Raw genomic sequence first — 57671 nt, 5'->3', positions numbered from 1 at the left:
TTCGCGGCGACCATCAAAAGCAAGTGTAACTAATGATGCAATTACACTGTGACCACCTTGGATTTTACCGAAGTTACTTTCAAGGCCCCAAAGTGCAACAATAAAGCGTGCTTGAACGCCGTATTCTTTAGCTACTTTTTCAAGAACCTCTTGGTTTTCTTTGTATAGCTTACGCGCGCGGTCAATTTTCCATTGCGGCACACGTTTTGGTAAATAAGTTTCGAGGGTTTCTTTTACTTCTGGCTGATTTTTATCAGCTGAGATCACTTTCTTTTTGAATTTAGCTGTTGCAAGTGCTTGATCAACTAAGGCTTCATCATAGCCTTTTTCAAGTGCTTCTTTTTTTAATGCTGCAACGTAAACGTCAAAATCAGCTTGTGTCTTTTGTTCTGCCAATACTGAAGTACTTAGTGAAGCACTGAGTAAAATGACGGCAAGTTTTTTAATCACTCTCAACTCCCTTGTCTTTTTTAAATTGGGTTAACAGATTTTCTTCCGGCGGAGGTAATTGCAAGTAGAACCCTTGGTCAATTAACGCTTGCTTAACCGCGTCTAAGTCTGCCACACCTAACTTTTCGCGGCTTGCTAGATTAATCATCATCACGTACTTAGGTTGACCAAACGTTTCTAGTAATGGTTCAGGTACGCGTGAGAAATCATCTCTTTTTTCTACAAAAAGGTATGTATCCGCTTTTTTAATACTTTTATACACCGCAGTTAGCATTATGGCCCTATAATATCTTGCTTAACGAAGGCGCACACTATAACATGAGTGATATAATAAGTTAGAAAAAATAGATTAGATTTTTACTGTATATGCCTTGTTCAGCCTGTGTTTATACTTAAATAATCCTAATCCAGACAATTCAATTGAGCGTGTATGTCGGAACAAATTTTTGAATTAAAAGGGAACCTTTTTACGTTATCTGTTTTACATTTATTTTCAGCAGATACAGCCCTTTTAAGTAAGCAGTTAGATGAGAAAATCGCCCAAGCACCTAAGTTCTTTGCCGGTGCGCCTATCGTAATCAACTTAAGCGACGTACAAGATGAAGCGCTTGATTTCTCTTTCTTAAAATCAATGTTAAGCGGCCTTTCGTTAAACCCTGTTGGGGTTTGTAATGGCTCTCAAGAGCAAAACGAAAGCGCAAAAGCTGCGGGCCTGTCGGTTTTAAATTATTCACAAGACGTTAAGGGTGCAACCGCTAAACAACAAACAAATACATCTATCGTTGAAAAAACCGTTCACCTGCCTGCGCAAGTTATTCATGGCACTGTACGTTCGGGTCAGCAAGTGTATGCAAAAGACCGCGACCTAATCGTAATTGGTGCTGTAAGTCATGGCGCCGAAGTGATTAGCGATGGCAACGTGCACATTTATGGCACCCTTCGCGGCCGTGCAATTGCAGGGGCTAAAGGTTACAACGAAGCAAATATATTTTGCCAAAAATTAGAAGCAGAACTTGTTTCGATTAATGGTAGTTATTGGATCAGCGACTCTCTACAAGGTGAACACTGGGGCAGCGCAGTACAAATCCAACAAAAAAATGATTCATTAGAAATTTCAGCTTTGGTTAAAGGATAAATCTCATGGCAAAAGTGATTGTCGTTACTTCTGGTAAAGGTGGTGTTGGTAAAACCACATCGAGTGCTGCGATTGGCACAGGTTTAGCGCTTAAGGGCTTTAAAACCGTTATTATCGACTTTGATATCGGTCTACGTAATCTTGACCTTATCATGGGTTGTGAACGCCGTGTTGTTTATGATTTTGTAAACGTAATCAATGGCGAAGCTAACTTAAATCAAGCACTTATTAAAGATAAGCGCGTTGATAAGCTACATATTTTACCTGCCTCACAAACCCGTGATAAAGACGCCCTAACCCGTGACGGTGTTGAGCGCGTATTAAACGAGCTGAAAAAAGATTTTGATTACATTGTGTGTGATTCTCCAGCGGGTATCGAAGCTGGTGCAATGATGGCAATGTACTTCGCTGATGAAGCGATTGTAACAACGAACCCAGAAGTATCATCAGTACGTGACTCTGACCGAATTCTTGGCATTTTACACAGCAAATCAAAACGTGCTGAAGAAGGCCTTGAAAGCGTAAAAGAACATCTACTATTAACTCGCTATAATCCTGAGCGTGTTGAAAAAGGCGAAATGCTTTCGGTAGAAGACGTACAAGAAATCTTAGCGATTAAACTACTGGGCGTTATTCCTGAATCACAAGCTGTACTTAGTGCATCAAACTCTGGTCAACCGGTAATCCTTGATGGTGAATCGGATGCAGGCCAAGCATACACAGATGCAATCAATCGTTTATTAGGCGAAACTGTTGATTTTCGTTTCTTAGACGTAGAGAAAAAAGGCTTATTTAAACGGATTTTTGGAGGTTAATGTGTCTTTACTTGACTACTTCCGCTCAGAAAAGAAAAGCAGTGCGTCATTAGCAAAAGAGCGATTGCAGATCATTGTCGCGCACGAACGTTCACAGCGTGGTACACCAGATTACTTACCACAGCTAAAACAAGACATCCTTGATGTTATTCGTAAATACGTGAATGTAAACACTGATGCAGTTCAGGTGCAGTTTGACCAAAACGAAGATGACTTAGCCGTACTTGAGCTAAACGTCACCTTACCTGACGAAGAAAAGAAATAGTCAAAATTGGGCGCTTAGTTTTTTAACAGCGCCCTTTTTTATTTCTGCCACTGCATATGAAACTCATAGTCGTCTTCGCCTAGAGTTTTAAACCCTGCCCGTTGATATAATCCATACGCTGGATTCGCTTTTAGCACAGTTAAATTGATCTCTGCTGTTTGCGCTTTGAGTGCATCTAACACCTTAGTGCCTAACCCTTTGCCCTGCTCTTTAGGTGCAATTTGTAGTTGTAATAAACTGATTGCTTGGTCACTCACGATGAACTTTGCTGCGCCTACACATTGCCCATCATTTAACACTAAATGACTGTGCTCAAAATGCTCAGCCACTCTTGCTTGATGTTGCTCAAGTGATAAAAATAACCCCTGATTCTCTAAGTGCTCAACCATGGTATTTAATCTTAAGTCGAGTAAATAGGCTTTGTCTTGCTCCGTTGTTTTTACAAATTCAATCATTATTGTCTTAAAAAAGAAAAAGGTACTTTAATAAAAGTACCTTTTTAGGTTGCAACAAACAACATCTCTTGGGTTAGAAATTATAATTTGCGCCTAGGTAAAAACGGCGGCCTGAATATTGGTTATAGGTAAAGCGATTGCTTTGTTTCCAATATCCTTCTTCTATTTCTTCTGTTAGGTTCACCACTGACGCGGTAAACGAAAGATCCTCTGTTAAGTTATACGAGGCATTCACATCTAGCTGACCATAGTCTTTGGTATATAAGTTGTAGCCTTGGTGAATACCGTTGGCACGGTCATCTTTCCAGTTGTAAGACGCACGAACACTAAAGTCGTCATTTTCAAAGTACACCGACACATTATATTGGTGCTTAGCGGTGCCTGGTATTTCGGCCTCTGTTTTTTGTCCGTCTGTCGAGACTTCGCTGGTGCTGGTATCTGTGTAGGTATAGTTAGTTAAAATACCAAAACCATTATCAAACGAATGCTGGAAGAACAGCTCTAAACCTTCTGACTTTGCATCACCGCCACCCACTTTGGTGTTCATTTCGACTTCTATTGGGCCGTTACAACAATCGTGTTCTCGCTCTACAATTTCTACTGTCGAGATTGGTAAGTTAGAAATATCTTTAGAGAATAATGTCGCACCCAGTGCAGAACCATCGCCGTAATACCATTCAATACCTAAATCAAATTGGTCAGATAACATAGGTTCAAGGCCTGTGTTTACCGAGGTACCATTACCACGGCCTGTCCATGAATCTGGCGAGTTAATATTAACTGGAGGACCGTAAGACTCTGCTTGGCTTAAGTCTGAATAGCTCACTCTTGCCATAGTACGTGCTGCTGCAAAACGCACCACAAGATCTTCGGTTGCATCCCATGCAAGGTTAAAGCTTGGTAATACTTCACTGCCATCGCTACTGCGCTCGTTTGGATCGGTATCGTCATCGTCTTGACCAATGACATCATCGTAGGTCAAGGTGCTTAGTTCAGTATTAACATAACGCACACCGGCATTACCGCGGAAATCTTGCCATTCAAAATCAGCTTGGGTGTAAACAGACCAAATTTTCTCTTCAAGGGCGTACGTGCCCGAAAGTGTTGGCACCACTGTTTGGCTAAAGTTTTCTTTTAAGTAGTTATCAAGGGCTCCAAAATCGAACGCTAAAAAGTTAAATGCACCTGTATCACCTGCACTGTTATCAACTATATGGTCGCTTACCAATGTTGGTGCATCTGGGTGAAAATCTGGATTATGGAACCACTCAGTGCCTGGCAAGTAACCGCGGTAACCGCCGTTATCAGCAATGCCGTCATCCCAACGAAAGTCGTTACGAATGCCTTTAATTTCGTGGTCGCGGTATTTGGCACCTACATAGACACGGGTGAAAAAGTTGCCATCAAGGTCAAATTTTACATCTGTTTGAATGTAATCTTCTGAGTCTTCATTTTCAGATGAGTATGAGTCAAACCAATCATAATATTGATATGCTTCTTTATCGGTGGCTAAATCAGTCGACACTTCGTAGCTTGGATTACCGTTTTCAATTGACCATAACCAGCTGTTTACTGAGCCTAAACGCGCATCTATATTAGCGTAGGTTTCTTTTGAGGTGCCGCCTTCAGCTTCGGTATGACCCAGCTTTAATGTAACACTGTAAGTATCACCATAATAAGTGCCTTCAAAATCATAGGTATTTGATTTTGATTCGCCAAAACGCTCACGCCCTGTTAACTGCGGCGACAATAAACCACGGCGAACAGCCACACCACCATTTACATCGGCATCACCCCAGTTATTATCATTAAGTAAACCATTATCGCCATTACCATAGGCAACCACAGTATCGCCATCAAGCACAATGCCGTAATACGGGTTGTGGTTATCATTCCATTCGGCAAAGGTAATGCTTTGTCCTGTTTGGTCGTAACCTAGCTTGGCACCAAAATAGTTAAAGTTTAAATCAAGTCTGTCGCTCGGTGCCCACTGAACAGCCACTTGATAACCATCGCGTGTACGGTCTTGGTTTGAGTTATTAACACTCATCGCACGAGGTGCCCATACATTGTTGTAAACTTCGCCAGTGGCTTGGTCTACCAGCGCTGGGCGCTCTGCCCCTTCAACGGTATCTGAGTGAAAACGCCAATGTGATGCGTTGTTAGTAATGGTGGTTACGGTGCGATCTTGACGAGTAAAACCGGCCAGTACACCAAAGTTTTCGTCGTCATTTTTCCATGAATACAGCACATTTACTTGCGGCTTAGTGTCTTCAGACACATCATCGTAAGTCACCTCTGCACTTAACACCCCTGAATTTGCTTCCATCTCAAGCGGTTTACGGGTGTGTAAAATAACCGTACCACCAATACCGCCTTCATCGATCCGTGCTTCTGCACTTTTGTACACTTCTACACTTTTGATCATGCTTGAAGGCAATAACGTGTAATTAAAACTACGGGTAGGAGTACCAGAACCTGATGAAGCAATATAGTTACCGTTTAATTGAGTGAGAGTCCAATCTGGTGACGTACCACGAATACTCACACGGCTACCTTCGCCACCGTCGCGGTCAATCAAAACGCCCGATACACGTTGCAATGAGTCAGCGACGTTTTTATCGGGAAACTTACCAATATCCTCTGCGGTGATTGCATCAACTGTTGCCGTTGAAAGTCGTTTTATTGCTAAGTTTTCTGCGGTTGAAGAACGAATACCTCGAACTTCAATCACTTCTACATCATCATTTGCTTGCTCTGCTGCATAGCTTGTATTGATTGCCGCCAGTAGCGAAATCAAAATTGCATTACGCTTAAAATGCCTTCCTTGCCCTTTTGTTTTTATTACAGTTTGCTTGCCCATGCCTATCTCCAGTTGTGTGTTCTGTTTTTGTATAAGAGGTTTTAGCCCCTGCAAAAACGATTTATTGTTGTCGGTTTTTAAACTGATTATTGGTAGTTAACAGCTTGTTAAACTCAAACTCAGAATAGGGTGAGTGGTCAAAAAGTGATAATAAAAATTCGGTGAGAGATATGACAAAATCGGCGTTAGGAATATTTTATATTCATTTTTATACTTTCTGAATTATAGTTAAGCTCAGCGAATTTGAGTTAACTGGCTCAGCAAAACAAACTCAAAAATACATTTAAAATATTGATAATAAATAACAATTTAACATATTGCGTATTTATTGACGACTCAGAAATTGAGTGACTAAAAAATAGGTGTAATAGATATGGTAAAAACACGCCCATGAAAAATGGTAAATTTCTTGAAGTATGCCTAAACGAAGGGTGCTTTAAGCAGCTCGCTAACAACATTTCAATGGCTAGTAACTTAGGCGCAAAGCGCTTTGAATTGTGCAGTAATTTACACCTAGGTGGCTTAACACCAAGTGTTAATGCGATTGATTGCGCTGTAAAAAGCCTGACTAATAGTGCAGAGTTAGTGGTGATGATACGCCCCAAAGCTGGTAATTTTTTTGTTAGTGCTGAGTGCCACCAAGTTATGCAAAAACAAATAACAATGGCAGCGAGTGCGGGAGCGCATGGCGTGGTATTTGGGGCAGTTAAACACGGCGAACTTGATTTAGAAGTGACCCGCTCTTTAGTTGCCACAGCCAAACAGCATGGCCTGATGGTGACCTTTCACCGTGCATTCGACACCCTAACAAACCCGTTAAGCGCACTTGATAAACTGATTAGTTTAGGCGTTGACCGCATATTAACAGCAGGCACGCCGTGGCAAAGCGGCCAAAGTGCTGTTGATGGCCTAAATCAGCTCAACACATACTTAGTGCACAGCGCTAATCAGATAGAAATTGTTATGGGGGGTGGTGTGACCATAGAAAACGCTGAAGCTCTTTGGCAAATAATAAAAAACCATTCAGCCAATGCAGCTGTGCATGTACACTCATGTGTGCACAACGAAAACGGTGCAATTAACGCTGAGGCTATCAATAAGCTTCTTTCAAAGGATTAATCATGGCAACGTATTTTTTAGGTATCGATGGCGGTGGCAGTAAGTGTAAAGTTCGTTTAGAAAACGAAAATGGCTCACTACTTAGCGAAGCCATAAGTGGCTCAGCAAACGTGGCCACCAGCTGCCAACAAAGCCAAGAGTCAATACTTCACGCTACTGAACTTGCTTTTCATGAGGCAGGGCTTGCCTTAAGCGAGCTGAAAAACACTTATGCGCATGCAGGGCTTGCCGGTGCTAATATCGACTCTGCCTATCAAGCTATGACCAAATGGCAGCATCCTTTTGCCAAGTTTACCCTCTCAACAGACATGCTAATTGCCTGTAAAGGCGCACATCAACACCATGATGGCGCAGTGATTATTCTTGGTACGGGCTTTTGTGCGGGTTACCAACAACAAAACCAATTTAGCGAATTAGGTGGTTACGGATTATTACTGAGCGATGGTGCCAGTGGTGGTTGGTTAGGCTTACAACTTTGCCGAAAAGCATTTGCAGTACTTGATGGTGTTGCGCATAGTTCAGCGGCTATAGATGCCCTACTCACCCAACTTAACTGCCACTCAAGCCAAGCGTTAAGTCAGCGTTTAATATCAGCGCGCCCGGCTGAGCTTGCCAAATTTGCGCCGCTCGTTTTTAGCCATTCTGACGATGCTTTTTGTCAGCAATTAATCAATGAAGCGTGCGCATACATTACCCGCTATATCGCTTACTTTGAAAAGCAAGGTATTGAAAACGTCACCTTGATGGGCGGTATTGCTAGTGCTATCACGCCTTACTTAACTGATGCCAGTAAAGCGCATTTAACCCGCGCCCTTGCCAGTGCAGAGCAAGGGGCTATTTTAATGGCAAGAGCTGCAATTTAATCACCTAATTGCGAGCGCATTTGTGAGGGAATTTCGCCAAACAAACGCCGAAATTGTTTACTGAAGTAACTCGGTTCAGAAAACCCGCACTGATAGGCCACTTGTGAAATGGGCAGTTGCGTTTCAATTAGCAGCTTGCGGGCATTTTCGAGGCGCACTTCGTTAATAAATTGATTGGGTGTTTTTGCTAAGTGTTTTTTAAAACGACGCTCTAAGGCGCTCACCGACAAGTGTGCAAGCTCTGCTAATTCATCAATGCTGATCTGACGATGATAATGCTCGCGAATAAATTTTACCGGCTCTTCAATTGCCCTTACATGAGAAAGTGCTTTTGAGGTTTTTTGTAAATGTCGGGTCACTCCGTAAGTGCCAATCACATTGCCATCGTGATCTTTTAAAGCATGCTTTGATGTAGAAAACCAACCAAGCTCACCTTGTTGGGTTTGGTTAAGCTCTAAACGGTCGGTTACTATGTAGCCTTCCATCACCCGTTTATCGTCATTTACGTATTGAAACGCGAGGTGCTTTGGTGAAAAATCGAAGTCTGTTTTTAGCAATATTTGCTCCAGTGTTTTATAACCCTGATGCTCAATAAAATGCTGATTACAATGCAAGATTCTACTATCTGTGTCTTTTACCCAAAAGAGGATATCTGGCAGTAAATCAAATGCAGCAATCAGCTGATTTACGCCAGCTTTTTTTATTATTTCTTGAATATCCATCGCTTAATTTTGTCTCAATACAGAACAGCCCTATATATTTTAAACGCCGATTTTGTTGCATTGTCAACCGAATTTTTATTAGCGCTTATTGGCTAAGCTTTCCTATTATCAATAACATGATATTAACAGTAGCAAACGCTATTTAAATTAGGAGCGCTTAAGATGAGCAAAGCTAAGATCCGCATGGCAATGGTAGGCGGTGGCGATGGTGCCTTCATTGGCGCTATTCATCGAATTGCAGCGCGATTAGACGGAATGATTGAGCTTGTTGCAGGCGCATTCAGTTCAGACGCAAACAAATGTAAAGCAACTGGCGAACTACTTGGGCTTGATAGCAGCCGTTGCTACGACAGTTACCATACGCTATTTACCGAAGAAGCAAAATTACCCGCTGATGAGCGTATTGATTTTGTGGCTATTGTCACGCCAAACCATTTACATTTTCCGGTCGCGAAAATGGCGCTTGAATATGGCTTTCATGTACTCTCAGATAAACCTGCAACGCTCACTCTCACAGAAGCAGAGCAATTACAAAGCATCATTGCAAAGCAGCAGGTTTTATATGGGTTAACCCACACTTACACCGGTTACCCTATGGTCAAAGAAGCCAAGCATCGCGTAAAAGCAGGCGAGCTTGGCACCATACGTAAAGTGATTGTTGAGTACACCCAAGGCTGGTTATCTCAACGTGAAGACGAGGGCTCAAAGCAAGCGAGCTGGCGTTTAGACACCAGTAAGGCTGGCATTAGTTGTTGTATGGGTGACATTGGCGTGCATGCAGCTAACTTAGCCGAGTATGTCTCTGATCTCGAAATCACCGAGCTTTGCGCCGATTTAAACCATGTAGTTGAAGGCCGAGCCCTTGATGATGATGGCACTGTGCTACTTAGATTCAATAATGGTTGTAAAGGCGTTTTACTGGCAAGCCAAATTGCTGTTGGCGATGAAAACAACTTACGTCTGCGAATTTATGGCGATAAAGCCAGTCTTGAATGGTCGCAACTTGAGCCAAATAGCTTATGGCTACGAGGCCACAATCAAGCCGCAACATTACTTAGAGCGGGCGTAGGTGAATTACACCCTGACACGCAAAATGCCCTGCGCGCCCCTGCCGGTCACCCAGAAGGCTACCTTGAAGCATTTGCCAATATTTACAGCAATTTTGCAGCGCAGATCCATGCATTTAAGCAAGGCGATAACGCAACAAATTCAGCATTTGATGTGCCAGGCATCAATGAGGCTGTGCGTGGTATGGCGTTTATTGAGCATGTTGTTGCTTCAGCTAAACAAGATACTAAATGGCACAAATTACAGATTGGATAATAAAGAATGAATAAAATCAAAGGGCCAGCAATATTTTTGGCGCAGTTTATTTCAGAGCAAGCACCCTTCAATAACTTTAAAGGTTTATGTGAGTGGGCAAGCGGTTTAGGTTACAAAGCGATTCAAGTGCCAACCTCAAATCCAGATATTTTCGATTTAGAAAAAGCAGCTCAAAGCCAGCAATACTGCGATGAAGTCACTGGTATTGCCACAGAGTATGGACTTACAATTTCAGAGTTATCAACACATTTGCAAGGCCAGTTAATTGCTGTACACCCTGCGTACGATGAAATGTTTGATAACTTTGCCGCAGAGCATGTAAAAGGTAACCCTGCAGCGCGAACAAAGTGGGCAACAGAGCAACTGATGATGGCTGCTAAAGCAAGTAAAAACCTTGGTTTAACAACCCATGCGACGTTCTCGGGTTCTTTTTTATGGCATACCTTTTACCCGTGGCCACAGCGTCCACAAGGACTTGTTGAACAAGGCTTTAGTGAACTTGCTAAGCGTTGGTTACCCATTTTAGATTGCTTTGACGAGCATGGCGTGGATGTGTGTTATGAATTGCATCCAGGTGAAGATCTACATGATGGTGTGACATTTGAGCGCTTTTTAGCGGCAACCAATAATCACCCACGCGTGAATATTCTTTATGATCCGAGCCACTTCGTACTGCAACAGCTCGACTATTTAGCGTTTATCGATATTTATCATTCGCGCATTAAGGCGTTCCATGTCAAAGATGCCGAATTTATCGCAAATGGCCGCTCAGGTGTTTATGGCGGATTTCAAAACTGGCAAGACCGACCAGGGCGTTTTCGTTCTTTAGGTGATGGCCAAGTAGATTTTAAGCAAATCTTTAGCAAGTTAACTCAATATGGTTTTGATGGTTGGGCTGTACTTGAATGGGAATGTTGCTTAAAGCACCCAGAAGATGGGGCAAGAGAAGGCGCTGAGTTTATTAAAGCACACATAATAAACCCAACAGACAAAGCCTTTGACGATTTTGCCAGTGGCGCAACAAACACTGAGCGTAATAATCGAATTTTAGGTTTATAAAACCGACAACAATTGAACACACAGGACACACAATATGGACAACAATAATTATAACCGCATAGTCTTTCGGCTTTGCTGTATAGCACTGATTGTGACCTCTATGACCTTTGCCATTCGTGCTGGTATTTTGGGTCAACTTGGCAGTGAGTTTGGCTTAACCGACACCGAACTAGGTTGGGTTAATGCCATGGCATTTTTAGGTTTTCCCGTTGCGACTATGGTCGGCGGTATTATTTATAATGCCATTGGCGCGAAGAAATTAGTGGCTTTAGCGTTTATTTGTCATTTACTTGGTCTTGTTTTAACTATCACTGCTGATGGTTTTTGGGGCTTACTGGTTTCTACCTTTTTGATTGGTTTTGCCAACGGGGCTGTTGAAGCGGGCTGTAATCCACTGATTGCAGAAATGTACCCTAAAAATACCACCACTATGCTAAACCGTTTTCATGTTTGGTTCCCTGGTGGCATTGTGATAGGCGCACTTGCGTCGAATTTTATGTCGGGAGCGGGTTTAAACTGGCAATGGCAAGTGGCTTTAATTTTAGTTCCTACGGTTATTTATGGCGCTATGCTGATCAAAGCGCAGTTTCCACGCTTTGATACACGCACTCACTCAACTAGCAGCAATATTCGCCACTTATTCACGCCGTTATACATCTTTTTAATTGCCTGCATGACATTCACCGCAACCACTGAGTTTGGCACACAACAATGGATTGAGCGTATTTTAGGTTCATCGGGTGCCTCTCCTATGGTGGTATTAGCCTTGATCACTGGCCTAATGGCTGTTGGTCGCTTCTTTGCAGGCCCCATTGTGCATAAGCTCAACCCTACTGGTGTATTACTTGGATCTGCCATTTGTGCAAGCTTAGGTATCTTCATGATGAGCCAAGCCGAGGGCAGCATGATATATCTAGCAGCGATGCTTTTTGCACTTGGCGTTACCTACTTTTGGCCGACCATGCTTGGCTGCGTTGCTGAATACATTCCAAAGTCAGGGGCGCTGGGTATGTCGTTAATGGGTGGTGCAGGCATGTTTGCTATGAGCATTTGGAACCCTGTAATTGGTAGCTGGATAGATACCGCACGCTCATCGGCACAGGCAAGTGGCGCAAGCGCTGAACAAATTGAAATTTTAGCCGGACAGGCTGTATTACAAAACCTACTGATCTTCCCAATTATTTTAATCGTCGCATTCATTGGGTTGCATCTAGTAATTAATAACAACAAACGCACCGAAAAATGTGCGTCTTAAGCAAGTAAATCGTCGAGGAACACTATGTTTAAATCTCTTAAAGCACTGACTTTAATGCTCACCGTTAGTAGCTGTGCACTCGCTAATGCGGCTGATAATCAGCTTACACAACAAGAAAAGCAAGCTGGCTGGCAGTTGTTGTTTGACGGCAAAGATATGTCGCAATGGCGTAATTTTAAAAGCGAATCTTTAAATCCTGCATGGGTCGTTGAAGATGGCGCTATGACATTAACCAAAGGTGGTGGCGACCTGCTTACTAAAAAGCAGTACCAAAACTTTGAATTACAGATTGATTGGAAAATCTCTACCAAAGGCAATAGCGGTATTTTTGTGTTAGCTGATGAAACCGGACAGATGATTTACTCTCATGCGCCTGAAATTCAAATTATCGATAACGAAGAACACCCAGATACCGAAATTGACTCGCACTTAGCAGGGTCAATTTACGATTTATTTGCAGCGCCAGTTGCGGCGCACAAACCAGCAAATAGCTGGAACCATGTACGCATTAAAATGCAAGACAACCACTTACAAGTTTGGCAAAACGGTATTAGCACCACCAGCATTGTGATTGGCAGTACAACATGGAACACCCTTGTTAAAGGCAGTAAGTTTGCAACTTGGAAAAACTTTGCAACGGCTGAACAAGGTCATATCGGGCTTCAAGACCATGGTGACAAAGTGTGGTTTAAAAATATAAAAATCAAGGAGCTATAAGATGTCTGATTTTAAACATAAGGTATTAGTTGTTGGCTCTGGTGCTGGCGGTGCAATGGCCGCATACACGTTAACCAAGCTTGGTCACAAGGTGTTATTACTTGAAGCGGGCCGTAATTATGACCCGAAAACAGAAAGCCCGATGTTTCGTCGTAACAACGAAGCCCCACTTATGGGTGCAGGTAACAAAGACAAAAACTTTGGCTTTTACGACGCAACCGTTGATGGCGGCTGGCAAGTACCTGATGAGCCATACACGAGTGCCAAAGGGAGCGACTTTTATTGGTGGCGCGCACGTATGTTAGGTGGTCGAACTAACCACTGGGGCCGCTATTCATTACGCTTTAGTGAGCACGATTTTAAAGGTAAAAGCCGTGATGGTCACGGTGCCGACTGGCCATTTGAATACGCTGATTTAGCACCTTGGTACGATAAAACAGAAGAGCTTGTTGGCGTATGTGGCACTAATACAGGCCATGAAGATATGCCAGATTCGTCACCGGGTATTTTACAGCCGCCACCAAAACCGCGTGTGCCTGAACTTCTAATTGCCGCTTCTGCAAAGAAAATGGGCATTCAAGCAGTGCCGATGCATCGCGCGGTATTAACTCGCCCGAAAGATGATCGCATGGCGTGTTTTTATGCAACACCTTGTGGCTCTGGTTGCTCAATTGGTGCTGCTTTCCAAACTACGACATCATTACTGCCAATGGCAAAAGCCACCGGAAACTTAAAAGTCATTACCGATGCTATGGTTAAATCAGTTAAGGTTGATGAGCAAGGTAAAGTCACTGGCGTCACTTATGTTGATAAACACACAATAACCGAACATGCTATTGATGCCGATGTGGTTATCTTAGCCGCCAGCGCCTGTGAATCAGCACGTATTTTATTAAACTCAAAGAATAAAAAGCACCCTAAAGGCCTTGCTAACTCAAGTGGCCAAGTAGGTCGAAACTTGATGGATTCGACGGGTGCATGGTTAGGTGCGCAAATTCCGGCACTTAAAGGTCGCCCACGTTATAACGAAGATGGACATACCGCTAATCACTTATTTATTCCTTGGTGGGGTCATCAAGCACAAGCTAACAATGAATTAGATTTCCCACGTGGTTATCACTTTGAAATTGGCGGTGGCTTTAGACAACCAGGCTCGGGTGTATCGGGTGATAAACAAGGCTATGGCCCTGCCCTTAAACAGCAAATTCGTGATGCATATGGCTCTTACGTTGGTTTTGCTCTGCGTGGCGAGATGTTACCGAACAAAGATACCTACATGGAAATTGACGAAAACGTTAAAGACAAATGGGGTATTCCGGTATCAAAGTTCCACTTTAAGTGGTCTGACAGAGAATTAAAGCAAATCGAACATGGTTTAAAAACTGCGAAGCAAATTCTAGAAAACATGGGGGCGACCGTTGGCGAACTCCCGCCTGCTGAAAAAGCAATTTCAAAAGGTGGCGAAATCATTCACGAAGTGGGCACCACACGAATGGGCAGCTCAAAGAAAGACTCAGTCACCAATCAATGGGGTCAAACATGGGATTGTAATAACCTATTTGTTATGGATGCCGGTGTATTTGCTTCTAACCCTCATAAAAACTGTACGCTCACCATCATGACACTGGCAATGCGTAATTCAACTTGGCTTGCTCAACAAATTGATAACGGGGTACTTTAATTATGCATCATCGTAACGAACACGACTCATATAACTATGTTTCAAACATGAGCCGCCGTGAGTCTTTAAAATGGCTTGGTCTATTAGCTGCGGGCTCGGCGGTTGGTTTAACTGCTGGGTGCACAAAAGCACTTGAAGATGACGGTGCAGTCTCTGCAAAAGAGCATTGGCCTGATTTAGATATTAAGCCTGTGACCGCTAAAGGCTATGGTCAAGACCCTAATTTGGTGATGCCACCAGAATCACCTTGGCCGCTGACCTTAACCGCAGACGAGCTTACGTTAGTTGCGCTTTTATCTGATTACATTGTACCGCGCGAAGGCGCTATTCCTTCAGCCAGTGAACTACAAGTACCGGCCGTTATTAATGAATGGGTGAGCGCGCCGTATGAAGGCCAACAACGCGATAGAATTAAAATTTTAAATTCATTAGCGTGGCTTAACGATGAAGCACAGCTTCGTTTTAAAAAGCAATTTGTTGCACTTAACGAAAAGCAACATCGCGCGATTTTAGACGATATTGCGTTTTTAAACGAGCAAACACCTCTGCAATTTCAGCGTATTGGTAAAGCCTTTTTACGCTTTAAAGAGTTAGTGCTTGCTGCCTTTTTCTGTACACCTGAAGGCTGTAAAGACATTGGTTATCTTGGCAATGTACCTATTGCAGGTGATTACCCTGGTCCTTCTGATGAAGCAAAAGCCCACTTAGATCAGGTTTTAGCTGAGCTTGGTTTAAGCGAGTACGCCTATATCGATTAACTTTCCCCCTTGTGTTATTTGTAACACAGTGCAGGGGGTCACTCCCCTGCTTTTTTAGGATTGAAGTATGTTTAAAACCCGCATTTTATTGCTCATTATTAGCCTTTTATTTAGTGGTCAATTATTCGCAAAACTGCCAGTGAGTGTGCAGCTATGGTCAGTCAAAGACACCTTAAAAATTGACTTTCATGGTACGCTTAAGTCTCTTGCCGAAATGGGGTTTGACGGCGTGGAGTTTGCCGGAGACTTTGGCCCATATTCAAATAATCCAGCAGCCTTAAAAGCAAAGCTCAGTGAATTAGGCTTAGTTGCCAGTAGTGCCCATATAGGCTTTGATGCACTCAGTGAAAACACTATTGATAGCACCCTGCTGTTTTACAAGACCCTTGGCGTTACTACACTTTATGTACCTTGGGATGAAAGAGCATGGCACCCTGAGGGAGTTAAATCTCTGGTTAAAGAGCTTACTAAAGTCAGTGATTATGCGACCCGCTTTGATATGAAGATCGGTTTTCACAATCATAATAAAGAGTTTAATGCTTTTAATAATGCAACGTTTTGGGATTACATTGCCAGTAACACACCCAAGACCATGCCATTGCAGTTAGATATTGGCTGGGTCAATTACGCAGCTAAAGATCCAATCTACTTTATTAAAAAGTACCCTAACCGCACGCTTGCTACGCACATTAAAGTACGTACGATTCAGGGTAGCAACATGAGCCCGATTATCGGCGAAAACAACATTGATTGGCCTGCCATCATCGATACTTTAGAGTCGCACGGCAATACCAAGTGGTTAGTGCTTGAGCAAGAAGAATACCCAACTGGATTAACCCCACTACAAAGCGTAGCTAAATCAAAACAAAACTTAGATAAGATTTTACTTGGTTTGTAGGGTTATTTTAGGAATGAGCTCGCTTTAAACACGTGAGCTCATGGCTTAGATTTAAAAAGTCGTTCACTCATAGCTCTATATTAAGGTTCATCTTGCCAAGAGCTACTACCTTCAGTACGTTTTGCAAAGCTTTCTGGTTTCCTAATTGGTTTATCTATGCTTTTATAGAATATCAAGATTCCAGCTCCACCTATGACGGGGAGTAACCAAACCAGAACTATTTGTGCTACTTTTTGAAAAGTTTCAAAATCATTTCTTTTATAAATTACTAAACTAATCAAAATATTGAACACTATTAGCAACCCCAAGCCTGCTAGTGCATAGTTTTCCATATCTTAATCCTATTGATGTCAAAAACATTCAGTAAAAACGACCGAACGACGGCTTAAATTGTTTGTTATACGCTTTAAAACGAACAACTAATCGTCCTTTCTTCGGTGTTTAAAGATAAATCGCCCAAATTGAAAACACAAAACCAAAAATACAATGAGAAATATAAGTCCATTTACCCACTCAGGCAAAAACTCCACAATCTTCGGAGCAATGAGTTTTAGAATACCGAAAACTGCTACGATGAGAAGAATGAATGCAGTCCCTTTCACAAAAGCACTCCTAAATTTCCGTTCAATGCATCTGTTTATATTTTAAAATACCAACGTCAAAATTAATTGCGGGAATATCCTTAAATGTACCACCCATCTAGCATAGGGACAAAAAGGATGGCTATATTAACAAGCGGGGACGATTCACATTCTTTAATCCCAGCATGTTCCTCCCAGATCTACAGCGGTTTGTTATGTGGCTTACCTCTTTGATATAGTTTTAACAAATTACTTAAGGCATTGCTATCACAAGTTTTTTAAAATCTTTTATGTAAAATTAAATACATTAATATGCTCGCGTCGATCATTTTAATAAAAATATGTGCAAAGAACAGCTTGGCAGTTTTCAATGGCTCATAATCCTTAATGAAGATATATAACGTGACTTATTCTACCAACCTATTTTACATTTATTCTTATATCTTTCATCGTTTAACATCTTATTTAATTTCAACAAGCTAAATAAAGCACAGCATTAAAAATTAATAATAAAACATTAAAAATAGCGTTTACTTTCATTTGTTCGGCAGATTGTTTTATCTAAGTAGCGAAGTACTATATTAAAAAAGCCTCTCAGGGACTGAGAATGAAAGTATTGAATTTAAGGAAGAGTTCAGAGAAAAGCACACTTGCGATCCTCGTGACTTTAGCCGTCTTAACATTGTCTATTCTAAAAGCGACATCCCAAAAGCATCCACTTTATGACCTGCTTTTGCTGGCTTTTATGCTTACATCGTTAATAATTATTTTATTGGTATTGAGCAGTAAAAATGAGCTGACTATATGTCGACACGGTATTTTTTATAGCTCAGCGTTTGGAAATGTTCATATTGAACCAAACAAAACTAAACTAATTAAACAATACTCTAAATATGGTTTTAATTGTGTGGTAATCATTGGTCATGGCTACTTTATATTCGCGCCATTTTATTATTTAACGTCGAAACAAAAACAACGACTTAAAAGATATGATAATAACTTACTGCATTGGCTAGAGGTTACGCGTAAACGCAGTAAGTTTCAGGGCTTTTAGTACGAATACAAAGCATACAAAAGCCCTTTAAAAAGTTAGTTACTTAGTTTTGCCACTCTTTAAGTACGTCTTTCACATACTCATAGCGCCATGAGTTAAACAGATCTGGCTTTGATGCAGCTTTACGCTCATCGGCATCGAGCTTCCAATTCCAGCTGATCAGTTGGTTAATCTGTTTTTTAGAGGCCAATACATCTTCAGGAATACCCTGCTCTTTTGCAGCTTTGGTAATTTTTTGTTTAATATCTTTAGCCGCTTTTTTGTATGCCGGAAAATCAATTAAACGTTTTAATTGTGCAGGTTGTTCGCTATCAGGAACGGCTTTACCACGCTCAATACATTTTAAAATTTCAACACCCGAACGGTTCACTTCCATTGGCTCAACACCCGGTACTCTGCGTAACGCATTTAGACTTGCAGGCTTACGCTTAGCAATTTCAACCATGTTATGCTCTTTTACCACGAAGTTAAGCGCGAGGTTTTTGCGCTCTGCCTTTTCACGGCGCCATGCGGCAAGTTCGCGTAATACTGCTAAGTCGTGCGGTCGTAATTGCCAAGCATTTTTAATGTCTTTATAAAGCTGCTCTGCTGGTGGTTGGTAAGCACGTTTTTGCGCGACTAACTCGCTTTCGCTGATCACGATGTCAAAAAAGCCAGCTTCATCAATTTGTTTTTCAATGATTTCAAAACAAGGCAGTAAGTGGTACGTATCGGCAGCGGCATAATCTAGCTGCTTTTCTGTGAGTGGGCGCTGTAGCCAGTTAGTGCGTGATTCGCTTTTATCAATTTCGATATCAAGCAACTCTTTAACCATGTGCGCAAAGCCCATGCAGTTACCATGGCCTAATATTTGTAGAGCAAATTGGGTATCAAACAGCGGTGTTGGTACAAAGCCAGCGTATTTTTGAAACACTTCAATATCTTCTGACGGTGAATGCAGTACCTTTAACACCTCTGGGTTTTTAAGTACTTGCCAAAAATCAAAAAGCGACAACTCAGCCAGAGGGTCGATTAACGCTAAATGCTCACCATCGTATACTTGAATAAGTGCAACTTCAGGGTAAAGCGTACGACGACGCATAAACTCGGTATCAATCGCCAGTACCGGTTTTCCTGTTATTTTTTCTACAAAATCATTTAATTGATTTTGCGTTTCGATCAGTTGATATTGCACTTATACCCCTTTCTTTACCATAAAAAAGCCGGCTAATGCCGGCTTTAATTATTTTTCTTCGTCCTTTAAGGCTCTTCTTAGAATCTTACCAACGTTTGTTTTTGGTAGTTCATCTCTAAACTCAACGAGTTTAGGCACCTTATAGTTCGTTAAATTATCACGACAGTGCTTTATTATATCTTTTTCAGTTAAAGATTGATCTTTTTTCACGACAAAAACTTTAACTTGTTCGCCACTGACCTCATGAGGGATACCGATTGCCGCTACTTCAAGCACGCCATCGTGCATAGCAACAACTTCTTCGATCTCATTTGGGAACACATTGAAGCCAGATACGATAATCATGTCTTTCTTACGATCAACAATATAGAAGAAACCTTCATCATCGTAAGTTGCAATATCACCTGTTGCAAACCAACCGTCTTTTAAGCATTCGGCTGTTGCATCTGGGCGGTTATAGTAACCTTGCATAACTTGTGGGCCTTTAACCCAAAGCTCGCCGGGCTCACCTTTCGCTGCTTCTTCACCATTTTCAAGCATAAGCTTAATATCAGTGCTAGGAGCAGGTAAACCAATTGAACCATTATAACCTTCAAGGTCGTAAGGGCTAACAGTTACAAGTGGTGCACACTCAGTTAAGCCATAACCTTCCATTAATTTGGTTTTTGTTACAGCTTGCCATTTTTCAGCAACTGGACGCTGTACTGCCATACCACCGCCAAGTGACATTTTTAGGCTTGAAAAATCAAGTTCAGCAAAACCTGGGGTATTTAGTAAACCGTTAAATAGCGTATTTACACCCGTTACCGCAGTAAATTTGTGTTGTGCTAACTCTTTTACAAAGCCCGGCATATCACGAGGATTAGTAATAAGTACGTTTAAACCACCGTATTTCATAAATGTTAGGCAGTTCGCTGTCAGAGCAAAGATGTGATAAAGCGGCAGTGCCGTAATAACCACTTCTTTTCCGCGATCTAACACGTTATCTAGACAACCTGATACTTGTTCAAGGTTACCAACCATGTTGCCATGCGATAGCATTGCACCTTTAGATACACCGGTTGTACCACCTGTGTATTGCAAGAATGCTAAGTCGTTTAAATCAACATCTGGCTTTTTATAGCTCGCTTCGTTACCAGCAAGTGTATCGGCAAATTTGATTACATTTGGCAATGAGTAGCTAGGCACCATTTTCTTAACGTGCTTAACCACAAAGTTAACGATGTGCTTTTTAAGGCCGCCCACCATATCACCCACTTGGGTAACCACAATGTGCTTAACGTTGGTTTTTGGTAATGCTTTTTCTAGGGTATCGGCAAAGTTAGCAAGAATGAAAATTGCTGATGACTCTGAGTCATTTAACTGATGCTCTAATTCACGCACGGTGTATAGTGGGTTTACGTTTACCACTACACAGCCTGCACGAAGAATACCTAAAATAGTCACAGGCGTTTGCAGTAGATTCGGCATCATCACCGCTACTTTATCGCCTTTTTTCAGACCAAGATCATTTTGAATGTACGACGCAACACGTTTTGTAGCACTGTCTAACTCACTATAGGTCAACACTTTACCCATGTTGGTAAAGGCTGGAAGGTCACTATAGTCAGCAAAACTTTTTTCAAACAAGTCGAGTAGCGAGTGATAATGCTCAGGGTCGATTGTTTCAGGCATACCTTCTGGGTAGCGTTTAAGCCAGATTTTTTCCACTCTTAGCTCCTGTTTATAATTATATTTTTTAATAACCTTAATCTAACTAAGGCCGTTTCTCAATGGAGTAAATACTCTAATGGTGCAGATAATCCCACATTTGGTGCAATTATACAATTAACTTGCTTTATACTGCCCAATAAATGCATGAATGTGCTCTAAGGTTAATGCAGGACTTTGCATATGGCAATGGTGACCTCCAGGTATCTCATGAATTTTTAACTCCTTGTAATATTTACCATATGCCTCTAGGTTATCCCTAACGAAAGGGTAACCCTTATCCCCTAGGATAAGCTGACATGGTGCGTTAATTTGTTTGATGGTTGCAATACATTGCGCCTCATCAAAGCGAAATCCTGAGTGATTTTTAAGCTTAGGATCGGTTGTTAAATACCACTTACCTGCTTTTTCGTAACTATTTCGTGTCATTAATAGCTCTGCTTGTGGGTAATCAAGGTCGCCACTTGCAAGCCTTGCACTAATAATGTGCGCTATTGAGTCAAATGCACGAGGGCCTTTGCTGTTTACCCGCGCTCTATTTAATATCGCTTTACGAAGTTGGCTGCTCATTTCATTGCTGTTAGTTGTAACGCAGCCAATTCCCTCAATAAAGTTTACCGATGCTACCATTTCAGGGAAGCAGCTCGCAAAAACGCCAGCGACCATGGCGCCCATAGAATGGCCAACTAAATGCACTTTCGTTACATCAAGCGACTCAATAAACTTATAGACGTCATCAATGTAGTCAATAAAGTAATAATGGGCGTCACTACTTCGCCAATCAGATAAACCATGGCCAGGAAAATCAAGGCAATACCAACGCTGATTTAACTGCGCGTTTTGTAACATAGGTATGTAACTATGTGCGTTATCAAGCCAACCATGTAAGGCAATCACAACCTCTTCGCCATGACCAAAGGTTAGGCCATGCATTGCCTGAGTGCCAGTTTGAAAAGAAAAAGGTTGCACAATTGCTCCTATTTATTAAGCGTTTCAACTTAAAGGCGTTTATTTATCGTCTGGCTAGTATACAATAATCCTCGCAGTATAAATAAGGGCACAATAATAAGGTTACATCAATGAAATTAAAATTAAGTCTTTTAGCATTATTATGCTCAGCAGGCTCAGTAATGGCTGAATCAGCACCAAAAAACATCATTTATATGATTGGTGATGGTATGGGCCCGGCGTACACAACTGCATATCGTTACTTTAAAGATGATCCAAATACTAAAGTTGTTGACCCAACTGTTTTCGATACTATTTTGCGTGGTATGGCACATACCTACCCTGACGATCATACCTATGTAACAGACAGCGCAGCAGGTGCAACAGCACTGAGCAGTGGTCATAAAAGTTATAATGGCGCAATTGCCGTTGATACTGATAAAAAACCAGTAAAAACCATGCTTGAGGTTGCTAAAGAGCGTGGCATGACAACAGCACTCGTAGCTACTTCGCAAATCAATCACGCTACACCAGCAAGCTTTGCTTCACACAACGAATCACGCCGTAACTACGACGAGATTGCTAACGACTATATCGATAACAAAATCGCAGGTAAATTACCGGTTGATTTAATGCTTGGTGGCGGCACGAAATATTACGTTCGTGAAGACCGTAATCTAGTGGAAGAGTTTAAAGCGGCTGGCTATCAGTACAGCGATGACTTCGCAGCAATGAATGACTTAAAGCAAGTTCCAGCACTTGGTTTATTTGCTGAAGTTGGTTTACCGTTTGCGCTTGACGAAAATCCAACGCGCCTTACGCAAATGACAACTAAAGCACTTGATTTACTTGATGGTCAAAATGACAAAGGTTTCTTTGTGATGATCGAAGGTAGCCAAATTGACTGGTGTGGTCATGCAAACGACATTGCATGTGCAATGGGCGAAATGGATGACTTTGCTAAATCGATTGAACAAGCAAAAGCGTATGTAGATAAAAACCCAGATACCCTGCTTGTTATCACTGCCGATCACTCAACAGGAGGCTTAACACTCGGTGCTCATGGTCAATATAAGTGGGAAACTGACGTTGTTAAAGGTGTTAAAGCAACAGCTGGCACTATCACAAAAGATCTACTTGAAAGCGATGACTTAAAAGCAGTATGGCAAAAGTATTCTGATATCGAATTCACTGATGCAAACAGCATTAAGCTTAGCCAAGCTAAGAAAATGGGCGAGAAAGCACTACTACTTGCAGTAAAAGATATTATCAATCATGCCAGCTTCACAGGTTGGACTACTGGCGGCCACACCGCTATTGATGTGCAAGTATTTGCCTATGGTAAACGTGCTGAAGATTTCTACGGTTCGCAAAACAATACTGCGATTGCCGACAAGCTGATTGATTTTATTAAGCAGTAATTTATATTGAATTCTGTCCAATCATAAAAAAAGCCTAAACAATTTGTTTAGGCTTTTTTGTGAATTCAGTTTTACCAATTAGCTAAGCATATACATCAACGCCAATAAGGCTTTGCACTTCGGCGCGGCGCTCTAAGTTAGCAAATTCTGTATAGGTTGAAATAGCGCGACTGGTTTTTGGGTTGCTTGGTTTATCATAAATTGTTTGCTGATAGCTTTGCGACTCAGCTTTAAACTCATCAGCAATAGCAACAGCTTGAGGGCTTGATTTAACATACTCTGTTGACGATTTTTGCTCAGCCGTTTGGTCTGATATCGCTTTGGGCTTATCAGTAACGGTATTTTTACGACTATATTGACCGGGAATGTCACCGGTATAAAAGCCTGAGCCAATAGGTAAAGTCAAACTCGTAATTCCACATCAAACATGACTAAATTATGTGCCATAACTGACGGGCACGCAAGTCCCGTTATTCTCTCAGTTAATATCTCAGTTACTCTCGGCCTGGTAGCTTTTTCCAAGTCACTGTATCACGAACATATTTAGGCTGCGCATTAGCTGCAGTCACTGTATCACCGTGAGCATAAGCAGTGGCAACCGAGGCCAGCATGTACTTCGCATCAGGCAGTAAAATGTTTTCATTTAAACTTACATTTGCTAGTTCTGTAACAAGTGCAGGATAGGTCTGCCAACCCGTACCCACCGCTGCCGCCGTTGTTTCAGGTAACGTTAGCAACTCAGGTTTAATGACTTGCTCCTCATCAACAAGCGTCATTAAGCCATTATCATCAGCTTTATAATGAGCGTAATAAATCTCACCCATACGTGCATCAATGGCAGAAAACACATCGCTGGCTTGGTCTTGTTCAAACGCTTGTTGCGCCATCATCTGCAATGTTGATACGCCAACCAAAGGTAAGCGTGCGGCATAAGCTAAACCTTGTGCAATCGCAACACTGATACGCACACCCGTAAAGCTACCCGGTCCTTGACCAAAACCAATTACATCTAAATCGGTTAGTTTACATTGCGCCTTTGCGAGTAACTCATCAATTAAAGGCAAAATCTTTTGGCTGTGCTGCTGAGGGCACTCTTCAAAATGATGAAATGTTTGCCCTTGATAATGTAGCACCAGCGATAAAGCTTCAGTTGATGCATCTAAGGCAAGAATATTGTGTTTAATCATCTAAGTTACTCTAATTGATCTGTTCTAAAAACGCGTTTGCCATTGCTAAGTCGCGCGTGCGGCGCATGGGTGGCAAACTTTTTAAAAATACTTGGCCGTAATGGCGTGTTACTAGGCGGTTATCGCAAATAACCAACACACCTTTATCTTTACTATCGCGAATAAGTCGCCCTACCCCCTGCTTTAATGCAATGACCGCTTGAGGTAATTGAATATGTGCAAATGGGTCTTTGCCTTGTAACTGGCAATCTTGCATTTTTGCTTGCAATAATGGGTCATCAGGTGCGGCAAACGGCAATTTATCAATGATAACACAACTTAATGTGCTGCCTCTAACATCTACGCCTTCCCAAAATGAGGCTGTGCCGAGTAAAACGGCATTTCCATGACGGGTAAACTTCTCAAGGATAATGCGTTTAGACATTTGCCCTTGCATATAAACCGGATAATCCATTTGTGTGGTTAAACCTTCCGCCACTAAATGCATCATACGATAACTAGTAAAGAGCACAAAGCAGCGACCTTTTGCTGATTTAATCAACTCAAGGGTCAGCTTGATAATAGCATGAGGCATATTATTCGCATGAGACTCAGGTAAGTAGCGCGGTAAGCAAAGTAGCGCTTGTTGTTGATAATCAAATGGACTTTCAACAATCATGCTTTGCGTTGGTTTTAAACCAAGGCTAGCGTTAAAGTGTTCTAATTCGTTATCGACCGATAAAGTCGCCGATGTAAACACAAAGCCTGCTCCAGTGTCTTTCATCATTTGTGCGAATTTAGCCGATACATTAAGCGGTGTAATGTTTACCGTTAGGTATCGGCGAGTGGTTTCGTACCAATAACTATAGCCCGTTTGGGCGGTATCAAATACCCGCTCTAGCTGACCTTTAAAGGCTAGTGTACGCTCAAACGGATGCTCTATTTTTTCGCTACGGTCTAAGCACAACTTTAATACTTGGTATAAAAAGTCGAGGTCGCTAATGACCCGGTGCAGTGCTGCACAAATATCTTTATCAGCCAGCTTTTCACGCCAATCACCTCGGCTACCATCAACCCCAAACTGCAAGCGTAAGTCTGCCACGCTAGTTTCTAACTTGTTGAGGGTTTTACCTAATTGCAGCATATCAGGGATATCGGCACGGTAAATTGCTCGTAAGTCATTAATTAAATCCACCAGCTTTTTGGTGCTAACACTTTCACCAAAATAGTCACTGGCAATTTCACTGAGCTGATGAGCCTCATCAAAAATATAGGCGTCTGCCGTAGGCATTAATTCAGCAAAGCCTGTGTCTTTTACAGCCATATCTGCAAAGAATAAATGATGGTTGATCACCACAACGTCAGCTTCCATGGCATTTAAGCGGGCTTTACGAATATAGCAATCTTGAAAATCGGGGCACTCTTTACCCAAACAGTTATCAGCGGTTGAGCTAACATAAGGCAGTACCTTGGCGTCTTCTTCTATGCCAATACAATCTGCTAAATCGCCTGAACGGGTTTCACTTGCAAACTTTGCCACCATCGCGAGTTGATGCATTACATCTGGATCATCTGTTGGTACATGCGCAACATGCTGACTTAAGCGATAGGTACACAAATAATTCGCGCGGCCTTTTAAAAGGGCGACTTTTTTAGTTGCGCTCAGTGCTTTGACTAAGTTGGGTAAATCACGGTGAAACAACTGCTCTTGTAGTGCTTTTGAACCCGTTGAGATGATGGTTTTGCCTTTTGATTTTAACGCAGGCGCTAAGTAAGCATAGGTTTTACCCGTGCCTGTGCCCGCCTCAACCACTAATTGGTGACGTTTTTTTAAGGCATCGTCAACTGCAACAGCCATGTCAATTTGTGGCTGCCGAGGAGTATATCCATCAAGAGAAAGTGCAAGGGGGCCAGTGGCACTGAAAAGTTGTTTGATAAACTTCGCCAATAGATTAAAAGTGATGGGCAGATTTTACGTAACTGACTTGCCAAGGGCAAGACTAAATGAGGAAGCAAGGCTTCCTCATGGTTAAAAGTATGATTGGGTTTAAATCATTGTCCTTGAATCGTTAATGTAACGCCCGATGCTGCTCGGTAACCTTGTAAATCTATGTACCAAGTGCCAGCTTGTGGGTTATCAAATTGACAACTTTCTTCGTTACCATTTTTGTACGGCCGACATAGATAATTTGAACTTGTTGACGCTGAGCCATAATTAACATACAAATCTGCATCGCCACTACCGCCTGAAATAGTCACCGTTAAATTACTGAGGCCTGTGGGTATTTGTTGAGTAAAGCGCTGCCAACTTCCGGTAGCCACACTCACGTTTGTCTCAGTTCGGTCAACGTTTTCGCCACCACCTGAGGTGCTATAACTTCCCGTGAGTGACACATTCGAAATCTCATTCCACGCTTCAACCATGACATGATACGTGCCAGTTTGAACTGACGACATCACACAGCTTTCATTACTTGTAGAGGTTGTGCTTTTACAATCAAAGTCCTGTAAACTCGGCTTACTACCAAATTTAATGTATAAATCGGCATCGCCCGAGCCGCCCTCGGTTACAAACTCAAGGTTACTGCTCATTGCAGGTACCTCAAGCGTAAAGAATAACTGATCTTTTGCTGCGCCCGACAAACCTGTTTTAGCTACGCCATTTTCAAGCTGATTAGTCGGCTCAGTTACCACATCACCAGCGTTCTTTGCCATTTCAGCAACATAGCTCACTGCCAATTTTGCAAATTTACTGGCGTGAGCCGCATCAAATTGGGCATCATTTGATGTGTGGATCAATGGGTTAATATCACTCATTGTTGATTCAAATGGCATTGAGGCGGCAAACCCTTGTTGATACCAAGAGGCATGATCTGAGCAGCCATAACCACATTGATCAAAGCCATAGCTCACTGTGGGCTGGTAAGCATCAAGCAACTGCGATAAATACTGATTTTGCGATGAGTTAGTGTAATCAGTCATCATCACAATATCTGTGCTGCTGCCGTTATTACCAGTCATATCAAACTGCACCATGCCTACAACATTCTTACCCTGTGTTTTATAACTTTGAGCAATATCTTTTGAGCCCCTAAGACCCACTTCTTCAGCAGCAAACCCCATAATTTGAATGGTTCGCTGAGGTTGGTAGTTATTTTCCACAATTGCTTTGAGGGTTTGTGTGAGCACTGCAATACCAGAGGCATTATCATCTGCACCAGGAGCACGACCATTACTTGGATTAGACTGATTGATTGAGTCTAAATGACCACCAATAACGACGATTTCATCTGCTTTTTCTGCACCAGGAATAGTCACAATAACTGATGATTGCGAAAAACTATGGTTAAAATACTCAACGCTTATATCATTGCGGCTACTGGCTATTTGCTGCCAATGGCTCTTTAACCAATCAGCTGCATCAACACCACTTTGCACTGAATAATATCGGTTATGAAAGTTCATCATGCTATTAACCGTATCGCTCAGTTCGCTACTATCAATCGATGATATTAGTGCGTTAACTGTCGCGGCATTATCAATACTGTAGTTTACTAGGCTCGCATTCATAGCTGTCTGAGCTACAGTATTTAATTGCTGAGTATAGAGCTCGGCATCTGCTAATGAGTCATGGGCTACAAAACCACCGCAGCGATGATAGTTATCGTGCATAAACTCACTTAACCCAGCGATATCCTGCTTGTTAACGCGCATAAAATTAACTTGATTCAAAGCCGATTTTTGCATCGCAAAATTGCTGTTTAATTTACGTTTACTCAGTGTATCTTGTTGAAAGTGCTCTGCAGCAAGGGCATCAATGGTGACCCAAATTGTTTCGTCTTGCGCTGCATAACTTAGTTGGCTCAGTGACAGTGTGGCAAAGCCCACTAAGCACTGTGTTAGGCGGGTTGTCATAATCAATCCTTTTATGATTTGCATTTTAATGAAAATAAAAAAGGGAGCCGAAGCTCCCTAAAAGGGTGGCTAGTTAGCCGAAATGGTGAGTGTTACACCACTTGCAGCGCGATAGCCGCGAAGGTCGATATACCAAGTACCCGCTTGTGGGTTTGAAAATGTGCAGGTTTCACTATTGCCATTTTTATAAGGACGGCAATCATAGCTAGATGTTGTCGATTGCGAACCAAAGTTCACATACAAGTCAGCATCACCAGAGCCACCAGAAATAGTCACATCAATAGATGAATAACCAGCATCTAGCTCTTGCGTGAAACGAGTCCAGCTATTTGTGCCAACACTTAAGTTAGACTCAGTACGGTTAATCGGTGTTACACCACCACCGCTGCCCGAATCAAAGCTACCTGTAAGTGATACACCAGAAATTTGATTCCACGCTTCTACCATTACGTAGTAAGTACCCGCTTGTACATTACTGATAGCGCAGCTTTCTGTGCTAGTAGATGAAGTGCTTTTACAATCAAAGTTGCTCAGTGTTGGTTTTGCGCCATACATAACGTAAAGGTCTGCATCACCACTTCCACCTGTTGTATTGAATTGTAAATTCGTTGCGTCTGCTGGTACTTCAAGAGTAAAGAACATTTGCTCTTTCGCTGCGCCACTGATCCCTGTGCGTGCAACGCCATTGGTTAGCTCTTCATCACCGCTTGGAGGTGGCTCAGTTGTGCCACAGCTACTACCCGCACTTAAGCTTGAAGTCACACCAACCGCCGCAAGTGCCGCTTGAACATCGGCTGGGTCATAGCTTAAATCACACGCCGCATCCATCACGCCGTTACCTGCTAAATCCCAGTTTGTGCTGGCAGTCCAGTAAAGTTGGTTAGCGCGCGCCATCACAACAAACGCCTTTTGCGTATCCCAACCAGGTGTGGTTGCAAGGTTATAAAATGCCTTGTTGAATACACCTGAGCTGTAGTGCACATCCATACCAGAGTAATAGTTGTTTTGATGATCAATTGAGCTGCCATCTTGGGTAGGGTTATTCATGTAACGTAATGCACCGTTACCTTTAAAGATTTCCTGACCCACCAACCAGTCATTTGAGCCTTTCATGTAAAACTCAGCCGCTTCACCTGCCATATCAGAGAACGCTTCATTCAAACCACCTGATTTACCAGAATAAACGAGGCCTGAGTTTTGCTCGGTAAAACCGTGGCTTACTTCATGTGCTGATACGTCAAGACTTACCAGTGGATAGAAGGTATTTTGACCATCACCAAAGGTCATAGCACTACCATCCCAAAACGCATTTTCGTAATTACTGCCGTAATGAACGCGCATTTTTAATTGGAAAGTTAATGGTGCAGTGCCTATCCAATCGTTATACATATTAAAAATTACGTTACCGAAATAATGCGCATCATTTAAAGGCGAGTACGCACCGTTAATTTCTTTAAAGGTATTTTCAGGACATGTAAACGAATACGCTGTCGAACCACTTGTACTACCATTTAAGTTAATGGTTCTTACATTGGCGTTATTCATCGTACAAGTATTGCCAGATTGGGTAACATCTAGACTATCAAAGTCAGTACCGTAGATGTATTTACCGGTTTTTAAGTTACCACCAGGGCCTGTTGCACTAGCATGTTGTAAGTTATCGAAGCTAAATAAAACTTCACCGCTGTTGGCATCAATAATCTGATACGGACGAGATGGGTTATCGCCATAAGTCACATAAGATACTTCATACACTAGGTGTGCAACGCTGTCTTCATCAAGCCAAATTGCTAAACGTGACTGTTCATTATGCTTTTTTAACCCAACCGATTTAATTGCAGCAGGTGAATTAGCAAGGCCTTTCGCCATTGCTTTTTTCTTGTTAAGTGCCGGAGACACTGAGTCGATGTCGGCGGCGATATCATACACCGCTGCACCATGTGCACGTTTTAATTGACCATTATCATCAAATGTTAGGCTAACCGTATCGCCGATAACTGGTAGACCTTGATACATCTGCTGATAACGACGCGTAGTGTTGCCGTTACTGGTTTTGATTTCTTTTAATACAACTAAATCATTCCCTGCACCTAAACCAACTAACTGATTTGGATTTGCACTCAATACTGATGACGCATTGGTTTGCAAAGCTTGGTTAATCCCTGTTTGTTCGTTTAGGTATTTCTTGTTCGCAGCTACTGCACTTGTTGCTTGAGTCAAAGCAAAAGCAGCAAGAGTTGCTAATGTGATTTTAGATAAATTCACGTTTACGCTCCGTTAGATTGTTATGTATTTAATATTTTCCTAGTAACCGGACTGCACTGTTCCCGATTAGTGACCAGCCTAGATTGAATGGAGCGAAATTGAAAATGAAACAAAAAATTTACAAATAAAGTATTAGCTCTAAAATAAAAACCCTTAATTAACAGCAGGATAATAAATTTCAAGTTTATTAATTGTTAACAGGTAAGCCGGACGTGTAAATTTATTGATACAAAATAATAACATTTATTAAACATTTGTACCTTTTATTTGTTTTTATTTTGCTCACCTTATTATTTGTGATTCACAGCTAAAAGGATTAGATATCCATAAAAAAGTCTGGGTACATAACTTGCAGCAATGCCAAGTATCTAGGATTTAAGGACTAAGCATGATTACTGATCTGATACAAAACGAATGGCTAAATGAGCCATGGCTGGTCGTCATTGGTGGTACTGTATTAGCCGCCACAGCTTTGTTTTTATTAAAGTTTGTGATCATCTATTGCTTAAAGAAATGGACCCAACGAACCGACTTTGTTTTCGACTCATTACTGGTTGACTCACTGTCTACACCATTGACCTTGTGCACAATGATGGTGCTTGTGATCATTTTTGGTCAGTTATTAAACACCACCGGCTTTATGGCTGAGCACCCCTTACCTATTGCGGCCACTGCTAAAGCCATTTGTATTTTTGCCTTAGTGTTATTTTTAGATCATTTTTTATTTGGTACCGTTGATTATTACAGTGCCCGCTCAGTGGTAGTTTCCAATAGTCATAGCATCATTAAAGGCTTAATCCGCTGCGCAATTGTGTGTGTTGGCTTATTGGTGTTATTAGGCACGTTGGGTATATCAATCACTCCGATTATTGCCTCTTTGGGCATTACCTCTCTTGCCGTCGCTTTGGCTTTACAACCGACACTCGAAAACTTCTTTTCTGGCGTTCAGTTGGTGATTGATAAACCTATTCGGGTCGGCGACTTTATAGAGCTTGAAAGTGGCGATCAAGGCTTTGTTGAGAAAATTGGTTGGCGCTCAACCTGGGTAAGAATGTTGCCAAATAACATGATAGTGATCCCCAATAGTCAGCTGTCTAAATCACGCATCATTAACTATTTTTACCCAGAAAAAGAGCTCAGCGTCCCCGTTGAAGTGGGTGTTCATTATGGCTCAGACCTTGAAAAAGTTGAGCAGGTTACGTTAGATGTTGCTAAGCAGATATTAAAAAGCCATGAATGGGGCGTCGATGATTACGAAACCTTTGTGGTCTTTCATACATTCGATCAATCAAGCATTAATTTTACGGTGATGTTAAGAGCAAAAGAGTACTTTAACCGCTTTTGGGTAAAATCAGCCTTTATTAAAGCATTACACCAACGTTACACAGAAGAAGGAATTGTTATTCCTTACCCAATCAGAGCTATTAATACCAGCCAAGAATCAGCCCAGTTTAAACAGGCTGATTGACCTAACTGAACTTATCATAATTGCGCTTTTGTCAGGTTTATTTTGTCTCTTTTGAGACATTATTAACAGCGATTATACATATGCAATCAGCGCCTTGAATTTTTACTCTAAAATGTCATAAAAATCGCATAAACACTGTGACATACCTATTTTAGAGGCGTACTATATGCGGCCAGAAAGTGACTGCTTTCTGCGTCTTGTTATACAAATATTTAAGGTCAAACAATGAATGCTTGGTACCTCATTTGTTTTCTTTCAGCATTAGCTATTTTTATTGCTTTTGCTAACCAATTCATCCTCAAAATGCAAACTACGATTGCTATAACAACTGGCTCTGTTGTTATTTCTTTACTACTTATTCTTGCCGTTAAAATGCTCGGTGATAGCACGGCCCTCGAAATGACTCAAATTGTCTCAAGTATCAACTTTAATCAGTTGCTATTAAAAGGCATGCTCGGGTTTTTACTGTTCGCAGGTGCGCTGGAAATCAACTTAGCAGCCCTTCGTAAGCAACGCTGGGAAATTACCGCATTAGTGTTATTTTCAACCATAACCTCAACGGTCATTGTTGGTTACTTAAGCTATTATTTGTTTGCTTTTGTAGGCTGGCCTGTACCGTTTATTTACTGCTTGTTGTTTGGTGCTTTAATCAGCCCAACCGACCCGATTGCAGTGTTAGCCATTATTAAACAAATGCGAGCCCCAGAAGGTATTTCTGTGCAAGTTGAAGGTGAGTCTTTGTTTAATGATGGTATTGGTTTGGTGATTTTCACAACGATATTTTCAGTGGCCTTTTATGGCACCGAAGCCACCTTTACTGACGTTGCTGAATTGTTCTTAGTTGATGCAATTGGCGGTATCGTGTTTGGTCTCGTGATTGCACTAGTCGGGCATTTTTTAATTATTAATAGCCGCGATGTGAACATTCGTTTGCTACTAACCTTGACCATTCCAACAGCCGGCTTTGCAGCTGCGAATATTTGGGAAATCTCAGGTGCGCTTGCTATGGTCACCAGTGGTATTTTACTTGGCAATATTACTCGTTCAAAAGCAACAGAGCGAACTGGGCCTGAAGATACTCGCTACGTGAAAGACTTTTGGCATGCCACCGATAGTTTTTTAAACGCCTTGCTGTTTTTGATTATCGGTATGCTCATCGTCACTATGCCGATTACTCTTGAAGAAATTGGCTTAGGTTTACTGATGGTACCTGTGGTGTTGCTAGCGCGATTTTTAAGTGTAGGTGCGCCATTTGTATTCTTTAAAAAGTATCGCCAATACGATAAGCACTCAGTGAAAATACTCACTTGGGGTGGCTTACGGGGTGGTTTAGCGCTGGCAATGGCAGCTGCTATCCCACGCGATCAAGTAATGATTGCAGGCTCAGACCTTCACAACTTAATTGTAATTGTCACCTACGTGGTAGTGATTTTCTCGATTATCGTACAAGGTTTAACAATTTCGCCGCTGATCCAAAGTAGTATTCAATCCGCAGAAGCGAAAAATTAAGCACTGCTTTTTACTTTAAAGGCTCGATTATCGAGCCTTTTTTTGTGCTTTATCGGCATACATTCGCGCGTCTGCAACAGCGAGTAACTTCGTCAGTGAACAAGGTTGCTGATCAGAAAAATCGGCAATGCCATAAGAAAAGCCAAGTTCAACTTGGTTATTAAAGCTATTAGGTAAGTCACTGAATGACAACAATAAGCGTTGCATTATGGTGTCGCATTCGCTGCTATTTAAATCTGTAAATAAAATCACAAACTCATCACCGCTCAAACGTGCATATAAATCAGCCTTGCGACAACAGTTCTCTAGTAATCCTGCAAAATCTCTCAGTACTCTATCCCCGGCTGCATGACCAAATTTATCGTTAATTGCTTTAAAATTATCTAAATCAATAAACACTAATTTTGCTTTTAAATGCTGGCGAATACACAAATCAAGATAATGCTCTGCTGTGCTAATAAAACCGCGACGATTAGGCAATAAAGTAAGCTCATCGGTAGTGGCTAACTGCATGATTGCAAACTCTCGTTCTACGATTGCAGCAAAGTCTATTAACGATTTAATTTCTTGTTTGTTAAAACTGCGCGGTTGATGATCGATAAGGCACAAAGTGCCAATTCTATTTCCTGATTTAAGTGTAATTGGGCAGCCCGCATAAAAGCGAATATTTGGGTCACCCATTACCAGTGGGTTGTCTGCAAAGCGCTTATCGTTTAAAGCATTTTCAACCACAAGCGGGTCTTTGTATAAAATAGCATGGGCGCAAAATGAAATGTCTCTTGCGGTCTCTGTTACATCAAGCCCTACACATGACTTAAACCACTGTCTGTGCTCGTCAATTAAACTGATAACACAAATTGGTACAGAGAAAAATTGCTGGGCAAGGCGAGTGATTCGGTCAAAGGCGGGTTCACTTTGAGAGTCTAAAACATCTAATGAGCGAAGCTCTTCAAGCCTAGCTTGCTCATTTAATGGCACTGAGGGTCGTTCCATTGAATTGCCTTGTAAGTTACAACACAAGTGTTTCTTAACGTTAGCAGAAAAAACCGCACAGTTGCATAAAAACAAATTTTATATTGAGTATTAAGCCCATGTATCTAGGTGTTTATTACCCTCTTCATCTTCTTCTATGGCACTTTTGTTGCCTTTATCTTCTTTTTTTGCAGCTTTTTTACGGCGTTCTATTTCACGTTTTTGACGCTTTTCAAGCTCAATTCGCTGCACGTTCGCATCTTTTACGCCCGCAATATGAAACGCACCTTTACTTTCCAACTGTAAGCGCGTAATTCGACCTAAAAAGGGGATCATGATATCCATTTGTACCTCCTATCTATCCATTTATTATCGGCAGTTATAGCATATACTTTAATTTCGCAAAAAAATGCTTGCCAAAGATTAGCAAAGCATGTTTATCTATATACGTAACTTATTTAAACAGATTTACGCACTGGTTTACACAAACGAGTGCAATACAGGAAAAATTATGCGCTTCAATCTGACAACTATCCATCATCACCATCATTCACCGGAATAGCCTGTCAGGTTTTTCGCTGAGAGGTTATTCCTAAAAGGAACCTCTGGCGAGCAATCAACCAAATTATTTATTTTCGCCCTGAGGTTCCCTCGGGGTTTTTAGTTTTTGAATTAAAGGAAAATGAATAATGAGCAATACCAACCGTTTACGAATCGCCATCCAAAAAGGCGGCCGCTTATCAAAAGACTGCCAAGAGTTACTAAAGCAACTTGGTGTTAAATTAAATCTTCGTGAACAACGTTTAATCGCACACTCTACCAACATGCCAATTGACGTACTACGCGTGCGAGATGACGATATTCCGGGCCTAGTAATGGACGGTGTGTGTGACTTAGGTATCGTTGGTGAAAACGTACTTGTTGAAGTTCAAGCTGAACGCGAACGCCAAGGCGTGGCATTCGAAGTAAACAAACTTTCTAAACTTGATTTTGGTTACTGCCGCCTAGCACTTGCATGGCCACAAGAACTTGGCCCACAAGATAAAAGCTGGTTTGAAGGTAAACGCATTGCCACTACCTACCCAGAAATCTTAAGCCAATACCTAAAACGTGAAGGCATTAATGCAAGCACAGTCATGTTAACAGGCTCTGTTGAAGTTGCACCGCGTGCTGGTTTAGCTGATGCAATTTGTGACTTAGTGTCTACTGGCGCAACCTTAGAAGCTAATGGCTTAATGCAAGGCGACACCATCTTAGAATCAAATGCATGTTTAATTCAAAACAAAGACCTTACTGATCAAAGCAAACTTGATTTAATCAACACGTTAATGCCGCGTTTACGTGGTGTGCGCCAAGCAAAAGAAAGTAAATACATTATGCTACACGCACCAAAAGCAAAGCTTGATGAAGTATGCGACTTACTACCAGGCACAGGCCAACCGACTTTACTATCACTTGCTGGTAGCGACGATTATGTAGCACTACACATGGTTAGCAGCGAAACCCTTTTCTGGGAAACAATGGAACAGTTAAAAGCACTGGGTGCCAACTCAATTCTTGTTATGCCAATTGAAAAAATGATGGAGTAATTATCCATGTTTCGCTGGAATGAGGAAAATCAACAAGCACAGCAGGCGGTTCTTACCCGCCCTGCTGTTACTGCAAGTAAAGAGGTTGAAGCAATTTGTATCGACATCTTAAATGCAGTTAAAACTGAGGGTGACGCAGCGTTATTAAAAATGGCAAAAGAGTTTGATAAGCGCGAAACACCTCGCTTATTAGTGCCAATTGAAGAAATTAATCAAGCTGAGCAGTTATTATCAAACGAGTTAAAAGCCGCCATCGAAACGGCCTATGCCAATGTAAAACGTTTTCACCAAGCACAATTACCAAAAGACATTAAGTTAACAACGCAACCTGGCGTATTGTGTGAACTTAAATATCAAGCCATTGAAGCGGTAGGCATTTACGTGCCAGGTGGCAGTGCGCCACTGCCATCGTCAGTGATTATGCAAGGGGTACTTGCACAGTTAAGTGGTGCACAAACCGTTGTGCTTACTACACCTGTAAAAGCCGATGAAACTATCAACCCAGCCATTTTATATGCGGCAAAACTATGTGGTATTAAAACCATTGTAGAAAGTGGCGGCGCCGGAGCGATTGCAGCAATGGCATACGGTACAGAATCAGTGCCTAAGGTGAACAAGATTTTTGGCCCGGGAAATAGCTTTGTCACCATGGCAAAACAACTTGTTGCGCAAACTATTCCGGGCATGGCGATTGATATGCCAGCGGGCCCTTCTGAAGTGCTAGTGATTGCTGATGAGCGTGCAAACCCAGAGTTTATTGCGGCAGATTTATTATCGCAAGCAGAGCACGGTGCGGATTCACAGGTTATTTTACTGTGTAACAGCGAACGCATTATTGAAAAAACACAGCAAGCATTAACAGAGCAGCTAGCAAAGTTGAGTCGTAAAGACACTGCCGAGCAAGCCCTTGCTAACTCAAGCTTGATATTAGTCGACTCGGTTGAGCAAGCCTTTGCAGTGTCTGCTGAATATGGCCCTGAGCACCTTATTCTTCAGCTTGCTGATGCGCAGCCTTATTTAAGCTTAGTGAAAAATGCCGGCTCAGTATTTGTAGGTGATTACACTCCGGAGTCTGCCGGAGACTATGCATCGGGTACGAACCACGTACTACCAACGTATGGTTACAGTGCGACCTATTCGAGCTTAAACTTACTGGACTTCTTTAGAACTTACACAGTGCAAACCATCAGTAAAAATGGCTTACGTGAATTATCTAAAGCAATTTTACCTTTAGCTGCAGCAGAGGGGCTTGATGCTCACGCTAATGCTGTTTCAATTCGTCTTGAGGCTATGAACAATGAGCGATAATTCAAAAATAACAACGCTGTTGCCAGATAACATTGCAGCGCTTACAGCCTACAGTTCGGCGAAAAGTGAAAAGCTGACAGGCACAACCTGGTTAAATGCCAATGAAAGCCCTTATTCTCGTACGCCAAATATCAATTTAGCTGATTTAAATCGCTACCCAGATCCGCAGCCTCAGCAAGTGATCAATCGTTACGCTTGCTATGCTAATTTAGAGCCAGAGCAAGTACTGATGACTCGTGGCGCTGATGAAGGTATTGAGCTATTAGTACGTACTTTTTGTAGCCCAGCTAAAGATAGCATCGCACTCTTTTTGCCAACTTACGGCATGTACAAAGTCACTGCTGATACCCACAACATTGCGATTAACGGTTTAACTCAAGAGCTGTTATTAAAAGGCACGGTTGATGAAATTGTCACTGCAGTTGCTGATTCAAAGCTGGTGTTTATTTGTAACCCAAATAACCCTACCGGCAGCATGACAAGCTTAGACAAAATCAGAAAAATCACCCAACAACTTGCGGGTAAAGCGATTGTAGTGGTTGATGAAGCTTATATAGAATTTTGCCCAGAACAAACAGCGGCAAGCCTAATCAACGAGTTTAGTAACCTTGTGGTACTAAGAACCTTATCAAAAGCATTTGCACTTGCGGGTTTAAGAACAGGCTTCACGCTAGCCAACAGCGAGCTGCTTGCACCTATTCGTAAAGTGATTGCGCCTTACCCTGTATCAACGGTGGTGGCGAGCATTGCAGCAGATGCATTAAGTAGTGACAACATCGCTTCAATGCGCCGTCAGGTGACTATTCTAAATAGCTTAAAAGGCAAACTGAAAAGCTGGCTTGAGCAATCACCTGCTGTTATCAAAGTACTGAGCGGTGAAGGTAACTTCGTCACCTTAAAACTAAAAGACAAACAATCATTTAATATCGCACTTGAGCAAGGACTCGTGATGCGTGCCTTCACCTTATATGGCGAAGATGATTGGTTACGAATTTCTATCGGTAACGAGCAAGAACTAGAACAAGTTAAAGTTTGGTTAGATGGCTTATCACTGACCAGTAAAACAGTAGAACAGGAATTATCATGAGCAACCCATATTTATTTATTGACCGCGATGGCACGATTATCGAAGAGCCTATCACCGACAAACAGGTTGATAGCCTAGAAAAATTAGTGTTTTTGCCAAATGTGATCCCTGCTCTATTACAACTTCAAGCGGCAGGTTACCGCCTTGTTATGGTATCTAATCAAGATGGTTTAGGCACTGATAGCTTCCCGACCGCTGATTTTGATATTGCTCAAGACAAGATGATGGATATCTTAAATAGCCAAGGGATTAAATTTGATGAAGTTCTGATCTGCCCTCACTTTGATGAACAAAATTGTGACTGCCGCAAACCAAAAACTGGCTTACTTACTGAGCTGATGCGCTCAGGTAAAGTCGATTTAGCACGCTCATTTGTGATTGGTGACCGCCAAACAGATATCGGACTTGCCAATAACTTATGTTGTGAAGGCATTTTGTATGACGGCAGCTGGGATGCCATTGTCACTAAGCTGACAACAGCAAACCGTGAAGGTCGCGTTACTCGCAACACCAAAGAAACGCAAATCGATGTGCAAGTTAATTTAGACCAAACAAAAAATGGCGAAATTAGCACTGGCCTTGGCTTTTTCGATCACATGCTTGACCAAATTCGTACACACGCCAATATCGGACTTAATATTCAAGCCACTGGCGACTTACACATTGATGAGCACCATCTAGTTGAAGATATCGGCATTGCACTTGGCCTTGCCCTTAAACAAGCGCTAGGTACAAAAACACAAATTGGTCGCTATGGTTTTGCACTCCCTATGGATGAATGTAAAGCAGAAGCGCAAATTGATTTATCGGGCCGTGCTTCGTTTGTTTTAAATGCTGATTTTAGCCGTGAAAAAGTCGGCGACTTAGACGTACAAATGGTTGAGCACTTCTTTAAAAGCTTAAGTGATAATGCCGCCATGAGCCTTATTTTGTCGGTTAGCGATGGTAATTGTCACCACCAAGTTGAAGGCCTTTTTAAAGCGTTTGCAAGAGCACTTCGCGCTGCGATTGCAAAAGATGCTTCGCAACAAACAGCAAGCTCTAAGGGGTGTTTATGATTGCCATAATTAATACCGGTTGCGCCAACATTAACTCTGTTCGTTTTGCCTTTGAACGCTTAGGGAAAACGCCTGAGGTGATCACCTCACCTGAGCAACTAAAAAGCTTTGAACGTGCCATTTTACCCGGCGTAGGTCATGCTTCTGTTGCCATGAAACGCTTAAAAGACGGTGGTTGGCAACAAGCAATTGATGAATATCAGCGTCCGTTGATGGGCATTTGTTTAGGCATGCAATTACTTTGCGACAGCACTGAAGAAGGCAATGTTGATTGCCTTGGCAAAATTCCAGGTATTGTTAAGCACTTAGATGTAGGTGAATTAACTTCACCGCACATGGGCTGGAACGACCTAAGTGTATTAAAAGAGCATGCCCTCACCAAAGGGTTATCAGCGCAAGATCAAGTGTACTTTGTGCATAGCTTTGCTCACACAGTGAACGATGCCACCCTAGTTAGCGGTGAATACGGGCAAGCTTTTTCAGCAATTGTTGCCAAAGATAACTACGCAGGCATGCAGTTCCACCCAGAGCGAAGCGCCAAAGTAGGCACCCGACTTTTACAAAACTTTTTAGATTGGCAGCTGTAAGCGCAGCAAAAAAATAAGAGAAATAAACGTGATTATTCCAGCACTCGATGTATTACAAAACCAAATTGTGCGCTTATACCAAGGTAAGTATGATACCGCACAATTTTACCCTTACGAACTTGGCGCACGCTTACAAGAGTACGCAAATAGCGGCGCAGGCAAACTGCACTTAGTTGATTTAGAAGGGGCACGCGATCCAAATAAAAAACAATGGCAGCATATTCAAGCTGCAACCAAAGCGCTAAATGTCCCATATCAAGTTGGCGGTGGTATTCGCTCTGAGCAAGATGTTGCTGATTGGCTTGAAACCGGTGCTAACCAAGTCGTGATTGGCTCAATGGCCGTTGAAAAGCGTGAGCAAGTAAAGGCGTGGATTGAAAAATTTGGCAGTGAACACTTTGTTATCGCACTAGATGTTAATAAAACTGACAACGGCTGGGCACCAGCAACACATGGTTGGTTAAGTGAATCTGAGTTTGGCTTGTTCGAACTTGTTGATTTTTACGTGGCACTGGGTGTGGTTGATTTTCTGTGTACTGACATCAGCAAAGACGGCACCATGACCGGCCCTTCGTTTGCACTTTATGAAGATTTAACCAACCACAACAGTGAGATTAAAGTTCAAGCATCAGGCGGTGTAAGCTCACTGGATGATATTGCAAAGCTGAAAAAACTGGGTGTTGGCGGTGTTATCTTAGGTAAATCATTACTCGATGGTGCCTTTAATGTTGAGGAGGCGCTAGCATGTTATCAAAACGCATAATCCCTTGTTTAGATGTAAAAGACGGCCAAGTCGTTAAAGGTGTTAAATTTAAAGGCCATGAAGTGGTTGGTGATATTTTAACGCTTGCTAAAGCTTACAGCGATGCCGGTGCGGATGAACTGGTGTTTTATGAAATCAGTGCCAGCGTCGAAAAACGCCTACTTGATGTCAATTGGGTAGAGAACATTGCGCGCCACATTGATATTCCATTTTGTGTGGCTGGCGGCATTAAATCTGTTGCCGATGCAGCACGTGTTTTAGAACGTGGTGCAGATAAAATCAGTATTAATAGCCCTGCAATTGCTCGCCCAGAGCTTATCAAAGAATTACACGATGAGTTTGGTAAACAATGCGTAGTTGTGGGTATTGATAGCTTTTATGATGAAAACACTGGCGAGTATTTAGTCTACCAGCTGACTGGCGACCCAAATGCATCAAGCCGTACTCGCTACAAAACCGAAGAATGGGTTAAGCGCGTGCAAGACCTAGGCGCTGGTGAAATCGTACTAAATTGCATGAATCAAGATGGCGTGCGTAAAGGCTACGACAATGTTCAGCTATCAAAAATGCGTGCACTGTGCGATATTCCACTAATTGCATCGGGCGGCGCAGGGACGATGCAAGACTTTGTTGATGTGTTTCAACAAAGCCAAGTTGATGGCGCGCTCGCTGCCAGCGTATTTCACAAGAACGTCATTGATATTGGCGAACTAAAACAATTTTTAACTGATAATAATGTAGCGGCAAGACTATGCAATTAACTAAAGACACTCTTTCTCAAGTCGATTTTGCCAAAAGCGAATTGATCCCAGCTATCGTGCAAGATGCACGCTCTGGGGTGATTTTAATGCAAGGCTTTATGAATCAAGACGCATTAGCTGCCACTTTCGACAAACAAAAAGTAACCTTTTACTCGCGTTCTAAAGAGCGCTTATGGACAAAAGGCGAAACATCAGAAAACTACCTTGAAGTCGTTTCTGTACACACCGATTGTGATTACGACTCACTATTAGTACTGGCAAACCCACTTGGGCCAACATGCCACCTTGGTACACAAAGCTGCTTCGGCGATGATGCTAAACCTAGCTTGTCGTTTTTAGCTGAGCTTGAACAAGTGATTGTCTCGCGTAAAGACGATGATCCAAGCAAAAGCTACACTGCGTCTTTATTTGCAAAAGACTTAAGCCGTAGTTGCCAAAAAGTAGGTGAAGAAGGTGTCGAAGTTGCCCTTGCAGCCATGAAACATGATAACGATGAATTAACCAATGAATCGGCAGACTTACTGTATCACTTAACCGTGTTATTACAGCGCCAAGGCCTATCGCTGGCTGATGTGGTTAGCTGTTTACAAGGCCGCCATAAGTAATAAATATAGAGTGTGGTATCTAAATACCGCACTCTATTGCTGTTTTAACGCTTCTAACACAATTTTAAATGCCGGAGACGGTTGCCTTCGGCTCGGGTAATACAAATAATAACCGGGAAATGCGGGGCACCAATCAGCTAACACTTTAATTAAATTACCATTTTTTATATGCTCACCAAACTCTTCTTCTGGTAGAAACGCAATACCTAACCCCTTTAACGCCGCCTCAACAATATGATGAGAGGTATTAAAGATTAATTGACCGCGTACATTCACATTAAGTTCTTCACCCTCTTTTTCAAACTCCCACGCATATAAACCGCCATGGGTCGGAAAGCGAATGTTGATACAATTATGTGCAGTAAGATCCTTTGGTGTTTTAGGCTTTTGATGCTTAGTAAAATACTCAGGGCTTGCAACGGCTGCCATATTGAGCTCTTTACCAATAGGCACTGCAATCATATCTTTATCTATAGTTTCGCCAAGGCGAACACCAGCGTCGATACGCTGAGCAACAATGTCTGTGTAGCCATAGTTAACATTAAACTCAATATTAATATCTGGGTATTGCTTTAATACATTGGCCAGTTTTGGGAGTAATGTGTTCTGAATGATAAAATCACCACAAGTAATTTTTACCGTACCCGCAGGTTTGTCTCTGAGTTCAGTTAAGGCTTCTAGCTCATTTTCGATATCATCAAAACGATGCCCGATTGCATTGAGTAAACGCTCCCCGGCGAGTGTCGGTGATACGCTTCGAGTTGTTCTGGTTAACAAACGAATATCTAAGTTTGCTTCTAGTGAACGAATAGCTTGACTCAAGGCAGACTGAGTTATGCCTAACTGAGCAGCAGCACGCGTAAAACTGCCAGTTCTTGCCACAATGACAAAATAGTTCAATTCATTGAGGTTTTGTTTGATCATCCACCAGCCTATTAATAAGTATTACTAATAAAGCATATTAGTATTCATTAGCTAGTCTATTCAACCTATGTCTGAAAAAATACTCCATCACATTTAACTGTATGGACTAGCATGACAAATTACTCAACCTATCAAGATGATCAGCCTATCGAGCAGCAAGCTAATTGGAGTGGGGTTTTTGCGATGACATTATGTATTTTCGCCTTAATAGCCTGCGAGTTTATGCCTGTAAGCTTATTAACACCTATGGCTGAAGATTTATCAATTAGTAAAGGCATGGTTGGTCAGGGGTTAGCAATATCTGGCTTTTTTGCGGTGGTCACAAGTCTATTCATGAGTCCTTTATTTGCTAAAAGTGATCGAAAAACCTTACTAGTCGCTCTGACCTTGATAATGCTACTGTCAACTTTAACAATCTCTGTAGCTGATAGTTACGCTGTTTATATGCTTGGTCGTGCGTTAATCGGCTTAGTCATTGGTGGCTATTGGTCACTTTCAACTGCTTCTGCAATGCGCTTAGTTCCCGAGGAAAAAGTGCCTAAAGCACTGGCAGTATTTAATGGTGGTAATGGTCTTGCCATGATAATTGCAGCACCACTTGGCAGTTATTTAGGCAGTGTTCTTGGCTGGCGAGGCGCGTTTATGTGTTTAGTGCCATTTATCGCTATTGCTGTATTTTGGCAATGGCAGGCTTTGCCTAGCATGCCAGCTCAGCAGCAATCAAAAGGACCTTTTTCTGCATTTAAGTTATTTAAAAAGCCACTCGTCCGTTTTGGTATGCTAGCTGTCGCGCTGCTATTTATGGGGCAATTTACTTTATTTACCTATGTAAGGCCCTTTTTAGAGTCAGCGTTTCAAGCCACCAGCCAACAAGTCTCTATGGTGTTATTTGTTATTGGTTTTGCAGGCTTTATTGGCACCTTATTGATCAGTAAGGTCATAAAACTCAGTTTAGCGTTTGCATTAATAGCTGCCCCTACGGTTATGGCTTTAATAGCATTTTGTTTAGCTAATCAAATATCTCTTTTTAACATCAACATCGTATTACTTGGATTATGGGGGTTAATTGCAACTGCAGCGCCTGTTGCTTGGTGGAGCTGGGTAGCTCGTGCTTTACCAAAAGATGCTGAAGTTGCAGGAGGATTGATGGTAGCAATTATTCAATTTTCGATAGCGCTAGGCTCAACATTCGGCGGCATATTATTCGATGTTTATGACTACCCTATCACCTTCTTTGTTAGCGCAGCTATCTTATTTTTTGCAGCCATTGCCAGCTATTTCACTATAAAAACACCCTAAAAAATCATTAGGTGCTCATACTTGGGCTACCTAATGTTCATTTTAAGCACATAAAGATACATTCGACACTTTTAGGCAATAAATCGACTGTTCTAATATAACGCCAAACTGCACAAATAACCGACAATAACCTCATCAAAGCTGCATTGTGAAAACAAATTGCAGTCCCTGTTAATCAAAAAATAGGAGAGTGTTATGACAACCTCAACTGATAATTTTTACCAAAGCGATGCTGTTAACTTTGAAAAAGTAATTTTCAAAAACCAATTACAAATGAATGTAGTCGGTAATCTTTTTACACCTAAAAATGCAGAGAAAGGTGCGAATCTTCCAGCACTTGTAATTGGTCATCCTATGGGTGCGGTAAAAGAGCAAAGTGCTACTTTATATGCAACTAAACTTGCAGAGCTAGGCTTTGTAACTTTGGCAGTTGATCTTAGCTTCTGGGGCGAAAGTGACGGCGAACCACGTAATACTGTACTACCTGATTTATACGCAGAGTCATTCAGTGCCGGTGTCGATTACCTTGCTAGCCGTTCATACGTCAACAAAGAAAGCATTGGTGGTTTAGGTGTATGTGGTAGTGGTGGTTTCATCATTAGTGCCGCAAAAATTGACCCACGTATCAAAGCTGTGGCAACAGTTAGTATGTATGACATGGGTGGCGCAACGCGCAATGGTTTAGGCAACTCTATTGATCTTGATATGCGTAAAGATATGCTTGATGAGGCTTCAGAGCAACGTAATGTTGAGTACCTTGGTGGCGAAGTACAATACACTGGCGGCTGCCCCCATCACATTGATGAAAGCTCACACCCAATTGCAAAAGAGTTTTATGACTTTTACCGCACTGAGCGTGGCGAATATACACCAGAGCGATCATCAGCAGATTTAACAACACACCCAACATTAAGCAGCAATGTGCGTTTTATGAACTTTTATCCATTTAACGATATTGAGACTATTTCACCACGTCCATTACTGTTTGTTGCTGGTGAACACGCTCACTCATTTGAGTTTAGCCAACAAGCCTATGATTTAGCTGCTGAACCTAAACAATTATTGGTTGTACCAAATGCAGGTCATGTTGATTTATATGATGATGTGGGTTTAATTCCATTCACTAAAATTGCTGAATTTTTCACAGCAAGTCTTTAACTAAAACGTGTCATGGTAACGAATGGGACATAGGGATATGCCCATTCGTTTTTTATACCAATTCGCTTAATTAACTATTATTGCCCATTGGTATTATATGTAGCCGGCTATTTAGCCGTTGCTAAAAACGCCTCTACATCTCGTTTTGGTGATAAACCAAAAAACCGAGAATACTCACGAGAAAATTGTGAAGGGCTTTCGTAGCCAACCTTAAAAGCAGCACCTGAGGCATCCATACTCTCGCCAACCATCAACCTTCTTGCTTCCATTAACCTTAAACGCTTTTGATATTGCAACGGGCTCATTGAAGTTAGATCTCGAAAATGATGGTGGAAAGTCGATTTACTCATTTTCGCAAGACCCGCTAAGTCCTCTACACTCAAGGGTTGATCATAGTTTTCTTTTAACCACTTAACACTACGTGCAATTCTAAGCCCTTGGCTACCTGTTGACACTATATGACGAAGCTCCGCCCCATGCTCACTGTTAAGTACACGCCAAAAAATTTCGCGTTTAATTAATGGTGCCAGCACTGGCATAGACTCAGGATCATCAACCAGATCAATTAATCGTGTAAAAGCGTTAAGTAGTGGCTCAGTCATCTCACCTAAGGTCATTCCCTTATTGAGTGATTGCTTGTTTAATTTGTCGAGCGGTATTTGCGAAATCAGTTCACCTAACATAGCCAAATCAAGCTTTAACACTAAGCCTAAATAAGGTGCGTCGTCTTTTGCTTCAAGAACTTGCATTTTTGCAGGCAAATCAATAGAGGTAATCAAATATTTGTGTGGGTCATACTTGAAAACATCTTCGCCCAAGGTCATGCTTTTTGCCCCTTGTAGCACCAGTGCAATACTTGGTTCAACCACACACATTGAACAAGAGGTGGCGGCCTGTGTTTGTCGATAAAAAAACAAATCCTCAATCACGCTATCAGCGGTTTCTTGCTGGCCAATAAGCGGCGCAATCTTATCTGCTAAAGCAGCGCTCATTTTAGCAATAGCATCATAATCTGAATGCATAACCAACCCAATTATATTCAAGATACTTAACTATACGCTCGGTTATACAATATTGACCAGTGGTAAATTTGCCGCCTCGGACTAATAGGCAATAACTTGCGTGCATTGTACTTTTTAAAGGCACAGTTTTTAGCCAAAATGAAGATTCGTTCGGTTACAAACACATGGAGAAAAGTATGAAGTATATTATCGGTACCCTTATCTTAACGATGAGTGCATTTAGTCATGCAGAAAACGCCTCTTCACAACGTTTAGAATTACCGCAAATCACAGTGCAAAAAAATGGCACTCAGTACCCAATGACTGGGCTCGACAAGTATTTCACGGGCAAAGTACGCGTCGAGCCTAGTTTCCAAGCTCATGGCGAAGCGAAAGCCGCTGGTGCCATGGTAACCTTTGAGCCAGGTGCTCGCACAAACTGGCACACTCACCCTGTTGGCCAAACCTTAATTGTTACATCAGGTATGGGTTGGGTTAATCAGTGGCACGGACAACCTCAGGTTATAAAACCAGGTGACGTTGTACATATTCCTGCTAATGTTAAACATTGGCACGGTGCTACAGATAAAACAGCCATGATGCACTTAGCTATTCAAGAGTCAAAAGACGGTAAGGTTGTTGATTGGTTAGAGCCAGTAACAGATAAGCAATATTTAAAAAAGCAGTAAAGATGGTAAGTGAAATGCAAATAAAATTCACCAGTAACGGCAAAACTATGCAAGCGACTTTAGAAAGTAACAATGCCGCTAAGCATTTTTATCAACTTCTACCACTGACTCTAAAAGTAGAAGACTTTGCCAATGCTGAGAAAATTGCCACTTTACCAGAGAAATTAAATCTACAAGGCTTACCTGCTGGGACCGATGCCGGCGCAGGAGACATTACTTATTACGCACCTTGGGGTAACCTTGCGCTCTTTTATAAGCAGCAAAGTTATGCAAATGGTCTGATAAAACTTGGTAAAATAACGGGCGATAGTCAGTTTTTTAAAAGTTTAGGCCAAGCGGATGTCACTATAGAGCCCTTGTAGTAGATACTAACTCTCCAGTTAGCAAAGCTGCTTCTGTACGCCACAAAGCAGCTTTTTTATTGCCTGACTTTATCTGCCCAGTGCTTTTAAAACATCACGAGCAAAATCATGCTCACTAAAGCCTTTAAGCCCTGCAAGGTCGTACCCTCGCCTAACAATCACTATCTGCTCGCTTGGAATGATCACTAAAAATTGACCACGGTTACCTCGCGCTGCAATAGTATCGTTTGGTAATTCAGGGAAACGTTCATTATAAAGCCACCACTGTGCGCCGTATCCTGGTGCCGTTTCTGGGGGTTGAGCAGGGGCAGGTTTACTAATATAACTTAACCAGTCTTTAGGTAATATTTGATCCCCTTGCCAGCGGCCATTATTCAGGTGTAATAGCCCTAAGCGAGCAAGATCCCTAGAAGTAGTCCACACTTGCGATGACAAAATAAAGTCACTTTGCCAATCTGACTCTAAAAATGTGTGCTGCATACCGATTTTATCGAGTAAATTGTCATATGGATAACGTAAATAGCTTGCTTCATCGTTAAACGTTTCTCGTAAGGTACGTAGCGCTAACATGGTGTCGTTATTAGCGTATTTCCAACGGCTACCTGGCTTAACTTCTAACGCAGTATGCGTTGCTGTGTCAGACACTAAACCTCCGCCCATATAGACACGATCCGTACGATTGCCCGCTTTATTACTGTCTAAGCCCGATGCCATATGAAGCAAGTTTTCAAGGGTAATTTCGCCGCGTGGGTCAAGCGGGTGAGACCAGCTTTCAAGCCCCGCAGGCTTAGTAACATCAAGTCGCTTTTGCGCTACCGCCACACCAATAATGCTCGCGCCAATACTTTTTGCAACAGACCAAGTACGCTGGGCAGTTTCAGGGGTAAAACCTGCTTTATATTGCTCTGCTAGAATCGCCTCAGGGCTTGCTATTAAAATTGCTGAAGTTCGTGCGCCTTCACCATAATGACGAGTAAAAGCCTGTGCAATAACCTCATCAAGCGCCTTATTGCCCGTCGCTTTATTAACACCATTTAGCATTTGCCAAGGCTTACCATCATCCTTTTGGTAGGCTAAGTTTTCTTTAAACGGTACTTGCACGAGTGTTGCAGCTTTAAGGCTTGCCCCTACGGGTAAATCAACACAGCCTAAACGAGGCCGCCACACCGATATACGTTGCTTATCTTTATCGTAATCAACAATGACTCGTTTATGCTCAGTATCAATGTTCGCTTTTAGTGTTTTTACAGTATCTGCAATTAAAGGATAAATACCGGTAAGTTCATCAATATCGATTTGATCTTTGCTTTTGCCAGCGTTAAACGTGGCACTACAGGTAAAATTGGCGACGTACCCAGCGGCATAAGCGTTTAAAGTTGTATCTGTTTCTTCGCTACAAACAAAAAAACTGGAGCACAACAACGTACTTAGTAAGGTTATTTTTTTCATTATTACTCCTTAGGGGCCAAAGAGTTTAAGTTAGCAAAAGAAAAAAATAATGATATGTTTTTACGGCAGTATTCGCTCTTTAAGCGATAAATCACCGAATAAAAAAGGAACAACAAAAAACGCCATACTGGGTATGGCGTTTAGCTTACTCAATCTAAAAATTATTTAAAATGTTGAGGCATCAATTACATAACGATAGCGCGCTTTTTTATCCACCACGCTTTGCCATGCATCATTGATTTCAGAGGCTTTGATTAACTGGGTTGCTGGCAGAATATTATTCTTAGCACAGTAATCAACAACTTCTTGCGTTTCTTGCATATCACCAATTAACGAAGCATTAAAGTTTACGCGGCTTGCAGCCAATCCTAATGCATTCATGTTTAATGAAAACTCTTCTGGCATACCCACTTGGGTATACGTGCCGAATGGTTTTACTAATGAAGCATATTTAGCAATATCATATTTCACTGGCAAGGTATTAATTAAATAATCAAGCTGCGACTTATGCTCGTTGTAAGCGTCTTCACCGTCAACAACAACCACTTTAGCGCCAAAGGCTTTAATATCGGCTACTTTATCTTTAGAGCTAGTGAACGCATAGACATCAGCACCTTGCGACACAGCCAATTTAACAGCTAAGTGCCCAAGCCCACCAATACCAACAACACCTACTTTATCGCCTTTTTTCAAGTTAAATTTAAGCAACGGAGAATACGTTGTAATGCCGGCACATAATAAAGGAGCAGCATGCTCTAAACTAATGTTTTCAGGAATATGCACTGCAAAATGATCGCGAACAACAATGTTATTCGAGTAACCACCTTGTGTTATACCTGTCGGTGAGCGCTCATCAGGGTAGCCATAAGTGAACTTCGTTTCTGGGCAATATTGCTCGCCTTGATCTTTACAGCTATTACAGTCAAGACAGCTATCAACCATACAGCCTACACCAGCACGGTCGCCCACTTTAAACTTAGTCACATTCTTACCGACTGCTGTTACGATACCTGCAATTTCATGACCTGGTACTTGAGGGTATTGCTGTGCGCCCCAATGCCCTTTCATCTGATGAATATCTGAGTGGCAAATACTGGCGAATTTAATTTCGATTAAAATATCGTTATCGCCAACTGGGCGTCTTTCGAACTCCCATGGTTTTAGTAAGCCTGAATTATCAAAAGCCGCATAGCCACGAGATTTTATATTGCCATTTGCAAGCTGCTCAGATGATGCTGCAAATGAAGGCGCCGCAAAGCCACCTAATAAAAGGCCTGCACCTAAAGCTGAACTCGTTTTAATAAAATTACGACGTGATAAGTCTTGCGTTTCATGTTTGTCACACATTTCAATGTACCTTATGCTAAATAATCTTCATCTGAAACAGCTTCGAACCAGTCAACAGGTTTACCATCGAGTGCTTCTTGAACTGCTACATGCTTCATTGCACTATCAGCAGTCGCACCATGCCAGTGACGCTTTCCGCAGTTACACCAAATTAAATCACCTGGATTGATGACTGTTTTCTCACCACCCTCGCACTGTGTCCAACCTTGACCTTCTGTAACTAATAAAACTTGGCCGAGTGGATGAGAATGCCAATTTGTACGAGCTCCTTTTGAAAACTCCACCACAGCAACACCAACGCGAGCAGGTGCTGGTGCATTAAATAAAGTACTGATTTGCACTTTACCTGTGAAACATTCTGCTGGCCCTGCGATTGGATCTTGAGAACCTGACTTAATTACTTGCATATCGCTTGTTTGCGCTGAATCACTCATATGTTTCTCCTTGGGTTGCTTAGTTTTTGGTCTACTATTTCAGTCTAAAGCATCGCGAAAAACCATAAATGCCTGAAGCTCGCGCTTTCTTGCCTATTTGTGTAAAAAAAGTTTTTAAAGCCTTTAAACCTTTTTTATCAGCACCTGCGACTAAGCTAATAACACCACACATATGAAAGGGAAGAACCATGTTAAGTACAGTAAAAACACTCTCACTAATTGCCGCAGGCTTATTATCAGCACAAACATTTGCTTGAGGTGATATGCCACTACAAGAAACAAAAAACCTAACGCTAGATGCAGCCTCATTAAGCGCTTTAAAAGTAGAAGCGGGCTCTGGTTTTTTACACATTACTGGTAGTGACAGTGATGAAGTAACCGTTAAAGCCGAGATTTATCAAGAAAAGCCTCATGATGAATATTGCTTAAACCTTGAAGCCAAAGGCAATAACGCAGCACTTAGTGCAGGCCAGTGCGATTACCACACCAATAAGCAAACTCGCATTGATTTAACCGTTGCGATCCCTCGCTCATTTAATGTTGATGTACACGATGGCTCTGGTGAAATTATCATTAGCAAAGTTGCGAATACTGTGATCAACGATGGTTCTGGTTCAATTACCGCAAATGACATTACAGGCACATTAGAAATCAATGATGGTTCGGGTAGCATAGAGGCACGTAATATCAGCCGTGATATTAAAATTCATGACGGCTCAGGTAATATTGATGTTGCCAACGCACAGGGCAATATTGAAGTACACGATGGTTCTGGTGGTATCGAGTTAAATGATATTTCGGGTGATGTTGTCGTTTCAGATGGCTCAGGAAGCATTCGCGTTGATACTGCAGCAAACTTTGAGTTACTCAGTGATGGCTCTGGCTCAGTAAAAGTAACCAACATTGCAGGCAAAACCAAGATGTAAGCTTACGCTTTTATAGTTTTTAGCAACTAAAATGCCTTCCTTTGCGAAGGCATTTTAAATTGTAATAGCTAATCTTTATTAGCATTTTTACAAGGGCTTAGGTATCCTTTAGGAAACGTTTAAGGAACTGCTATTTAAAAGGATAGCCTGATATGAAAAAGCCACTCGCCGCCTTACTAACTGGCCTTGTTTTAACAGGTTGTACAGGACTAACAACTGAACAACAAACGGCCATTGATAACTTAACCCCTTGCGAGAAAATTAACGCCCTATTAGGTGCTTACGACAACCGCTTTGAAGGCTTAAAACGTAGCCGTGTAAATACTAAATACATGGAAACATGGACAGCGAAATACAACCTTATTGCCGATAACTGTCAAATCACGGCGCTTGATAAAGACAATGTTACCTACCGCTGTGTAGGCAATTACGAGCAACAGCAACAGGCTGTCGCCGATCACACCCGTGCGGTTAATTTTACCCAAGCGTGTTTAGCGGGTAATAATTGGCATCAAACACAAAAAGAGTCAGCTGAATCGTTACGTACCACGTTTGTGCTTGACGAAAACAACCCTGTTATCTCAATTCATTCGGGTAAAACCCTATCACGCAAACAGCCTTGGTCTACCACTCTTGAAATTGGTAAGCCAATTGAAGGCAAGTAATACACTAATGAAGGCTACATTAGCCTTCACATCACTATGACAAAATCAAAAAAACCAACCAGCCAATTTAAAACAGATTGCATCGGTCAATGTCATCGCCTAAATGGCTATTGCACTGGCTGTGGTCGCAGTAATGATGAAATTTTTGATTGGATCATTTTATCCGAGCAAGAAAAGCAATCTATTTTAAATACTCCTCGCCCTGACATAAAAGCGAAATAGTTCTGACACCCAAGCGTCATTAAAGCTTGTTAGCCTGATTCAAACTGACCATCAGGTAACGATAATGACCGCTATTTTTGTAATTAACTTAGCAAGCTCTACTGAACGATTAAACCGTGTTAGCCATGAGCTAAATGCACAAAATTTGGCATTTGAACGCCTTGATGCAATTGATGGTAGAGAGCTGTCTGATACAGAGATAACCAAGCACTATAGTGCTGATTTAAACCTAAAAAAATACCATAAGCCCTTGAGTAAAGGTGAAATTGGCTGTTACCTGAGTCACAGAAAAGCATGGCAAACCATTGTCGATAGGCAATTAGATCACGCCATTATTTTAGAAGATGACTTTGTGCTCGACCGCTCTATTCACAGTGCAATTGAAAACATTAGTACCTTGAAACAGCCTTGGCAGCTAATAAAATTGGCGGCTTATAAAGACCGAAATCGGGAAATTGCCTTTACAAAACCCCTTGCTGATGAGCAACACTTAGTCATTCATAAAAAGCTTATGTCTGGCTGCTGTGCAACTGCTGTTAGTTTTGAAGGTGCAAAAGCGCTGTTAAAAGCCACAGCGACATTTGGCCGCCCCGTTGACTGCGATTTACAGCATGTGTGGGAAACCGGTGTTTATGGATACTCTTTGCTGCCCTACCCGGTATCACAACCCGATAATGCACAAAGTGATATTCGGGATAGATCAACCAAAGTTAAAAAGTCATTTTGGCGACGTAAAAAACAGCAACTTCACAGTGCACTACTAAACACAAAGTACACAAAGCAGTTTGTAAAAGCGCAGCAAGTACCAAACAAAAAAAAAGGAGCCGCAGCTCCTCTCTTACCAATAAAAAATCATTAACGATTTATTTTGCTTAGCTGTTATTTAGCTTGATTTGGGTGGTCAACACCCATCCATGCTTTAAACAATGCCATTTGAGCTGGTGTTGCATCTTTTAATGCTTTGACCTTTTTCTCTTTATCAAAGTCTTCGCTAAGTGTTAGCGTTGTGCTTTGTAATGCATCGCGTCTAATGAAATCAACAGTCACTGTGTCGCCTGCTTTAAACGTTTCGAGGCTGGCTGTTAAATCTTTACCAACATGCTTTTTGTTAAACGCAACAATTTTGTCATCAGTCGTTAAGCCCGCTTGCCATGCAGCGCCACCACGGCGAACATGAGTTAGGGTTAATAACTCACCGCTGTTTTTTGCAAACGAATCAATACTAGGTACTGATTTTGCGCCTTCAGGGCGAATTAAACCTAAGCCTACTTTTGCAAGTAGCTCATCAAAGTCGATAGCAGCAGGCTCATCCACATTGGCTTGCCACCAAGCGCTGTAATCACGACCTGTAAGCTCTTTTAAAATTGCTTTAACATCATCTGGCGTAAAACCATCTGGTAAACGATGCTTGTTGTAAAGCGCGCGGTGAACGTCGCGGTAACTGATTTTGCCATCGCTTTTTTCTAGCAAATCAATATCAAGTGCCATTGAAATCAATGAACCTTCTAAATAGATATTGGTGCTGTAGTTGCGAGCGTGGTCGCCGCCTTGGTTGATCCACTTATCAAAGCTTGTTTCGGTTGCACTTTGTACTTCGCGACCCGGTGTTTGTAAGTGACGATTAACGGTTTTCGTTAACGTACCGAAGAACTCATCAGTTGTTTCAATGCCAGCACGCACCATTAAGTGATCTTCAAAGTAGCTGGTTGAGCCCTCTGCAATCCATAATGTTTTCGCGTAGTTAATATTGGTGTAGTCATACGGCGCAATACCTTTAGGGCGGTATGCTTTTACGTTCCAAGTATGAATAAATTCATGAGCTGCGGTGCTGATAAACGCAAGGTAATCTTTACGAGAACCAAAACGGTCACGTGGGCGCTGGATAATGGTTGAGTTTAAATGCTCTGTTGCACCGCCTGCTCCTGACGTAGCATGTACCATAAATACATAACGCTCATACGGGTAGCTATCCCAAATTACGTTGCCAGTTGTAACCAACTTCTTAAGGTCAGTTAGCATTTGGTCTACGTCGTAGTTACCTTCACCCCAAATAACGAGTTCGTATTCACGACCATCAACAGTGAACTTGTGTAGCTCATTGATACCTGTTTCGATTGGTGAATCAACTAAGATATCGTAATCAGCGGCTTTAAAGCTGTGTTTAGAACCCGCATTTTCCATACCCGATACTGAGCGCCATTCTTTTGGTACATTTAGCTCAACTTTAACTGGGTCTTGGCGGAATGATTCGCTGAACATGAAAAAGCCAGAAGCATCAATGAAGGCATGGCTATCATCAATATGACGAGCACGTTTACCTAGCTCGTTAGCGTAAACTTGGTAATCTACATTGACTTGAGTAGGTTCGTTTAGGTGGACACGCCAAGTGCTGTGGTCAATTTTTTCCCACTTTAAAGCCTTACCATCATCATCTTTTGCTTCGAAAAAGCGCACGCCATTGGCAAGATTTAAAATTTCGTAACGGCCAGTACGCCAAGCTGGAAGTTTAATATCTAAATGTGCTTGTGCAGTTTGCGGAAACTCAACACTAACATTACCTAAATGGTGCTCTGGCTGAGTGATAGACAGTGAGTAGTTTACATCTGCAAACACACTGCTAGAACAGGCCGCCAAAATAGACATTGCCAAAAACTTTTTCATAACAACTCTTTTTATTACTATCAAAATTGTGAAATAGCCTAACAATTGCGAGAAAAAATGTGAATTAAAAACCGATAAACAGCCATTGCAACAAGTTTGATAGACAAAATAGCTAAGTTTTTGACTTGGAACCTACATTTCGTATTAATTTGTTGTAAACTTAGCGTATAGCAATTTGAATTTTTGATGGCGGTATTACTAGGTGCAGCAACAGCATGATGTTCTTAATAAAAAGTTAAAGCAAGCGATCGACGCTCGAACAGTGGTCGAAGATGCGCGCAAACATCAAGTTGAAGTTCTTTCTCAGTTTGCAGCGAAACTATCGCTAAGCTGTAAAGGACTAGACATTGAACTAGACAATCGTTTAGCGAAATTTAGAAATGCCCTTAAAAAAGGGGTTAAATTCGAATTACTCACCCCTTTTATCGATGATGTGCTTGGCCTGTTAAAACAACAAGAAACCAAGCAAATGGCACTGCAACGTGAGCTAAATGAAAGCGTTACAGATGCAGGTAAGCAGCTGCAAAAAGTACGAGGCTTGCCTGATGATGCACGTCGTTCGCTACGTTACTTACTCGATCACGAATTAAATAATATTCAGTCTAATCATGACTTTGTGCCACTACTTTCAAAGCTGATTTTAATTTATCATCAAGCCTTACAAGCCAAGCTTGCAACAACAAATACAGCTGAGGCGCAAATAAGACCAGAGCTTGCCACACAGCTGCTTTCTCTTGCCAATGACTTAGTGCTCGAAGATGAAAGTGCCGAGCAAATTAAGACTATCAAAAGTAAAATAACCCATAATGATAGTGTTGACGATCTGCTTGATTCTGCACTGAATATTATCAGCATCGTTACGCGTAATATGAGTAAAGAGCGCCAATCAGCGCAAAGCTTTTTGATCTCATTAAATCAAACAATCGAAGATTTACATCACTCAATTGTTTCTACTAGTAAGCATTCAGAATCTCTGAGCGCTGAATACGACACGCTTAACAAACAAATTGAAGCAAAGATTAAAAACCTGCATACGCAAACACAGCAAGCGACGTCTATTTCTTCGCTTAAAGAGCTTGTAGAAGAAGAATTAAAATCATTAAGTGATGATTTAATCGCAAAAGAAAAGCTAGAACAAACAGAACGCGAAAGCTTACTCGCTAGCTTTAACGATATTAATAGCCGCATTAGTCATTTAGAAACCAAGCTTTCGACCTATAAGCAGCGCCTAAATGAGCAGCGCTTTAAAAGCTTACTCGATGGCCTAACTAAATTGCCAAACCGTGCAGCGTTTGATGAACGCTTTAATCATGAATTTAACTTATTTAATGTGCAAGAATCAGACATTACCTTTGTAGTGATTGATGTAGACCACTTTAAATCAATCAATGATCAATATGGCCACAGTGCCGGTGATAAAACACTGCAAGTAATTGCTAAAGCATTACAAAAATCAATTCGTAAATCAGACTTTATTGCCCGTTACGGCGGCGAAGAGTTTGTGTTACTAATGAGTGGAATGTCGATTGAAAATGCCGCTGTGCCACTTGAAAAACTGCGCAAAACAATTCAAGGCATTCCGTTTAAATTTAAAAATAAGCAAGTAGAAATCACCATTTCTCTTGGTGCAACCCAGTTGAAAAAAGGTGATACCCCGCTGATTGCCTTTGACCGTGCAGATGAAGCACTATACAAAGCCAAGAACGAGGGACGAAATAAAGTTTGCATTAGCAAATAAAGGCCTCATCTAGTATGTGAGGTCTTTGACACACAATGATAAAGGCTCATAGACGAGCCGGGAGAGTGCTTATGTTAAAACAACTGAATCCTACAGGTGTACTGGATTTACTATCGCAACTAGAAGTTGATCTACTCGAACAATCATCCACCAGCGAGCGCTATAAATTATTTAGGAACTGTGTGCTCGCTGTTCTCAATGTGGGCAGCCACACCGATTCAAGCTCTGAAATTTACAATAAATACGAAGACTTTGATATTCGCTTATTAAGCCGCGAACGCGGAATTAAGATCGAACTTGAAAACCCACCGGAATCTGCCTTTGTTGACGGCGAAATCATTACCGGTATTCATGAACATATCTTCTCGGTTATTCGCGATATTCTGTTTATTTGTCAAAAATACGAAAAAGATTTAACAGAGCAAAAAGCCATTACTCATATGGTATTCGATATGCTGCGAAACGCAGGCGCACTGA

At 41.7% G+C, this 57671-nt stretch carries 56 protein-coding genes (2 of these 56 only partly in view); 34 read left to right on the top strand and 22 right to left on the bottom strand.

The annotated features are described in order from the left end of the window. Together WA256_RS07410 and WA256_RS07405 are read right to left on the bottom strand one after the other, a co-directional pair. Window positions 1-450 carry the beginning of a lytic murein transglycosylase gene (locus WA256_RS07410; RefSeq protein ID WP_062565624.1) on the bottom strand. It extends 576 nt beyond the left edge of the window, so only the first 450 of its 1026 coding nucleotides appear in the window; it begins with the start codon at window positions 448-450; its stop codon lies off the left edge, out of view. Beyond that, window positions 443-724, bottom strand: a complete 282-nt coding sequence (locus WA256_RS07405; protein ID WP_054552050.1) for a YcgL domain-containing protein — start codon at window positions 722-724, stop codon at window positions 443-445. Before WA256_RS07405 ends, WA256_RS07410 begins: the two co-directional genes overlap by 8 nt. A gap of 156 nt (window positions 725-880) precedes the next feature. Here WA256_RS07405 and minC point away from each other — a divergent pair, with 156 nt between their 5' ends. The 3 genes from minC to minE are packed head-to-tail and all read left to right on the top strand — an operon-like array spanning window position 881 to window position 2665. Beyond that, window positions 881-1585 (top strand): septum site-determining protein MinC, encoded by a 705-nt coding sequence (gene minC, locus WA256_RS07400; RefSeq protein WP_054552049.1) that lies wholly within the window; start codon window positions 881-883, stop codon window positions 1583-1585. Window positions 1586-1590: 5 nt separating this feature from the next. Continuing rightward, a complete protein-coding gene (gene minD, locus WA256_RS07395) occupies window positions 1591-2400 on the top strand; it encodes a septum site-determining protein MinD (RefSeq protein ID WP_054552048.1) in 810 nt (269 codons plus the stop codon). Between the two features lies 1 nt (window position 2401). Then, the gene (gene minE, locus WA256_RS07390; protein ID WP_054552047.1) at window positions 2402-2665 is read left to right on the top strand and encodes a cell division topological specificity factor MinE; all 264 of its coding nucleotides are present in this window, start codon (window positions 2402-2404) and stop codon (window positions 2663-2665) included. A 38-nt stretch (window positions 2666-2703) separates the two neighbouring features. On the opposite strand, the gene WA256_RS07385 is transcribed toward minE, so the two are convergent. Together WA256_RS07385 and WA256_RS07380 are read right to left on the bottom strand one after the other, a co-directional pair. Beyond that, window positions 2704-3120: a GNAT family N-acetyltransferase gene (locus WA256_RS07385; protein ID WP_130167597.1), complete on the bottom strand. Its 417-nt coding sequence runs from the start codon at window positions 3118-3120 to the stop codon at window positions 2704-2706. A gap of 73 nt (window positions 3121-3193) precedes the next feature. Continuing rightward, on the bottom strand, window positions 3194-5983 hold the full coding sequence (locus WA256_RS07380) for a TonB-dependent receptor (RefSeq protein ID WP_335990219.1): 2790 nt from the start codon (window positions 5981-5983) through the stop codon (window positions 3194-3196). A gap of 390 nt (window positions 5984-6373) precedes the next feature. Between WA256_RS07380 and WA256_RS07375 the strand changes: the two genes are divergently transcribed. Both WA256_RS07375 and WA256_RS07370 read left to right on the top strand, forming a co-directional pair. After that, window positions 6374-7102 (top strand): copper homeostasis protein CutC, encoded by a 729-nt coding sequence (locus WA256_RS07375; RefSeq protein ID WP_335990217.1) that lies wholly within the window; start codon window positions 6374-6376, stop codon window positions 7100-7102. A gap of 2 nt (window positions 7103-7104) precedes the next feature. Further along, on the top strand, window positions 7105-7965 hold the full coding sequence (locus WA256_RS07370) for a BadF/BadG/BcrA/BcrD ATPase family protein (protein ID WP_335990215.1): 861 nt from the start codon (window positions 7105-7107) through the stop codon (window positions 7963-7965). On the opposite strand, the gene WA256_RS07365 is transcribed toward WA256_RS07370, so the two are convergent. After that, complete coding sequence (locus WA256_RS07365) at window positions 7962-8687, bottom strand: AraC family transcriptional regulator (RefSeq protein ID WP_054552042.1); 726 nt, start codon at window positions 8685-8687, stop codon at window positions 7962-7964. The two genes, WA256_RS07370 and WA256_RS07365, sit on opposite strands and share 4 nt — an antisense overlap. Before the next feature lie 162 nt (window positions 8688-8849). On the opposite strand from WA256_RS07365, the gene WA256_RS07360 reads away from it, so the two are divergent. The 7 genes from WA256_RS07360 to WA256_RS07330 all read left to right on the top strand — a co-directional run bounded on the left by WA256_RS07360 (window position 8850) and on the right by WA256_RS07330 (window position 16378). Beyond that, a complete protein-coding gene (locus WA256_RS07360; RefSeq protein WP_335990213.1) occupies window positions 8850-10010 on the top strand; it encodes a Gfo/Idh/MocA family protein in 1161 nt (386 codons plus the stop codon). Window positions 10011-10016: 6 nt separating this feature from the next. Further along, window positions 10017-11069, top strand: coding sequence for a sugar phosphate isomerase/epimerase family protein (locus WA256_RS07355; RefSeq protein ID WP_335990211.1), 1053 nt, complete (start codon window positions 10017-10019; stop codon window positions 11067-11069). A 34-nt stretch (window positions 11070-11103) separates the two neighbouring features. Next, window positions 11104-12324, top strand: a complete 1221-nt coding sequence (locus tag WA256_RS07350; protein ID WP_138558865.1) for an MFS transporter — start codon at window positions 11104-11106, stop codon at window positions 12322-12324. A 24-nt stretch (window positions 12325-12348) separates the two neighbouring features. Next, window positions 12349-13041 (top strand): 3-keto-disaccharide hydrolase, encoded by a 693-nt coding sequence (locus WA256_RS07345; protein ID WP_054552038.1) that lies wholly within the window; start codon window positions 12349-12351, stop codon window positions 13039-13041. A gap of 1 nt (window position 13042) precedes the next feature. Further along, a complete protein-coding gene (locus WA256_RS07340) occupies window positions 13043-14722 on the top strand; it encodes a GMC family oxidoreductase (RefSeq protein WP_062565634.1) in 1680 nt (559 codons plus the stop codon). 2 nt (window positions 14723-14724) lie between these two features. Then, window positions 14725-15480, top strand: a complete 756-nt coding sequence (locus WA256_RS07335) for a gluconate 2-dehydrogenase subunit 3 family protein (protein WP_335990205.1) — start codon at window positions 14725-14727, stop codon at window positions 15478-15480. A gap of 67 nt (window positions 15481-15547) precedes the next feature. Then, window positions 15548-16378 (top strand): sugar phosphate isomerase/epimerase family protein, encoded by an 831-nt coding sequence (locus WA256_RS07330; protein ID WP_335990203.1) that lies wholly within the window; start codon window positions 15548-15550, stop codon window positions 16376-16378. A gap of 80 nt (window positions 16379-16458) precedes the next feature. On the opposite strand, the gene WA256_RS07325 is transcribed toward WA256_RS07330, so the two are convergent. Beyond that, entirely contained in the window at window positions 16459-16710 is a 252-nt protein-coding gene (locus WA256_RS07325) for a hypothetical protein (protein ID WP_130167606.1), read from the bottom strand. An 856-nt stretch (window positions 16711-17566) separates the two neighbouring features. Between WA256_RS07325 and WA256_RS07320 the strand changes: the two genes are divergently transcribed. After that, window positions 17567-18013, top strand: coding sequence for a hypothetical protein (locus tag WA256_RS07320; RefSeq protein ID WP_062565639.1), 447 nt, complete (start codon window positions 17567-17569; stop codon window positions 18011-18013). Between the two features lie 43 nt (window positions 18014-18056). Here the strand turns inward: WA256_RS07320 and rnd are convergent, their stop codons facing one another. The 3 genes from rnd to WA256_RS07305 all read right to left on the bottom strand — a co-directional run bounded on the left by rnd (window position 18057) and on the right by WA256_RS07305 (window position 21866). Further along, window positions 18057-19187 (bottom strand): ribonuclease D, encoded by a 1131-nt coding sequence (gene rnd, locus WA256_RS07315; RefSeq protein ID WP_335990200.1) that lies wholly within the window; start codon window positions 19185-19187, stop codon window positions 18057-18059. A 48-nt stretch (window positions 19188-19235) separates the two neighbouring features. After that, window positions 19236-20897 carry a long-chain-fatty-acid--CoA ligase FadD gene (fadD, locus tag WA256_RS07310; protein WP_062565641.1) on the bottom strand — a complete coding sequence of 554 codons (1662 nt, stop codon included), beginning with the start codon at window positions 20895-20897 and terminating at the stop codon, window positions 19236-19238. Between the two features lie 117 nt (window positions 20898-21014). Further along, on the bottom strand, window positions 21015-21866 hold the full coding sequence (locus WA256_RS07305) for an alpha/beta fold hydrolase (RefSeq protein ID WP_063527641.1): 852 nt from the start codon (window positions 21864-21866) through the stop codon (window positions 21015-21017). A 110-nt stretch (window positions 21867-21976) separates the two neighbouring features. Here WA256_RS07305 and WA256_RS07300 point away from each other — a divergent pair, with 110 nt between their 5' ends. Beyond that, on the top strand, window positions 21977-23266 hold the full coding sequence (locus tag WA256_RS07300; RefSeq protein ID WP_063527640.1) for an alkaline phosphatase: 1290 nt from the start codon (window positions 21977-21979) through the stop codon (window positions 23264-23266). An 82-nt stretch (window positions 23267-23348) separates the two neighbouring features. Here the strand turns inward: WA256_RS07300 and WA256_RS07295 are convergent, their stop codons facing one another. The 5 genes from WA256_RS07295 to WA256_RS07275 form a co-directional block, all read right to left on the bottom strand. After that, on the bottom strand, window positions 23349-23672 hold the full coding sequence (locus WA256_RS07295; RefSeq protein ID WP_062565644.1) for a hypothetical protein: 324 nt from the start codon (window positions 23670-23672) through the stop codon (window positions 23349-23351). Between the two features lie 88 nt (window positions 23673-23760). Further along, window positions 23761-24453 (bottom strand): tRNA (adenosine(37)-N6)-threonylcarbamoyltransferase complex dimerization subunit type 1 TsaB, encoded by a 693-nt coding sequence (gene tsaB / locus WA256_RS07290; RefSeq protein WP_063527639.1) that lies wholly within the window; start codon window positions 24451-24453, stop codon window positions 23761-23763. A gap of 10 nt (window positions 24454-24463) precedes the next feature. Continuing rightward, window positions 24464-26380, bottom strand: coding sequence for an ATP-dependent DNA helicase (locus WA256_RS07285; protein WP_054563876.1), 1917 nt, complete (start codon window positions 26378-26380; stop codon window positions 24464-24466). 104 nt (window positions 26381-26484) lie between these two features. Then, a complete protein-coding gene (locus WA256_RS07280) occupies window positions 26485-28347 on the bottom strand; it encodes a M28 family metallopeptidase (RefSeq protein ID WP_335990192.1) in 1863 nt (620 codons plus the stop codon). A gap of 69 nt (window positions 28348-28416) precedes the next feature. Beyond that, window positions 28417-30612, bottom strand: a complete 2196-nt coding sequence (locus WA256_RS07275) for a M4 family metallopeptidase (RefSeq protein ID WP_335990190.1) — start codon at window positions 30610-30612, stop codon at window positions 28417-28419. A gap of 388 nt (window positions 30613-31000) precedes the next feature. On the opposite strand from WA256_RS07275, the gene WA256_RS07270 reads away from it, so the two are divergent. Continuing rightward, window positions 31001-32080, top strand: a complete 1080-nt coding sequence (locus WA256_RS07270; RefSeq protein ID WP_335990187.1) for a mechanosensitive ion channel family protein — start codon at window positions 31001-31003, stop codon at window positions 32078-32080. Window positions 32081-32305: 225 nt separating this feature from the next. Then, window positions 32306-33589 carry a cation:proton antiporter gene (locus tag WA256_RS07265; RefSeq protein WP_250660556.1) on the top strand — a complete coding sequence of 428 codons (1284 nt, stop codon included), beginning with the start codon at window positions 32306-32308 and terminating at the stop codon, window positions 33587-33589. Between the two features lie 27 nt (window positions 33590-33616). Here WA256_RS07265 and WA256_RS07260 read toward each other — a convergent pair whose 3' ends face one another. Continuing rightward, complete coding sequence (locus WA256_RS07260; protein WP_304637593.1) at window positions 33617-34582, bottom strand: sensor domain-containing diguanylate cyclase; 966 nt, start codon at window positions 34580-34582, stop codon at window positions 33617-33619. A gap of 90 nt (window positions 34583-34672) precedes the next feature. Then, complete coding sequence (locus WA256_RS07255; protein ID WP_054563880.1) at window positions 34673-34906, bottom strand: hypothetical protein; 234 nt, start codon at window positions 34904-34906, stop codon at window positions 34673-34675. A 344-nt stretch (window positions 34907-35250) separates the two neighbouring features. On the opposite strand from WA256_RS07255, the gene hisG reads away from it, so the two are divergent. From hisG to hisIE, 8 genes are read left to right on the top strand one after another with little or no spacing between them, the layout of a single operon-like run. Next, window positions 35251-36150 carry an ATP phosphoribosyltransferase gene (hisG, locus tag WA256_RS07250; protein ID WP_054563881.1) on the top strand — a complete coding sequence of 300 codons (900 nt, stop codon included), beginning with the start codon at window positions 35251-35253 and terminating at the stop codon, window positions 36148-36150. Between the two features lie 6 nt (window positions 36151-36156). After that, entirely contained in the window at window positions 36157-37458 is a 1302-nt protein-coding gene (gene hisD / locus WA256_RS07245) for a histidinol dehydrogenase (RefSeq protein WP_062565652.1), read from the top strand. Next, window positions 37448-38545, top strand: coding sequence for a histidinol-phosphate transaminase (gene hisC / locus WA256_RS07240; protein ID WP_335990179.1), 1098 nt, complete (start codon window positions 37448-37450; stop codon window positions 38543-38545). The genes hisD and hisC overlap by 11 nt, the downstream gene beginning before the upstream one ends. After that, window positions 38542-39603 (top strand): bifunctional histidinol-phosphatase/imidazoleglycerol-phosphate dehydratase HisB, encoded by a 1062-nt coding sequence (gene hisB, locus WA256_RS07235; RefSeq protein ID WP_054563884.1) that lies wholly within the window; start codon window positions 38542-38544, stop codon window positions 39601-39603. Before hisC ends, hisB begins: the two co-directional genes overlap by 4 nt. Beyond that, window positions 39600-40190, top strand: coding sequence for an imidazole glycerol phosphate synthase subunit HisH (hisH, locus tag WA256_RS07230; protein ID WP_335990176.1), 591 nt, complete (start codon window positions 39600-39602; stop codon window positions 40188-40190). The genes hisB and hisH overlap by 4 nt, the downstream gene beginning before the upstream one ends. Window positions 40191-40218: 28 nt before the next feature. Next, a complete protein-coding gene (locus tag WA256_RS07225) occupies window positions 40219-40953 on the top strand; it encodes a 1-(5-phosphoribosyl)-5-[(5-phosphoribosylamino)methylideneamino] imidazole-4-carboxamide isomerase (protein WP_063529097.1) in 735 nt (244 codons plus the stop codon). Next, window positions 40935-41714: an imidazole glycerol phosphate synthase subunit HisF gene (hisF, locus tag WA256_RS07220; RefSeq protein ID WP_054552014.1), complete on the top strand. Its 780-nt coding sequence runs from the start codon at window positions 40935-40937 to the stop codon at window positions 41712-41714. Before WA256_RS07225 ends, hisF begins: the two co-directional genes overlap by 19 nt. Next, the gene (gene hisIE, locus WA256_RS07215; protein WP_054552013.1) at window positions 41705-42319 is read left to right on the top strand and encodes a bifunctional phosphoribosyl-AMP cyclohydrolase/phosphoribosyl-ATP diphosphatase HisIE; all 615 of its coding nucleotides are present in this window, start codon (window positions 41705-41707) and stop codon (window positions 42317-42319) included. The genes hisF and hisIE overlap by 10 nt, the downstream gene beginning before the upstream one ends. Window positions 42320-42352: 33 nt before the next feature. Here hisIE and WA256_RS07210 read toward each other — a convergent pair whose 3' ends face one another. Next, complete coding sequence (locus WA256_RS07210; protein WP_063529096.1) at window positions 42353-43243, bottom strand: LysR family transcriptional regulator; 891 nt, start codon at window positions 43241-43243, stop codon at window positions 42353-42355. Between the two features lie 111 nt (window positions 43244-43354). On the opposite strand from WA256_RS07210, the gene WA256_RS07205 reads away from it, so the two are divergent. Continuing rightward, window positions 43355-44542: an MFS transporter gene (locus WA256_RS07205; protein WP_269407149.1), complete on the top strand. Its 1188-nt coding sequence runs from the start codon at window positions 43355-43357 to the stop codon at window positions 44540-44542. Window positions 44543-44737: 195 nt separating this feature from the next. After that, window positions 44738-45700: an alpha/beta hydrolase gene (locus WA256_RS07200; RefSeq protein ID WP_335990171.1), complete on the top strand. Its 963-nt coding sequence runs from the start codon at window positions 44738-44740 to the stop codon at window positions 45698-45700. 107 nt (window positions 45701-45807) lie between these two features. Here WA256_RS07200 and WA256_RS07195 read toward each other — a convergent pair whose 3' ends face one another. Further along, window positions 45808-46722: an AraC family transcriptional regulator gene (locus tag WA256_RS07195; protein WP_251601812.1), complete on the bottom strand. Its 915-nt coding sequence runs from the start codon at window positions 46720-46722 to the stop codon at window positions 45808-45810. A 176-nt stretch (window positions 46723-46898) separates the two neighbouring features. Between WA256_RS07195 and WA256_RS07190 the strand changes: the two genes are divergently transcribed. Then, entirely contained in the window at window positions 46899-47390 is a 492-nt protein-coding gene (locus WA256_RS07190; protein ID WP_105181850.1) for a (R)-mandelonitrile lyase, read from the top strand. Between the two features lie 14 nt (window positions 47391-47404). Further along, window positions 47405-47752, top strand: coding sequence for a cyclophilin-like fold protein (locus tag WA256_RS07185; RefSeq protein ID WP_175080651.1), 348 nt, complete (start codon window positions 47405-47407; stop codon window positions 47750-47752). A gap of 69 nt (window positions 47753-47821) precedes the next feature. On the opposite strand, the gene WA256_RS07180 is transcribed toward WA256_RS07185, so the two are convergent. From WA256_RS07180 to WA256_RS07170, 3 genes are all read right to left on the bottom strand, one after another. Then, window positions 47822-49201, bottom strand: coding sequence for a serine hydrolase domain-containing protein (locus tag WA256_RS07180; RefSeq protein ID WP_335990167.1), 1380 nt, complete (start codon window positions 49199-49201; stop codon window positions 47822-47824). Between the two features lie 165 nt (window positions 49202-49366). Then, complete coding sequence (locus WA256_RS07175) at window positions 49367-50548, bottom strand: NAD(P)-dependent alcohol dehydrogenase (RefSeq protein ID WP_335990166.1); 1182 nt, start codon at window positions 50546-50548, stop codon at window positions 49367-49369. An 11-nt stretch (window positions 50549-50559) separates the two neighbouring features. Continuing rightward, the gene (locus WA256_RS07170) at window positions 50560-50982 is read right to left on the bottom strand and encodes a (R)-mandelonitrile lyase (protein WP_054563895.1); all 423 of its coding nucleotides are present in this window, start codon (window positions 50980-50982) and stop codon (window positions 50560-50562) included. Between the two features lie 263 nt (window positions 50983-51245). On the opposite strand from WA256_RS07170, the gene WA256_RS07165 reads away from it, so the two are divergent. From WA256_RS07165 to WA256_RS07150, 4 genes are all read left to right on the top strand, one after another. Next, a complete protein-coding gene (locus WA256_RS07165) occupies window positions 51246-51908 on the top strand; it encodes a hypothetical protein (RefSeq protein WP_335990164.1) in 663 nt (220 codons plus the stop codon). A 152-nt stretch (window positions 51909-52060) separates the two neighbouring features. After that, entirely contained in the window at window positions 52061-52573 is a 513-nt protein-coding gene (locus WA256_RS07160) for a hypothetical protein (protein ID WP_055021702.1), read from the top strand. A gap of 36 nt (window positions 52574-52609) precedes the next feature. Continuing rightward, the gene (locus WA256_RS07155; protein WP_062565663.1) at window positions 52610-52795 is read left to right on the top strand and encodes a DUF1289 domain-containing protein; all 186 of its coding nucleotides are present in this window, start codon (window positions 52610-52612) and stop codon (window positions 52793-52795) included. 64 nt (window positions 52796-52859) lie between these two features. Further along, window positions 52860-53654, top strand: coding sequence for a glycosyltransferase family 25 protein (locus WA256_RS07150; protein WP_335990162.1), 795 nt, complete (start codon window positions 52860-52862; stop codon window positions 53652-53654). 20 nt (window positions 53655-53674) lie between these two features. Here the strand turns inward: WA256_RS07150 and WA256_RS07145 are convergent, their stop codons facing one another. Continuing rightward, a complete protein-coding gene (locus WA256_RS07145) occupies window positions 53675-55456 on the bottom strand; it encodes a M61 family metallopeptidase (RefSeq protein ID WP_063529088.1) in 1782 nt (593 codons plus the stop codon). Window positions 55457-55658: 202 nt separating this feature from the next. On the opposite strand from WA256_RS07145, the gene WA256_RS07140 reads away from it, so the two are divergent. Next, window positions 55659-57194 (top strand): diguanylate cyclase, encoded by a 1536-nt coding sequence (locus tag WA256_RS07140; RefSeq protein WP_335990160.1) that lies wholly within the window; start codon window positions 55659-55661, stop codon window positions 57192-57194. Between the two features lie 71 nt (window positions 57195-57265). Further along, window positions 57266-57671: the 5' portion of a nucleotide 5'-monophosphate nucleosidase PpnN gene (gene ppnN / locus WA256_RS07135; protein WP_335990158.1), read on the top strand. 938 nt of this gene lie beyond the right edge of the window; the window shows 406 of its 1344 coding nt (coding positions 1-406); its start codon is at window positions 57266-57268; the stop codon falls past the right edge of the window.

Source organism: Pseudoalteromonas sp. CH_XMU1449-3 (assembly GCF_037027245.1).
Lineage (GTDB): Bacteria > Pseudomonadota > Gammaproteobacteria > Enterobacterales > Alteromonadaceae > Pseudoalteromonas > Pseudoalteromonas shioyasakiensis.
Note: the sequence above shows the minus strand (reverse complement) of the source record. Positions and strands in the feature narration are given on the sequence as shown.

Excerpts from the sequence above, each read along its gene's own strand:
- WA256_RS07405 (WP_054552050.1), bottom strand. The coding sequence starts at position 724 with ATGCTAACTGCGGTGTATAAAAGTATTAAAAAAGCGGATACATACCTT.
- minC (WP_054552049.1), top strand. The coding sequence starts at position 881 with ATGTCGGAACAAATTTTTGAATTAAAAGGGAACCTTTTTACGTTATCT.
- minD (WP_054552048.1), top strand. The coding sequence starts at position 1,591 with ATGGCAAAAGTGATTGTCGTTACTTCTGGTAAAGGTGGTGTTGGTAAA.
- WA256_RS07385 (WP_130167597.1), bottom strand. The coding sequence starts at position 3,120 with ATGATTGAATTTGTAAAAACAACGGAGCAAGACAAAGCCTATTTACTC.
- WA256_RS07380 (WP_335990219.1), bottom strand. The coding sequence starts at position 5,983 with ATGGGCAAGCAAACTGTAATAAAAACAAAAGGGCAAGGAAGGCATTTT.
- WA256_RS07375 (WP_335990217.1), top strand. The coding sequence starts at position 6,374 with ATGAAAAATGGTAAATTTCTTGAAGTATGCCTAAACGAAGGGTGCTTT.
- WA256_RS07370 (WP_335990215.1), top strand. The coding sequence starts at position 7,105 with ATGGCAACGTATTTTTTAGGTATCGATGGCGGTGGCAGTAAGTGTAAA.
- WA256_RS07365 (WP_054552042.1), bottom strand. The coding sequence starts at position 8,687 with ATGGATATTCAAGAAATAATAAAAAAAGCTGGCGTAAATCAGCTGATT.
- WA256_RS07360 (WP_335990213.1), top strand. The coding sequence starts at position 8,850 with ATGAGCAAAGCTAAGATCCGCATGGCAATGGTAGGCGGTGGCGATGGT.
- WA256_RS07355 (WP_335990211.1), top strand. The coding sequence starts at position 10,017 with ATGAATAAAATCAAAGGGCCAGCAATATTTTTGGCGCAGTTTATTTCA.
- WA256_RS07350 (WP_138558865.1), top strand. The coding sequence starts at position 11,104 with ATGGACAACAATAATTATAACCGCATAGTCTTTCGGCTTTGCTGTATA.
- WA256_RS07345 (WP_054552038.1), top strand. The coding sequence starts at position 12,349 with ATGTTTAAATCTCTTAAAGCACTGACTTTAATGCTCACCGTTAGTAGC.
- WA256_RS07340 (WP_062565634.1), top strand. The coding sequence starts at position 13,043 with ATGTCTGATTTTAAACATAAGGTATTAGTTGTTGGCTCTGGTGCTGGC.
- WA256_RS07335 (WP_335990205.1), top strand. The coding sequence starts at position 14,725 with ATGCATCATCGTAACGAACACGACTCATATAACTATGTTTCAAACATG.
- WA256_RS07330 (WP_335990203.1), top strand. The coding sequence starts at position 15,548 with ATGTTTAAAACCCGCATTTTATTGCTCATTATTAGCCTTTTATTTAGT.
- WA256_RS07325 (WP_130167606.1), bottom strand. The coding sequence starts at position 16,710 with ATGGAAAACTATGCACTAGCAGGCTTGGGGTTGCTAATAGTGTTCAAT.
- WA256_RS07320 (WP_062565639.1), top strand. The coding sequence starts at position 17,567 with ATGAAAGTATTGAATTTAAGGAAGAGTTCAGAGAAAAGCACACTTGCG.
- WA256_RS07300 (WP_063527640.1), top strand. The coding sequence starts at position 21,977 with ATGAAATTAAAATTAAGTCTTTTAGCATTATTATGCTCAGCAGGCTCA.
- tsaB (WP_063527639.1), bottom strand. The coding sequence starts at position 24,453 with ATGATTAAACACAATATTCTTGCCTTAGATGCATCAACTGAAGCTTTA.
- WA256_RS07280 (WP_335990192.1), bottom strand. The coding sequence starts at position 28,347 with ATGACAACCCGCCTAACACAGTGCTTAGTGGGCTTTGCCACACTGTCA.
- WA256_RS07270 (WP_335990187.1), top strand. The coding sequence starts at position 31,001 with ATGATTACTGATCTGATACAAAACGAATGGCTAAATGAGCCATGGCTG.
- WA256_RS07265 (WP_250660556.1), top strand. The coding sequence starts at position 32,306 with ATGAATGCTTGGTACCTCATTTGTTTTCTTTCAGCATTAGCTATTTTT.
- WA256_RS07260 (WP_304637593.1), bottom strand. The coding sequence starts at position 34,582 with ATGGAACGACCCTCAGTGCCATTAAATGAGCAAGCTAGGCTTGAAGAG.
- WA256_RS07255 (WP_054563880.1), bottom strand. The coding sequence starts at position 34,906 with ATGGATATCATGATCCCCTTTTTAGGTCGAATTACGCGCTTACAGTTG.
- hisG (WP_054563881.1), top strand. The coding sequence starts at position 35,251 with ATGAGCAATACCAACCGTTTACGAATCGCCATCCAAAAAGGCGGCCGC.
- hisD (WP_062565652.1), top strand. The coding sequence starts at position 36,157 with ATGTTTCGCTGGAATGAGGAAAATCAACAAGCACAGCAGGCGGTTCTT.
- hisC (WP_335990179.1), top strand. The coding sequence starts at position 37,448 with ATGAGCGATAATTCAAAAATAACAACGCTGTTGCCAGATAACATTGCA.
- hisB (WP_054563884.1), top strand. The coding sequence starts at position 38,542 with ATGAGCAACCCATATTTATTTATTGACCGCGATGGCACGATTATCGAA.
- hisH (WP_335990176.1), top strand. The coding sequence starts at position 39,600 with ATGATTGCCATAATTAATACCGGTTGCGCCAACATTAACTCTGTTCGT.
- hisF (WP_054552014.1), top strand. The coding sequence starts at position 40,935 with ATGTTATCAAAACGCATAATCCCTTGTTTAGATGTAAAAGACGGCCAA.
- hisIE (WP_054552013.1), top strand. The coding sequence starts at position 41,705 with ATGCAATTAACTAAAGACACTCTTTCTCAAGTCGATTTTGCCAAAAGC.
- WA256_RS07210 (WP_063529096.1), bottom strand. The coding sequence starts at position 43,243 with ATGATCAAACAAAACCTCAATGAATTGAACTATTTTGTCATTGTGGCA.
- WA256_RS07205 (WP_269407149.1), top strand. The coding sequence starts at position 43,355 with ATGACAAATTACTCAACCTATCAAGATGATCAGCCTATCGAGCAGCAA.
- WA256_RS07200 (WP_335990171.1), top strand. The coding sequence starts at position 44,738 with ATGACAACCTCAACTGATAATTTTTACCAAAGCGATGCTGTTAACTTT.
- WA256_RS07195 (WP_251601812.1), bottom strand. The coding sequence starts at position 46,722 with ATGCATTCAGATTATGATGCTATTGCTAAAATGAGCGCTGCTTTAGCA.
- WA256_RS07190 (WP_105181850.1), top strand. The coding sequence starts at position 46,899 with ATGAAGTATATTATCGGTACCCTTATCTTAACGATGAGTGCATTTAGT.
- WA256_RS07185 (WP_175080651.1), top strand. The coding sequence starts at position 47,405 with ATGCAAATAAAATTCACCAGTAACGGCAAAACTATGCAAGCGACTTTA.
- WA256_RS07180 (WP_335990167.1), bottom strand. The coding sequence starts at position 49,201 with ATGAAAAAAATAACCTTACTAAGTACGTTGTTGTGCTCCAGTTTTTTT.
- WA256_RS07175 (WP_335990166.1), bottom strand. The coding sequence starts at position 50,548 with ATGTGTGACAAACATGAAACGCAAGACTTATCACGTCGTAATTTTATT.
- WA256_RS07170 (WP_054563895.1), bottom strand. The coding sequence starts at position 50,982 with ATGAGTGATTCAGCGCAAACAAGCGATATGCAAGTAATTAAGTCAGGT.
- WA256_RS07165 (WP_335990164.1), top strand. The coding sequence starts at position 51,246 with ATGCCACTACAAGAAACAAAAAACCTAACGCTAGATGCAGCCTCATTA.
- WA256_RS07160 (WP_055021702.1), top strand. The coding sequence starts at position 52,061 with ATGAAAAAGCCACTCGCCGCCTTACTAACTGGCCTTGTTTTAACAGGT.
- WA256_RS07155 (WP_062565663.1), top strand. The coding sequence starts at position 52,610 with ATGACAAAATCAAAAAAACCAACCAGCCAATTTAAAACAGATTGCATC.
- WA256_RS07150 (WP_335990162.1), top strand. The coding sequence starts at position 52,860 with ATGACCGCTATTTTTGTAATTAACTTAGCAAGCTCTACTGAACGATTA.
- WA256_RS07145 (WP_063529088.1), bottom strand. The coding sequence starts at position 55,456 with ATGAAAAAGTTTTTGGCAATGTCTATTTTGGCGGCCTGTTCTAGCAGT.